The following is a 56,933-nucleotide window of genomic DNA, read 5'->3' on the forward strand; positions in this document are numbered from 1 at the left end:
TTACATCGAGGTCTTCTACAATCGAACCCGACGTCACAGCCATCTCGGCGGCGTCAGTCCCGAGGCCTTTGAACAGGCTGCTTTGTGAGGCGCCGGATTGTCTACTGCTCTGGGGGAAGTCCATCCCGATCGCGGTAAGAAATGCGCTTTTGTCCGTCAGTGCATTGCAGATGGCAAGGCGCGCGGTATCCCAACTCGGCCCTTCCAAGGCTACGTGCAGACCAACGATGTATCTCGACCAGGTGTCGCAGATCAGATAGACCACAGGCCTTCCAATGAGCTTAGTCCGATCGAACTTGCTCACCAACCAGATGTTGGCCACCGTTGCGTCGATCTCGAAGCGGTCTGTCGGCCCGTAGATTCCATGCCGAGCAGACGACTTTAGCGCCCTGAGCTTTAGATCCCAGTGCTTTCCCGCCAGAGCGCGCTGAACGTCCAGTCGCCGTCTGAAGCGAGCGTAGTAGTAGTGGAACTGACCGCTTGAGATGATCCGGTTGACGGGCCGAGGGCTCTTGTTGATCTGCCCGTCCCGACCGATTTCGATATCTACAAGGACATCGTCCTTCAAGTGCTCATATGCGCGCTGAATAGTCCATCCAGACTGGATGATCTTGGTCCTAGATACGTCCTCGATCAGTCGAATGTCTTCCGGCGTAGCATTCACGCCTATCAGTTCGGTGTCGTGGCCGGTTGCAACCGAAATCTTCGGCCGTCCTCGCTTCACCTCGCCGGCCTCCCGAGCTTTACCCGGCGCACCACATCGATCCTGCAGCCCCAGGAGGCCTCTCTTCCCGCCGAAGTGCCAGTACCGCGCAAGAAGGCGCCTCAAAGCGCGTGGCTGCATTTCGAGAGCCTCTGCTCGAACCGCTATCGCCCTCTGCCGCATCTCCGCATCGGAGACCAGCGCGGGGTACTGGGATTTCGAAACCAGCGGTTCGATCAACGCCCAGGACGAGTCGCGAGTGTCCTTAGCCGACTTCGGGATGCTCGACTCCGGCATGGTCATTACGAAGGGGAGAGCAACGTCGACCGGGCTTATATACCCCGCCTTGAGGCCCGCAATGACGCTTGAGTACGACGTGCGGACTGGAACACCCGACGCTGGCGGAGACATGAGATTGTCTGTGTCCAGCTTGAACAGGAATAAAGCATTCTTTGCGACTAGGGCATGCACAACGCGGAAATGCCCGTGCGGCAGGTCTTCGTCTCCAGAGATCTCTAGAACATCCCATCTACGAACAACGTAGCTGGTCACCCTCACCAGAAGTTCTCAGCCAAAGCCGGGTGCGGGTCCTTGAGCGCGAGCGACGCCGACAGATCGACTCGCACCCTGCGGGTGCAAACCAGAAACTTGAATAGATTGACCGCCTCCTCGTATGGGAGGCCACATGCTTTTCCCGCCCCAACGATCACCGCCCTCAGCGGCTCTGTAAGCTGCCGCGTGGATAAAGCGTCGATAAACGCAGCGGCTACTTTCTCATCGCAGGTGTAATCAGGGAAGTCCTTGAACACCTTGAATAGCCATCGCCCCCTCGATCGGACTTCGGAATTGGCAAGTGATTCCGTGACCAGCTTCCACGGAATGCCGCGGGATCGACATGCCGCACACTCCAGCGCCAATCTCGCCTGCACGTCGGGCTTCTCAAGCTCCGCCGATGGCTTAACGCTTCTTGCTACGTAGAGAACCCCACCATTTTGATCGTCGACGGAAAGCATCAAGTCGATCGTTACTTCGAATGGCTCCGATCCCCGATACGGGTGCCGGACCTTCAGCGCCTTGGCGATCTTGAGCGTTTCCTTGACTGGAATGATGGGGTACTGCTCCCTAATGTCCAAGACGCGAGGGGCCAATTCGGCGACGTAGTGATACGCAACCTCTCCACGCGACAGGTAATGATGTGTACGCCCGGTCAGTCTGCTTCGAACCCGATGTCTCTCACCTACAGAGTTTGTCTCGAACACATCGATGAAGGGCTCGTACTGAGCGTCAGTTTTGAGGCCCCAAGGGTCTCGCTCCGCGTGTATTTTTTTTGACGACAAAGATTCGTCATGTCACTAGAAATCTAGTGGCCTGCCCTCGGTAAACACTGGACTCAAATAGGTGGTCGGAGCTTGATGTGGTGAGCTGCAATCGGAGCCTAACTTGTACTCTCGCCCGAGGGATCAAATCCCCATACTGCCGGCCCGCATTTGATCCACCCCTGATCATATTGAACGCCGGGTACTCGGTCGGTCACGCATCGGAGCACGAGATCCAGATCTACGTAACGGCATATTTGACCGATGACGAAACCAGGCGCAGCTGCCAGTGATGTTCCGAGCATGCAACCGACCATCAAATCAAATCCCATTCCCCTAGCTTCGTGCGCTAGTTGCAGTCCGCGAGTCAGGCCACCACATTTGTCGAGCTTGATGTTGATTGCCTGCACGCGTCCCCTTAGACGCTCCAAGTCTTCAATGTCGCAAACAGATTCGTCGGCGACGATAGGAATCGGGCTACGAATCAGCGAGAGGCCTTCCTCATGGCCGACTGGGAACGGCTGCTCAATCAGCTCCACGCGGGACGACACCAGCACTGGAATCAGAGCATCTAAGCTGTCTGGCGTGAACCCTTGGTTGGCATCGACCACCAACGCCACCTCGGGTCGCGCATTGCCAACTGCACGTACGCGCTCCGAATCCTCCGGGTCGCCGGTTAGCTTGAGCTTGATGATTCTCGCGGGGCCGAAGTCCAGCGCCATCTTTGCCATTTCGCTCGGCGTATCTGCGCTCAGCGTGTACATCGTCTGAAGCGGCCGAGTTCCATTCAGGCCAACGAGTGATGCAACAGGAACTCGCTTCAGCTTTGATTCGAGCTCCCATAGCGCGCAGTCCAATGCGTTTCTAGCGCCGCCTGCTGGCAGAATTCGAATGAGGTCTTCCCGACTCGCACCGCTGCACAGTTCCGATGAGACTGCCTCCACCTGACTCAATAGGTCGGCTGCCGTCTCCCCTTTAAAGTAGACGCCCCAAGCTTCTCCTCGTCCCGTTACGCTGCCTTCCTCAATCTCAACGCTCAGCAGTTCGTACGTGTCGAACGAATGGCCCGTAATTCGCAGTGGCGTTTTCAGGGGCCTGCTTTCGATTTTAGCTTTAAGTCTTCTTTTCATTGTGCTGTTCAGCTTGGGCAAGTTGGCGGCTGATCTCTTCCTGCCGTGCGCGGGTGATCGGAAATCGGAGAAGAAGTGGAACAACTGATATCGTGATGATTGCGGGCAGATAGCAGTACGCAGCCTTTAGCCCGAACACGCCTGACGTGCTCTGGATATCTGCCGTTGCGTCAAAGCCCAAGACCTCGGCGAGGATCATCCCGCTCGCCATGCCTGCTCCGGTTACAGACTTCTGAATGAAGGTGTAGAACGAGTAGTACAGACCAGCATGGTCTTGCCCGAACCTGACTCGTCCGTAGTCCACGACGTCTCCGAGCATGGACGGCATCGCGACGGGTGCAGCAGCGTCAAAGAAGAAGTTGAGTGTCATCAGGATGGCCAGCGTCGCGAAAGCTGCTTCGCCCGGGCTGACGAAGCCCATCAGGCCTGTTGCGATGGCTCCGCCGAAGGCCCCAAGCGCCCAAGCCCGATGGCGCTCCATGCGATTGCAGATCCACCCCCATGCGGGGGCGGCCAGAATCGCCATGGGCACGGTGACCACGAGAAGCGGGGCGATCTGTTCTCCCAAGCCCAGATAGACGTCCAGAAACAGGAAGGTCACCCCCTTGGTCATACCTGAGGCAAAGCTATAGAGCAGAAATACGCCAGCCACGTACAGCAGCGGCCTGTTTCCGAGGATCGCCGCTACCATCTCGCTGCGCCGAAGTTTTTTCCTGGATTCCTCGGCATATCCCGTCGGGGCCAGCCGGAGAGCTGGCCAGGTCAGGATTGGAGCGCCTAGAACGACGATCAACGCGAACACAGCGAGCGTTCCCGGCGTGAACTCCTTCGTCGGCGCGAATCCAAGTGTTGGACCCACAAAAGGGACAACGAAGACCAAGAGGGCGCCGAGAAGCGACGTAACCAGAAGGATTACGGCGATCCGCGTACGGGCTCGATAGTCACTTGTCAGCTCGATGCTCCAGGCCTTGTATGGGATCTCGGTAACGGTCCACCCGGTGTAAAGAACTAGGTACCAGAGCGTGAAGTAGAAAACGCTCACACCCTCTGGCGGCATGAACAAGCAGTAGAGCGCGACCGTCATTACGATCGTCCCGACAGCGATCCAAGGCTTTCTCGATACTCCTCGCCGACGGAGGCTATCGGACCACGCCCCAATCAGTGGATCGGTAACGGCATCGAAGATCTTCGAGATGAGAACTGCCGAACCCAGCGCGGCCAGAGACAGCCCGAGATACTTGGCATATATGCCCGTCAGAACCTGCGACGCCGCAGTGTGCGTAAACCCCTGAAGGAGGGCCGGCAGCGCGAACACAGCAAGGATCCACCGCCCTGGGACTGAGGATGAAGAGTTGGAGGTGGCCATCGCGTGGGGACTCAGAAGGTGATCTTCGCTTCGATCCCGTAGCTGGGGGGACGAGCTCTCGACTGCCTCTCAGGCTGATTCGCGTCGAGCGCACCCTCGTTGTCGAGAAGATTTCTACCGTACAACGCGAACTGCACGGCCTCCAGCTCGACACTCAATCTTCCGTTGAGCATGTTTACGGGGTCAGAGTAGTAGTCGTACGACCCGTCCCGCTGGTATCGGGCAACGTCAGAGTAGCTATAGTCCAGCCGGAAAGCGCCGAGGTATCCGGAAGGCCAGTTGAAACCGATGGAAAACCCAGCAGAGCCCGTGAACGGCGATACGAAATCGACAGGATCGCCCTTTTTCTTCGAGTCGGCGTCTGTGACGAACGATGTGTCGATTAGCCCTCCCGCAAGGTACAGACTGATTCGTGGCGCTGGCTTGTAGATCAGATTCCAATCGATGCCTCTGCCCTCGACGTCCCCCTGGTTCGATATCGCAGTGAAGTTGCCCGTCCCACCCTCGGGTACAACCACTACTTGCACGTCAGTCCATTGGTTTAGGTACACGGCCATTTCAGCGACGAGTACCCCTCCCCACATCTCGAACTTTCCTCCTACCTCGAATGACTTCAGATGGTCTGGGTCGTAGGTGGGAGGAATCTCGGGGCTTGCTTGAATGTTTGCTCCTCCAGACCGGAATCCTTCTGCATAGGTTGCGTACAGCATCGCGCGATCGAGGAACTCGAAGACGTTGTCTGGTGCGCGCATCGAAAGCGCGAATCGCTTCGTCACCGCGCTGTACGACAGAGAATCAGAGCTCGCTGCATCAAACGTAACGGCACGTCCACTACTATCAGCCTGCAGATCTTCCTTGTAGTAGCGAACGCCGGCGGCGGTGTTCAGCCAGCTCGTCCAGTCATACTCGAGCTGTCCAAATAGCGACTTCGCTGTCGACTTGCTATCTGTCGTCACATCGATCAACGGAATAGACGGCAACCCAGGGGGGCCACCGACTATTGGCAGCTGGACGTCTGCCGCCAGATTTATCTTGGCGTTGAGGTTGAGCGATTGGTCAAACCGGCGGGCGTAGGCGCCCACCGTCCAGTTCAAGGCACTCCCGCCGATCGAATTTAGTCGAAGTTCGGCAGATTCTGACTCGCTTGCAACATCGTATCCGCCAGGCGACCCACGGATTATCTCCTCTGCAAAACCCTGCAAGAGCTCATCGATGGATTCGATCGCCCCCACAATTGGGATTGCGCCGGTCGTAAGCTCTGCTGTAATCGAGTCGCGGGCATCGAAGATGACGGTGTTCTCCCGGCTAAAGCGCGACGCTGTCAACAGAACGTCCGCCCAATCTGGCGTCCAATTGATATCGACGCTTGCAATGTTTCCGTCGTCCCAGATGCCGATTTCGTTTCCGTCAAAGCGTTGGTAGTTCTCATCTGCCGCGTTGACGCTGCCTGCTTCAATCGACTGCGTCAGCCCAGTGAGGCCTATGGTCCATCGCTCTCCAGGCTCCCACTGGAAGCGAGCTCGCGCATTCTTTTTCTGCGCCTCGTTATAGTTGTCCTGGCCGAGCTCGACCTGATCAATGTACCCCCCCAGGTCTGCCACGCCGCCTACTATTCTCAATGCGGCGCTATCCCATAGGGGCACATTGACTGCCGCATTCGCCTCAAGCCCCGGATCGGCACCGTCGGTGATGAATCCATCCGACTTTGCAACAAACTCCCACTCTCCGATTCGGGGCTTCTGGGTAATCAGCTTAACGGTCCCACCCATGGACCCTTCGCCATAGAGGGTGCCCTGCGGGCCACGAAGAATTTCTACCGAAGCCAGATCAAACGTTGCAGCGTCAGGCTGGGCCAGCGAGAACGTCGATAGCGATACGTTGTCCAACTGGTAGCCAACTGTTGCCTGACCGTGTGCCGACGAGATGCCGCGAATCTGCAGATGTTGGATGCCAGGACCTGACTCCATAACCGAGAAGGAGGGCGTTGCGGCAGCGATGTCGCGAAGGTTGTCCATGCCCATCTTTTCCAACGCATCCCCGGAAAGAGCAGTGATGGACATGGGGACGTCATAGATGTACTGCTCGCGCTTCTGGGCAGTGACGACAATCTCTTCGAGGCGCTGTGACCCAGACTCATCGAGTGTCTCGGGCTTCTCGCGCGCTTTTACGGGCTCTACTGGGATCGTTTCGTAGTCCTGTTCCTCGCTCACGTCGGATCCATCTGCTTCCTCAATCAGATCATCAATCTGAGCGTTGGCGGCATTAGCGGCAAGACACATCACGGTGGCGGCGATCACGCCGATGGATTTTGTATACATATCTCTCTCAGATTTCTCAGACGTTGTCCTGTCCCACTCGACGAGCTAGTCGAACGCCTAGTCGTACGTAACGAGCTGCGCCTGCTTCAGCACCAATGAATCCAATACGCCCGCGCAAAGCAGGATCTTCTGATTCAATCTGAAAGCAGTCCGCAGAAATGGCGGATAGCTCGGCGTGCCTCCGTACTGCGGACTCATCTCGGCGAGATGTGATGCTGATCGACAGCCCAGAGTCCTTGAGGCCGATGTGAACTCGCGTAGCGACGTTCTCATACGTGCCCACATAGTCCGAAAGCTCGGCCCGGCCTGGATTTGCACCTTGATCGGAGGGAACTGGCCTTTGCGCGATCTCGCTGAAGAAGTAGTCGCGCACTGCTTCGGATAGAGGAGTGCTTGGACTATTTGTTAGGAGGACAAACGCCTGTTTGGCGTTTGGAATGCACTGCATGTACGCCCATTGACCGGCAGTCGCGCCGTCGTGGCCGATAACCTTTCCGAATTCATCATCGGCCAGAAACCACGAAAGGCCCATCGCCGTGAATCCGATTCGACTATGCGGATACAGGGGCATCTGAGCTTTCTGCATCTGATCCACCATATGCGCGGATAGAATGCGAGCGCCTTTCTCGGATTCGCCCCCTCGCATATGCATGCTCGCGAAGAGAAGTAAATCTCGCGCCGACATGCTGAGCACCGATCCCGCAGGTGCGATGTTCAGCGGAAGATGGGTTATCGGTGAATGCCTTGTTCTAGCGCGACCATGCGCATCGGCGACATGCCCCATGGCGCACAGATGTCGTAGAGCTTCACGTGGGTCGGCGAACGCGTTTTGCATGCCCAGCGGCTCGCAGATGTACTTCATGACCGCGCGATGCCACGGCATTCGTCTCATGACTTCGACGATGCGTCCCGCCACTACGTAACCGCTATTGCAATAGCTGATCGCGGCCCCTAGAGGGTGAAGCTGTGGAAGAAGAGCAAGCTTATGAACGTAGCTCTCAACCGACGCGCACCATGCGTCGTCTGGCGGATAGAAGTCTCCATCCATTCCACTCGTATGAGTCAATAGATGCCTTACCGTTACACGCTTTCTCACATCTTTGTCGGCGATATGAAAGTCCGGCAGATAGCTCAGGACAGGCGCGTCTAGATCTAGGACTTCTTCGTCGACAAGCTGTGCAATGAGCGTGGCGGTAAAGACCTTCCCGATGGATCCGATTTGGAATACAGAGTCCTCGCGAACACTGACGTCTGTTTCTATGTTCAGGACGCCACTTGCCGCCTGTAGCGTGGTGCCTCGATCAAGGACAGCGACACTTGCACCCACAACTGAGTGGCGAACGAGTTGTTCATTGAGAAACTGCTGAAGGCGGCGGCGTGCCTCAGCGTTTCCCTCAGGTGCTGCCCGGCTCATTGCTTCTGCCCTTTGCGAGCCCCCGGCTCCGGCTTTGACAGCTCGGGCATCATGCGATCGATCGTGGTCTCGACTCCCTTCCGAAAGGCCTCTTGCTGCGACCCCTTGAACATGTCCGACTGCCGAAGGGCGACGATCATGTCTATCTCCCCAGGAGCCATTGTCTTTACCCAAGCCCTACGCGCCTTGACGGAAAGTCCCTTCTCGGAACCTCGAAGCGCGATCGCTTGGTTGTAAGCGAAACCGCGCAGGAGCGACACACACAGAGCCGCGACCTCAATCGATACGCCTGCGTCTACAAGTGTCCGAAGCGTCGAGTTAATGAGGAGAACTCGAGACCGTTCGGCCGTTGGCCCTGATACAGATTCGAGATTCGGGTGCTGTAGAACGACCTTGTGGTACGAAACGGCCATGTCGACTAACTGCTCACGCAGCGGCACGTTTCGCGTTGGTTCCGGGGCACGCACGCTGGACATCAGATGGCTGACGATTGCATCCTCGACGTCCATCAGTGACTTGAAGTAGTTGTAGATGGTCGCCGGACCAGTTCCGAGCTTCCGAGCGATTGCCCGAAGGCTCAGCGCCTCGTGTCCCTCTTCGTCGAGGATCGAGAGCGCGGCTGACACGATCTCGGCCCGATCAAATAGCCGCGCCTTTCCGCCTCTCGGTTTCTCGATCGGGTTGCGCTCTGTTTCGATTGTGTTCAAGAACTGCTCCTAATGAGCCACGAGATTTGGCACGTGTGGTTTGAACGCCTTTGCGGTGCTCTGCGGCATCTCGAAGTGACGCTGGCAGAGAGCCCCTTGTAAGAAGGCGAGAACGATGGCAGAGAGGTCCTTCGCCATTGCCGGACCTTGAGGGGCGCGTAGACCCAGCAGTGACCTGATCGCTGGCCGGCCGACAAGGGTTAGGTCGGTGAAATCCAAGTGACCTGCGCCTACAGCCCAGTAGCGCGCGAGCGGCTGGATTCTTTGCTTGTCCGGACGCTCATAAAAGAAGTCGTTCCAAGCTCGCCCTTTTGGCAATTGAGCTGCTTCGGACTGCAGCAGCAACAACGGCGTGCGCGATTCACGCTCAAACAGGTCGGCGCAGAACTGCCCCCCATCGAGATTGGCGACGGCGTGGATCCGTTCGTCGCATTCGCCAGCCACGGCGCTGGCCGCGCCTCCGAAGGACATCCCTATCGCCGCAACTTTTCTGAGATCGATATAGGGGCCGAGCCGAGGGTCCTTCAACACGGCCGATATAGCGGCAGTTATGTGGCCCGCCCAGCGATGACATTCACTCGCCAGCGGCTCGATCATTGCGTGTTTCAGACTGGCGACACGCAGATCGCTAGGTGACCTCGCGTGACGGACAGTACGGGCCGATTTGATTGCGTCTGGATTTAGAAGCAGTTTCCGGCGTTGTTCCGAGCTCAGTACTTCGACCTTACCGCCGGGCCAGGCGATAGCAGCAGCGCCGCCGGGATGAGCAATCGAGACAACTAGGAAGCCATGGCTCGAGAGCTCTTCTGCGAGGACTGTGTTCTGCGCCACATGACCGCCAAGCCCATGCGAGAAAATGACTAGCGGACAGCTCGGATTGATGCCTTCCGGCGCGTTGTCTTCGAACGCGCTGGTCTTTGTCCGCCCAAAATGCTCGAGAACCGCAGTCGGGAGAATCGATTGTCCGGCTCGAATCGCACGCACATCCGCTTCTGAGTACAGCATTGCGCGATTGCCGCCCGGCTCTGCTCTCGGGTACCACACTCGAGCTGCCAGACGTGGTGTCGATTCGAGTACGAGGTCGCACCTCCCAACAGGGTAAGGTCCGCTGGGCTTTGGCCAAGGGGCCATCGATAACGCCCGCGCAGGCGACACCCGTATCAAAACTCCCGCAATCGCGAGAATCGCGCGGAGCAAGGAAACGATGGCAGGAAGAAGTAAGCGCATTTGTTGCCTTGTCGGCGTGGCCACACTCATTACGAACGATGTTCGTGTTAATCTATAAGAACAGTGTTCGTATTCAGAGTCAAGTGAGGCGATCAAGATGAAGGTGTACGAGTATTCTCGGCATGATGCGGTGGGCCTCGCTCAGATCCTCCGGCGTGGCGATGTCACGGCCGACGAACTGCAGAGCTGTGCACTCAAAGCTATAGAGGCCATGAACCCGACACTCAACTTCATGTCGGGCGCTCCTGTGCCGATGCCGATCAATGCCGTCACCGGGCCATTTTCAGGAGTTCCGATCCTGCTGAAGGAGGGTCACGCATGCGCGGGACTTCCTTTGGCTCAAGGATCGAGGTTGACGGCAGGTTTGAAGGCACCGCAGGACAGCGAGTTCGTCAGGAGATTGAAGGCGACTGGTGTCAGGATTCTCGGCTCAACGACCGCTCCGGAGTTCGGGATCTACAACGTCACAGAGTCCAAGCTACATGGAGCTACCCGAAACCCATGGAACTTGGACCACTCGCCCGGTGGGTCGAGCGGCGGCTCGAGCGTAGCCGTCTCGGCCGGTGTTGTGCCCGTGGCCTCGTCGAGTGACGGGGGAGGGTCGATCAGAGGGCCAGCACATTGCACCGGGACATTTGGACTGAAGCCCTCGCGCGGGCGAAATCCCACCTCCAACGGAGACGGGGGGCTCTTCCCCTTCGCCCATTTTCACGTGACAAGTCGAAGCGTTCGCGACTCGGCTGCCTTCTTGGACTCGCTGCATGGACCAGTCCTCGGCTCGCGCTATAGCGTTCCGCCACCTGCTCGACCATTCCTTGAGGAGGTCGGCGCACCAACAGGGAAGCTTCGCATTGCAGTCACGGTCACGTCCCCGTCGCCGACAGCCCTCTCCCCCGAGTGCCTCAAAGGAATTTCAGACGCCGCGAAGCTCTGCGAGCAACTGGGGCATCACGTTGAAGAGGGAGCCCCAATCGTCGACTGGTCAAAGGTCATGGGCGCATTTATCCCGTCGTGGATTTGCGTCCTCCCATCTGCGCTGGAAACCCTGAGCAAGTTGACCGGACGTCCTCTAAGTCCGGATACGCTCGAGATCAAAACCCTCGAGGCCTACGAGCTGGCCAAGCAACTGAAGCCAGAGGATCTTTTCCGCGCAGATGCTTGTTTCCAGGAGGTCAGGCGTTCGGTAGATGTGTTTTTTCAGAAGTACGACGCTTGGATAATGCCAAGTGGCGTGTCACAAGCACCACTCATTGGGCAATTCGACCCTAGTGCGCCTGGGACTGAGAGCAATCTTGACTATGGGTGGCGCTCTCTCAATGACTATTCTGCGTTCACACCACTGCAGAACATCACCGGGCATCCAGCGGCATCCGTGCCACTGATTCAGGGTAGCAACGGACTACCGGTAGGCATCCAGGTAGTGACTCGGATGGGCGACGAAGCGACCCTGCTAAGGCTTGCCTCCCAGCTGGAGATGGCCCATCCGTGGAGTGGGAGAATTCCACCGAACAGCGCGCTCCACTTGCGCCAGTAACAAAAGACGCGATCTGCCAAGCAGGCAAATATCGCGTCCCGATCGTCACCTAGTGCTCCAGTGCCGGCGGCTTCGTCCTCACAGACTGAGCGCAATTCTAGAGTTTCGAACGAAATGAGCATCACTGCCCTTGGTTCGAACGAATGGTTGTGGGCCTCTGCAGTGTGCCATACCTGTCGACACGCTGGAATTGGTCCAAACGATCACTGGTGGCGTCACCCAGCTTGGGCGCCTCCCAAGGGACAAAGTTTATTCCTTGACTGAAGCGGACAAAGAATTCCTTTTTAATCAATGTGACTAGTGACAGGCTATTTTCAATCTAACACCTCACTTGGCACCTTCTAAAGTGCTACTCGACTGTGACCGACTTGGCGAGGTTGCGCGGCTGATCCACATCGGTGCCACGCAGCACAGCGACGTGATACGCGAGCAGCTGCAACGGAATGGTGTACAGCAGCGGCGACTGCAGCGGCTCGATGTGGTCCGGCATGGTCATGATCTCGATGCCGTCACCGGGCTCGAAGCCGGTGTTGGGATCGGCGAACACGAACAGGCGTGCGCCGCGGGCGCGGACTTCCTGCAGATTTGATTTGAGCTTTTCCAGCAGGCGGTCGTTCGGAGCGACGGCGATCACCGGCATGTCGTCGTCGACCAGCGCCAGCGGACCGTGCTTGAGTTCGCCGGCCGGATAGGCTTCGGCGTGGATGTACGAGATTTCCTTGAGCTTGAGCGCGCCCTCGAGTGCGATCGGGTAGCTCGGGCCGCGGCCGAGGAACAGTGCGTGATGCTTGTCCGCGAACTGTTCGGCCCAGACTTTGATCTGCGCATCGAGCTTGAGCGTGTGCTCGACCATTTCTGGCAGGCTGCGGATCTGCCGCGCGTACAGCGCGGTGATACGGCGATCGATGCCGCGACGCTGCGCCACAGCCAGACCGAGCAGTGACAAAGCGGCGAGCTGCGTGGTGAAGGCCTTGGTACTGGCAACACCGACTTCCGGACCGGCGCGGGTCATCAGCGACAGATCGGCTTCGCGCACCAGCGAGGATTCGGGCACGTTGCAGATTGCAGCGGTGGCGACGTAGCCGAGCTTTTTCGCTTCACGCAGCGCGGCCAGCGTGTCCGCGGTTTCGCCGGACTGGGAGATTGCCAGGAACAGGGTGTTGGGACTGACCACCGGATTGCGGTAACGATACTCGCTGGCAACTTCGACCGTGCAGGGAATGCGTGCACCCTGCTCCAGGTAATACCGTGCAACCAGACCGGCGTGATAGCTGGTCCCGCAGGCGACGATATGCACCTGCATGACCTGCGGCAGGATGGTTGCGGCCTTGGGGCCGAACGCCGCTTCGAGCACGTGATCACCGACGATGCGCTCGGACAGGGTGTCCGCGATCGCGCGCGGTTGCTCGTAGATTTCCTTGAGCATGTAGTGCGCGTATTCGCCGCGCTCGACCGCATCGGCGGACAGGCTCGATACATGCTCCGGCCGCGTCACGGCCTCGCCCTGCTGATTGAAGATCTCGACGGTGTCGCGGCGGATATCGGCGACGTCACCTTCTTCGAGGAAAATGAAGCGGCGCGTTTCCGGCAACAGTGCCTGCACGTCGGACGCGACGAAGTTCTCGCCCTCGCCCAGGCCGATCACCAAGGGGCTGGCGATGCGCGCAACGACGATGCGGTCAGGCACCTGCGCGTCGAACACGACAATGGCGTAGGCACCCGTCAGGCGCGCCACGGCCTGCTGTACCGCGCGGGTCAGATCGCCGGCCGTCTTGGCACAGTCGTGGATCAGATGCGCGATGACTTCTGTATCGGTCTCGGATTGGAACACATAGCCGCGTTCGAGCAGTTCGGCCCGCAGGGGCTCGTAGTTCTCGATGATGCCGTTGTGGATCACCGCAATGCGGCCACCGGACACATGCGGATGGGCGTTGGCTTCGGTCACGCCGCCATGCGTGGCCCAGCGCGAATGCGCGATGCCGATCGCGCCGGAGCACGGCGCCGCCGTCAGCTTCTCTTCCAGACGCGCGACCTTGCCCACCGCGCGCCGCAGCGCCAGTTGGCCGTTGCCATCGACCAGCGCAACGCCGGTCGAATCGTAGCCGCGGTACTCGAGGCGCCGCAGTCCTTCGATCAGGATGGGGGTGACGTCACGGGGCGCGATGGCGCCGACAATTCCGCACATGGTCCGCTGTCTGATGTTGCTGTATTAACGGGCATTCTAAGCGTTGCGCGGCGACGATACCCAAAATCGGGCCATCCGGCTGGACAGACAGCTCGGCATCAATGAATCCGTCGGCTGCGCATTACAGCGAGTTGCTCCGTCGAAATTCACTGACGCAAGCTGCGCTGGGGGAGCAGACCATCCGCCTCGCGTCGCGTGCACAGTACTCGGGCAGATGCTCGGAGAAATGCCGCGCGAGGGATTGATTTGGATTCACAGCCAGATCTCACATGATCGGGCGGTGACGCCCTAACAACACCGCCCTACTTCTTCTTTCCTTTCTTCTGCGGGCGCTGCCAGCTGGGATAGGTCTTCTGCTCGCGCGCGCGGCACAGGGTCAGGCCGCCTGCCGGCACGTCCTTGGTAATGGTCGATCCCGCCGCAATGGTCGCGCCTCGACCCACCGTCACCGGTGCCACCAACTGGGTATCCGAGCCAATGAAGGCGTCGTCCTCGATCGTGGTCTGATGTTTGTTGGCGCCGTCGTAGTTGCAGAAAATCGTGCCCGCACCGATGTTGACGCCGCGCCCGACGCTACCGTCACCCAGATACGCCAGATGATTGGCCTTGCTGCCGTGGCCGATCCGGGTGTTCTTGACCTCGACGAAGTTGCCGACGTGAACTTCATCCGCCAGCTGCGCGCCAGGACGCAGGCGCGCAAATGGACCGATGCGCACGTCGGCACCGGCACTGCAGTCTTCCAGCACGGAATGGGCATCGACACGCGTACCGGCGCCGAGGCGGACATTGCGCAATACGCAGTGCGGTCCGATCTGCACACCGTTGCCCAGTTCGACGCGGCCTTCGAAGACACAGCCGACATCGATGGCAACATCGGCACCGCAGACGAGTTCGCCGCGCAGATCGAAGCGCGCCGGATCGGCCAGAGTCACCCCGGCTCGCATCAGCGCATCGGCGTGGCGACGCTGCAGTTCGCGCTCCAGCCCCGCCAGCTGGATCTTGTCGTTGACTCCGGCCACATCGGCAGCACAGGCGGCGGATACGGCCGTGACCTTGAGCTTGTCGCGCACGGCCAGGGCGACGATATCGGTCAGATAGAACTCGCCGCTGGCATTGTCGTTGCCGATCTTGCTGAGCCAACGCCGCAAGCGCTTGGCTGGCATCGCCATCAGACCGGTATTGACCTCGCGGATGCGCTGCTGCGCCGGCTTCGCATCCTTGTGTTCGACGATGCCCTTCACCTGCCGTGCACGATCACGCAGGATGCGACCGTAGCCGCTGGGATCGTCAAGCTCGACGGTCAGCAGCGCCAGGCCGCGCCGGCCGGCCTGCACCAGGCTTGTCAGGGTTTCCGGTGGCGTCAGCGGTACGTCGCCATACAGCACCAGCACGACCGCATCATCCGGCACTGCCGGCATCGCCTGCTGGACCGCGTGCGCCGTGCCTTGCTGCTGCGCCTGCAATACCCAGCTCAGCGGCGCACCGGCAAAAGCATGCTGGGCCCACTGCTGGACACGCTCGGCGCCGTGACCGTAGACAACATGGATCGCGGCGGGCGCAAGCTTCGACGCCGACTGCAGCACATGAGCCAACAGCGGTTGCCCCGCCAGCGGCTGCAGCACTTTGGGCAGATCGCTTTTCATACGCGTGCCCTTGCCAGCCGCCAGCACGATGCAATGCAGGGGTGCAGTCTTGCTCAATCCGGAGTCCTCACAAACGAAAATCCCGCCCATGCTGCCCGAAATCGCTTCAGGGCGTCATGTGCGGGATTGTCTTCGTGCCGAGCCGCAGCCCGGCATGCGTAGCCTAGCGGCCGATCTTCTTCAGGTTCTGGACGAACTGCAGCCGCGCCGCGGCCTCGATCAGCTCGGCCTGCGCACGGGCCAGATCGATATCCGAATTGGCGCCGGCGAGCTTCTCCTCGGCCTGCTGCTTGGCAGCCAGTGCAGCAGCTTCGTCAGCATCCTTGGCGCGCAGTGCTGTATCAGCCAGCACAGTGACCAGATACGGCTGCACTTCGAGAATGCCGCCGCCGACGAAGAACGGCAGTATCTCGCCGTCCGGCGTCTGCACGCGCACGGTGCCCGGCTTCATCCGGGTCAGCAGCGGTGCGTGGCGCGGCGCGATACCGACTTCACCCATCTCCGCCGGCGCGAACACCATCTGGGCTTCGCCCGAATGGATGTGCCCTTCGGCGGAAACGATGTCTACGTGGATATTGGCCATCAGGTTCCTCTCTGGCGATTCAGTCGATTAGACCTTCTTCGCCTTTTCGATCGCTTCGTCAATCGTGCCGACCATGTAGAACGCCTGCTCCGGCAGGTGGTCGTACTCGCCCGAAACGATGCCCTGGAACCCACGGATGGTTTCCGCCAGCGACACGTACTTGCCCGGCGAACCAGTGAAGATTTCAGCAACGTGGAACGGCTGCGACAGGAAGCGCTGGATCTTGCGCGCACGCGACACGACCTGCTTGTCTTCTTCCGACAGCTCGTCCATGCCGAGGATCGCGATGATGTCCTTCAGTTCCTTGTAGCGCTGCAGCACGCCCTGCACGTCGCGCGCGCACTGGTAGTGCTCGGCGCCGACGACGTTCGGATCCAGCTGACGCGAGGTCGAGTCGAGCGGATCAACTGCCGGATAGATACCCAGCGAGGCGATGTCACGCGACAAAACGACGGTGGAATCCAGATGCGCGAAGGTCGTGGCCGGCGACGGATCGGTAAGATCGTCCGCGGGCACGTAGACGGCCTGGATCGAGGTGATCGAGCCCTTCTTGGTCGAGGTGATGCGCTCCTGCAGAACGCCCATTTCCTCGGCCAGAGTCGGCTGGTAACCCACCGCCGACGGCATACGGCCCAGCAGTGCCGACACTTCGGTACCGGCCAGCGTGTAACGGTAGATGTTGTCGACGAACAGCAGAACGTCGCGGCCTTCGTCGCGGAAGTACTCGGCCATGGTCAGACCGGTCAGCGCCACGCGCAGACGGTTGCCGGGCGGCTCGTTCATCTGGCCGTACACCATCGCAACCTTGGACTCGCCGAGATTCTTCTCGTTGACGACGCCCGACTCCATCATCTCGTGATAGAAGTCGTTACCTTCACGGGTACGCTCACCGACGCCGGCGAACACGGACAGACCCGAGTGCGCCTTCGCGATGTTGTTGATCAGCTCCATCATGTTGACGGTCTTGCCGACGCCGGCACCGCCGAACAGACCGACCTTGCCGCCCTTGGCGAACGGGCACAGCAAGTCGATGACCTTGATGCCGGTTTCCAGCAGCTCGGTCGAACCGGCCTGATCTTCGTAGCTCGGAGCTGCGCGATGGATCGCCCAGCGCTCTTCCGTCGCGACCGGACCGACTTCGTCGATCGGCTCGCCGAGCACGTTCATGATGCGGCCCAGGGTTCCCGGGCCCACCGGCACCGAGATCGGCGCTCCGGTGTTCTGCGCGGTCAGACCGCGCTTGAGGCCTTCCGACGCGCCGAGCGCAATCGTGCGCACCACGCCGTCGCCGAGCTGCTGCTGGACTTCCAGCGTCAGATCAGTGCCATCGATCTTGAGCGCGTCATAAATTTTTGGAATCGCGTCGCGCGGAAATTCCACGTCGACGACGGCGCCGATAACTTGGACGATCTTGCCAGTGCTCATGTTGTCTGCTTCCTAGTGAATCCGGTTTCCGTATCCGTGTGAGGCGATCCGGCGGGCATCCGCCGCGAGTCGCCGCCGACTCGATACGTGTTTATCCGACCGCGGCCGCGCCGCCCACGATTTCTGCCAGTTCTTTGGTGATGTTGGCCTGACGCGCCTTGTTATAGGCGAGTTCAAGCTGGCCGATGATCTTGCCCGCGTTGTCGCTCGCAGACTTCATCGCGACCATGCGCGCGGACTGCTCGCAGGCTGCGTTCTCGATCACGGCCTGATACACCTGCGACTCGATGTAGCGCATCAGCACCGAGTCCATCAGCTCGTTGGACGCCGGCTCGTAGATGTAGTCCCAATGCTCAAGCAGGCCTTCGCTCTTGACCGGCTCCAGCGGCAGCAACTGCATCGGCGTTGCCTTCTGGGTCATCGTGTTGACGAACTGGTTCGACACGATCAAGACGCGGTCAACGCTGCCGTCACGATAGGCGTCGGTCATGACCTTGATCACACCGAGCAGCTGCTCCAGATGCGGCCGGTCGCCCAGCTGCGAACTGGTCGCCAGAACCTTGCCGCCCATGCGCCGGAAGAACGAAATCGCCTTGCCGCCAATCAGCGCAAAGTCGACTTCCACACCCTTCGCGCGCCATTCACGCACTTCGCGCACCGTGGTGCGGAAGGCGTTCATGTTCAGACCGCCGCAGAGGCCGCGATCAGACGACACGATCAGGTAGACCACGCGCTTGACCTCGCGCTCTACCGTGAACGGATGCTTGTATTCCAGATTCGCCTGCGCCAGATGACCCAGCGTACGGCGGATCTTCTCAGCGTAGGGACGAGCCGCCGACATGCGATCCTGCGCCTTGCGCATTTTCGACATGGCGACCTTTTCCATCGCCCGCGTGATCTTCTGCGTGTTCTTAACGCTTTTGATCTTGGTGCGAATTTCCTTGGCGCCAGCCACGTGCTTGCCTCGCTAAATAGTGTGGGAGCGGATCAGACCGCAGCCTGCTTGATGTAGGCGTCCATCGCCGACTTCAGCGCGCTTTCGAGATCCCCGTTCCAGTCGCCGGAATCGAGCTTGCCCAGCAGGTCAGCCTGATTCGTTGCGAGGTACTGATGCAGTCCCGATTCCCAGGCCAGCACCTTCGACACCGGAACGGCGTCGATGTAACCCTTTTCCACCGAGTACAGCGACGCAGCCATCTGGCCGACGGACAGCGGCTCGTACTGCTTCTGCTTCATCAGCTCGGTCACGCGCTGACCGCGCTCAAGCTGCTTGCGGGTGGCTTCATCGAGGTCCGAGGCGAACTGCGCGAACGCCGCGAGTTCACGGTACTGCGCCAGGTTGGTACGAATACCACCGGCCAGCTTCTTGATGACCTTGGTCTGGGCCGCACCACCGACGCGCGACACCGAGATACCGGCGTTCATGGCGGGACGGATACCGGCATTGAACATGTCGGTTTCGAGGAAGATCTGACCGTCGGTGATCGAAATCACGTTGGTCGGAACGAACGCCGAAACGTCACCGGCCTGGGTTTCGATGATCGGCAGCGCCGTCAGCGAACCGGTCTTGCCCTTGACCGCACCGTTGGTGAGCTTCTCAACGTAATCCTCGTTGATGCGCGCAGCGCGTTCCAGCAGGCGGGAGTGGAGATAGAACACGTCGCCAGGGAACGCTTCGCGACCCGGCGGGCGGCGCAGCAACAGAGAAACCTGACGATAAGCGACGGCCTGCTTGGACAGATCGTCATAGATGATCAGCGCGTCTTCACCCTTGTCGCGGAAGTACTCGCCCATCGAGCAGCCGGAGTACGGCGCGATGAACTGCAGTGCTGGCGACTCAGCGGCGGCGGCAGCGACAACGATGGTGTGCGCCATCGCGCCATGCTCTTCGAGCTTGCGCACGACGTTCGCGATCGAGCTGTTCTTCTGCCCGATGGCCACGTAGATGCACTTAATGCCCGAGCCCTTCTGATTGATGATCGTGTCGATCGCCAGCGCGGTCTTGCCGGTCTGACGGTCGCCGATGATCAGCTCACGCTGACCACGGCCGATCGGCACCATCGAGTCGACCGCCTTGTAGCCGGTCTGCACCGGCTGGCTGACCGACTTACGGGTGATGACGCCCGGGGCCACCTTTTCGATCGGCGCCGTGCCGGCCGCTTCGATCGGGCCCTTGCCGTCGATCGGATTGCCGAGCGCGTCGACGACGCGGCCGAGCAAACCTTCACCCACCGGCACTTCGAGAATGCGGCCGGTCGTCTTGACCGTGTCGCCTTCTGCCAGATGCTTATAGTCGCCGAGAATGACCGCGCCGACGGAGTCGCGCTCAAGGTTCAGTGCGAGGCCGAAGGTATTCCCCGGGAACTCGAGCATTTCACCCTGCAGCGCGTCGGACAGGCCGTGAATACGCACGATGCCGTCCTGCAGCGAGACGATGGTGCCAGTGTTGCGGGCCTCGGTGGTCGCATCGAAGTTCTGGATGCGCGCCTTGATGAGGTCGCTGATTTCGGAAGGATTGAGTTGCATACGAACCGTGTCCTGAAAATTTCGCCTGGATGAAGCGACGCTTCAGCAGCCAGACCAATGAAAGTGGCTGACCGAAGCCATGAATTAGCGCAACAGCGTGGTCTGGAGACGCTCCAGCTCACCCTGCACCGAACCATCAATGACCATATCGCCCGCGCGGATCACCGCTCCGGCGATCAACGCCGCATCGGTTTTCCACTCGATGGCAACCTGACGTGCAAGCCGCTGGCTGATCGCTGACGCCAGTCGCGTCTGCTGTGCCGGATCGACTGCGACTGCCGATGTGATTTCCACATCGACACGCGACTCAGCCTCGGACCGCAAAGTCTCGTACTGCGCTGCAATCGCCGGAGCCGCAATCAGGCGCCCGTTGTCGACCAGCAGTCGCGCGAAGGCGACCGCTTCGGCCGACGCCTGACCCGACAGCGCCCCGGCGATCACATCCGCCAGCTGCGTGCGGGTCAGCGACGGATGCGTGATCAGCGCTGCGACCTGAGGATCGGCCACCAGGCCCGCGATCGCGTCCAGCGCGTCGCCCCAAGACTTGAATGCGTCCTGCTCACGCGCCAGCTTGAACACCGCTTTGGCGTAAGGACGCGCAATCGTGCTGAAGTCGGCCATATCGATCGTCAGACCCTGGCTGCCAGCTCGTCGAGCACGTCGGCATGCGCCTTCGCGTCGATTTCGCGCTTGAGGATCTTGGCAGCACCGATGACGGCAAGCTCGCCGACCTGCTTGCGCAGCTCCTGACGTGCACGCTCGACCTCGTTGGAAACCTCTTCATGCGCCTTGGCGATGATGCGGTCACCCTCTTGCTGGGCATGCGTCTTGGCCTGCTCGACCATCTGGGTCGCCTGCTTGTTCGCGGCAGCCAGGATGTCCTGGGCCTGAACGCGGGCTTCCTTGAGCGCTTCTTCGCTCTTGGCCGATGCGTCCTGCAACGAACGGGCGCCCTTTTCAGCGGCAGCCAGTCCGTCAGCGATGCGCAACTGGCGTTCGTTCATGGCCTTGAGAATCGGCGGCCAGACGTACTTCCAGGTGAACGCAACGAACAGCAGGAACGCGATGCTCTGGAACAGCAGAGTTGCGTTTATGTTCATCGTTCAAATCCCTTGCGGGTTATCCGTCAAAAACTGCGCGCAGCGAACCTTAGTGGCCGATGGCGGCCTGGATCGCAGCGTGGAACGGATTGGCGAACGTGAAGTACATGCCGATACCGATACCAACGAACGTCACGGCGTCGAGCAGACCGGCGACGAGGAACATACGACCGGTGAGCATGCCAGCCATTTCCGGCTGACGCGCAACGCCTTCGAGCAGCTTGCCGCCCAGCAGGCCGAAGCCGATGGCCGTGCCGGCGCCGCCGAGGCCCAGAATCAAGCCTACCGCGATGACGGTCGAACCGTTGATCTGGGCGAGCAGAGTTGCGATATCCATGAGGGTCTCCGTAAGTCTCTTGAAACTAGCGTGGGGTTGAAAGGATCAGTGATCGTGATTAGTGATCAGCGTGGGTCTCGGCCGCGGCACCGAGGTAAACCACCGTCAGTACCATGAACACGAAAGCTTGGAGGGTGATCACCAGAATGTGGAAGATCGCCCAGCCGATGTGCAGCAGAACTCCGGCGCCCGCGAGCACGGCTCCGGCAATGCCGTTGAAGGCCTGCGCAAGCATCAATGCAATGAGGATGAAGATCAGCTCGCCCGCGAACAGGTTGCCGAACAGTCGCAGCGCCAGCGAGACGGGCTTGGCCACGTCCTCGACGATACGCAGCACCAGATTGATTGGCGCCAGGAACCACGGAAACGGATGGGTCAGCACTTCCTTGGTGAAACCGCCGACGCCTTTGAACTTGAAGTTGAAGATGTACATCAACACGAACACCGACAGCGACATGCCAAAGGTGATGTTGACGTCAGTGCTGGGCACGACCTTCAGATACGGCACACCCAGCGCACCCGCCGCACCCGGTAGCCAGTCGACCGGCACCAGGTCCATGAAATTCATCAGGAAGACCCAGACAAAAATCGTCAGCGCCAGCGGGGCGACCAGCGAATTCGCGTGCGGGAAGATTTCCTTGACCTGGTTCTGGACGAACTCGACGATCATCTCGACGAAGTTCTGCAGACCCGACGGCGTATCCGAGCTCGCGTGCTTGGCCACCTTGTGGAACAGCAGCACGAACGCCAGACCGAGAACGAACGAGAAGATCGCGCTGTCCAGGTTCAGAACCCAGAAGCCCGTAGCCTCCGGATTGATCGACATGGTCTGCAAATCCAGCTTGAGGTTGGTCAAGTGGTGCAGAACGTAACTGCCCGAATCGTGGTGACCTTCTTCGGCTGCCATAAGCTGTGTCAGTGACCGTCAGTTTTTGTCATCGAACCCGACCCGCGCCAATGCTGCCCAATAGGCCAGCAGACAGGCTGCGTAGGTCGCCAAAAGAGCGAGAAATTGTGGTGCGAACAGTGCCACGCCCAACCAGAAGAGCACGGCCGTCAACGCCAACTTACCAATCTCACCCCGAAACGCTGCGCCGACCACTTCTTCAGGCGCTGCTTGAGGGCGGCGCGCAAACAAGCGAATGGCGAAATAAACCGTGGGCAGTACCGCCGTCAAACCACCGAACAGCGCTGCAACCGCGTACTGCCGTCCCCAAACCAAGCCAATCATCAGCGCCATGGCGCCGGCGATGCCAAGCTGCACCAGGCACACTGTCCGCGCCATCGATGTGCTGCTGGATTGTTTATGCATCGCGACATGCTGTGACGACAGAACTCGTCACGCCTGCGGGCTCGTTCAACGGGGCGCGATTCTAAGGGCTGCGCCGGGGCAGGTCAATCAGACTTTCGCCTAAAGTTGTGCATCGCAGCAACCAAACTGGTGCAACACCACGCCAGGGCGCTGAACCGCCTTATTCGAAGCGGCTGAGCAAGCGCTTCAGCTCGTCCTCGTTGCGGAACGATACGGTCAGACGCCCCTTGCCGGCCTCGGTCTGCTGCACCCGCACCGGCAAGCCAATGCGTTCGCTCAGGGTCTTGTCCAGCGCCGGCGCGGCCGATGCCGGCGCACGCCGTGGCGTCACATCCGCCTGGACCAGTGCCTCGGTCTGACGGACCGACAACTGTCGCTCCACGACCATCTTCGCCAGTGCCGACTGTCGCGGTCCGCTGACACCGAGCAGCACCTTGGCGTGGCCCAGGCTCAGGTGACCGTTGCGCACCAGTTGCTGTACGTCGTCATTGAGTTCGATCAGACGCAGCAGATTGCTGACGTGGGCACGTGAACGGCCAATGGCTTCAGCGGTCTTTTCATGCGTCAGGCCGCAATCCTTGATCAGCTTGTGCAGCGCTTCCGCCTCTTCCAGCGGATTCAGGTCGGCGCGCTGGATGTTTTCGACCAGCGCCACCGCCATCGCGCCACGCTCGTCCAGCGTCTTGATCACGACCGGGACGGTCTTGAGGCCGGCGGCGCGTGCCGCGCGCCAGCGACGCTCGCCGGCAACGATTTCATACCGGTCGCCACCCGCGGCGCGCACGATGATCGGCTGCACCACGCCCTGGGCACGGATCGATTCGGTCAGCGACTCCAGCGCGGCCGCTTCGAAATGGCGGCGCGGCTGGTGCTTGCCCGGCTGCAGGGCGTCAATGGCCAGCTCGCGCAGCGCATCCCCTGCCTCTTCGTTGACCGTGGAGGCGCTGCTGAGCAGCACATCCAGACCACGACCCAAGCCTCTTTTTTTTGTACTCATCGGAACGCAGTTTCCGGTTTCCTGTTGCCCGCTTCCATTAAAAGCACAGTCAGCCCAGTGCGTGCTTCAGACTGGAAACTGTTTCTGTTCATGCCGGCAGACGCATCTGCCCGCCATCGTGGCGGCGCAGCATCTCACCGGCCAAAGCCAGATAGGCCTTGGCGCCCGACGAGGTCGGGTCGTAGACCATCGCCGGCAGGCCATGGCTTGGCGCCTCCGCCAGACGCACATTGCGCGGCACCAGGGTCCGATAGACCTTGTCGCCGAAATGCTGGAGCAGCTGATTGGAGACGTCGTTGGCGAGATTGTTGCGCGGATCGAACATGGTCCGCAGCAGGCCTTCGACTTCCAGCCGCGGATTGATCACCCGGCGGATTTTCTGGATCGTATCCATCAGGGCGCTCAGACCTTCGAGCGCGTAATACTCGCACTGCATCGGAATCAGCACGCCGTCGGCCGCGACCAGCGCGTTGACGGTCAGCTTGGACAGTGCCGGAGGGCAGTCCAGCACCACATAGTCAAAATCTTCGGAGACATCCGCCAGTGCCGTCTTCAGCGCGAAGTCACCGACCGCAACGTCACGCAGCTTGATCTCGGCCTCGGTCATGTCGGCGTTGGCCGGCAGCACCGAAAAGCCCAGATTGTCCAGATCGACGATCACCTCGCCGATCGGCGCCTGTTCCAGCAGCACGTCACGCGTGGTCAGCCTCAGCGCGCTCTTGTCGACGCCGACCCCCATGGTCGCGTTGCCCTGGGCATCCAGATCCACCAGCAGCACGCGCCGCTTGGTCGCTGCCAGCGACGCGGCAAGATTGATCGACGTGGTGGTCTTACCCACTCCGCCCTTCTGATTGGCAACTGCGATGACGTAGCTCATGGCTTCAACTGTGCGATGACGACGTGCCGGTCCTCGTCGAGGCCGGGCACATTCAGGCGGCAGGTCTGCCGGATCTCGGCTCGCCCTTCCGCGGGCGCCAGCTCCAAGCGGTCTAGTTTGCCTTTCATGGCCACCCATTGACCACCCGGCGCCAGCAGATGGGCGGTCATATCAAAGAATTCGGTCAGCGAGGCAAATGCCCGGCTGATCACGGTGTCAAAACCTGCGTCAGGCTCCGGCGACGGCAAGGCCTCGACCCGGGACTCCGCCACCGTGACGTTGCCGAGCTTCAGGACCCGCACGACATGGCGCATGAAGCGGGTCTTCTTGCCGTTGCTGTCCAGCACCGTCACCGTCAGATCAGGCTGAGCGATCGCCAGAATGATCCCGGGAATGCCGGCGCCGGCGCCGACATCGAGCACGCGGCCGCGGACATACGGCAGCACCGCCAGCGAATCGAGCAGATGGCGTACCACCATATCGCGCGGATCGCGGATCGCGGTCAGGTTATACGCGCTGTTCCACTTCTCCAGCTCGGCAAGGTAGGCCATCAGCTGTTCGGCCGCGCCCGGCGGCAACTGCAGACCCAGCGCGCGCACGCCATCCGCCAGCAGATTCTCTGGCGACGCCTGTGCCTGTGCGTGATTGACCTGCTGCAACGCCCTGCCCCCAACCGTATGGACCCCTGCCCGCGGCCGCGCAGTATACGCCGCGTGATCCGCGACGCCGGAGGGGAAACGCCTCAGCGGTGCGGGTGATCGCGCAGGAATTCGAAGAACTGCGAGGTCTGTCCGTACGGCCAGCGCAGATGATTGGCCAGGCCCAGGCTGTAGCCGGGCAGGTCCTGCAGATAGCCGGACGGATCGTCGAGACCGCCGTAATACGCCAGCGGATCGGTGCCGCAGATATCGAGGCACTGATCAACCGGCTGCAGCAGCGTGTCGACGATGACATCGTCGATCGTGGTCGCGCCGCCGTCGATCAGGCTCTGCCGCAGATACTGACCGTTCGGGCACAGGCCGGCGATATCGCAGTCGTTGTGATAGTGGAAGATCGGCACCTGCGGATTCGTCAGCTGCAGCTGGGTGTCATTCAGGGCTTTGGTCGTCACTGGCTGCTGCACGCAGGGGTCGTTGAAGGCCTCGAACGGATCCGGCGCCGAATACACCGCGGCCGCGGCGATGCGCGGGCGGTTCAAGGCGTACAGCATCGCCATCGCCGAACCGTTGGACCAGCCCATCAGGTAGATCCGCTTCTCGTCGACGATGCCGCGGGCAATCACTTCATCCAGGTAGTGGTCGATCGTGGCGGCCTCGACGTTGGCCGGAAACGACTCGCCGTTGACCGTGCGCGCCTGCCCGTTTGGCGCCATCTGCCGGTACCAGTTGTCCCAGCCCGGCGACGCGTTATCGTCCGGAAACGGGTAGTAGCGCGCGGTCACGCGGCCATAGGGCGCCAGCAGGATGAACCCCGGCCGCTCCGGATCCCCCGTCAGATCCTCGGTATCCAGCGTCGAACGCAGGAAGTTCGCCGCCAGCGTCAGATCGCTGCCGACCAGCGACGGATGCAGATAGATCACCAGCGGCAGCTTGTGCTCGGGCGATGCCGCATCCGGGGTGTACAGACAGGCATCCCGTAGCGTGCCTTCGCTGTCGGCCCAGCGTTCGAGCTTCTCGCCGCCCGGCACACAGCTCGGGTTGAGCACGCTGTCGAGTGGCGCCAGCAGCGGGCGCGGCGGCGCCCCGAACGGCGTGCAGGCCTCGCGTGTCACCGGAATTGTTGTGCTGCTCGCGGCGACGCTGCCCCCGCCACTGCCGGAGTCCGAGCCACTGCCGCAGGCCGCCAGCAGCAGCGCCATCACCAGTCCGCCCAGGCCGACTAACTCCCGTCCGGTCTTCATTCGCGTCTCCTCCGACGTCGGTCGTTATGCGCCGGATGATACGCCGCGAAAACTCAGCGGCGTGTCAGCGATCCGAGGATTCCGCGCAGCAACTGACGGCCGATTTCCCGCCCCACCGAAGACGCTGCGCTACGCGTGGCGGACTTGATCGCCGCCTCGACCACGGTATCGCCACGACGTCCGCTGGCCGGACGCGTCTGCCGCACCGACGGCGCGCGGGTTTGCGGTGCGTCGGCGCCCCGTTCCCACCAGCCGGTGTCGCCGGACGGCGGCGCTGCTGCCGGCGGCGAATTCGCTGCCTCAGCGGTCTGGGCGGAGCGGGCCGCCAGCTTTTCGTAAGCCGACTCGCGATCAACCATGGCGTCGTAGCGGCCCGACACCGGACTGCGCGACATCGTGGTCTTGCGCTCCTCCGGCGTGATCGTGCCCATGCGCGATTTCGGTGGCCGGATCCTGGTGCGCTCGACCACACTGGGAACGCCCTTGTCCTGCAGCGTCGACACCAGCGCCTCGCCGACGCCAAGCTCGGTGATGGCCTGTTCGACGCTGAATGCGGGATTGGCGCGGAAAGTCTCGGCCGCGGCACGCACGGCTTTCTGGTCCCGCGGCGTGAACGCACGCAGCGCATGCTGCACCCGGTTGCCCAGCTGGCCCAGCACGGCATCGGGCAGATCCAGCGGATTCTGCGTGACGAAATAAACGCCGACGCCCTTGGAGCGGATCAGCCGCACCACCTGCTCGACTTTCTCGACCAGCGCCTTGGGCGCGTCGCGGAACAGCAGATGCGCCTCGTCGAAGAAGAACACCAGGCGCGGGCGATCGGCGTCACCCTGCTCCGGCAGGTTCTCGAACAACTCCGACAGCAGCCACAACAGGAAGGTCGCATAGACGCGCGGACGCAGGTACAGCTGATCGGCGGCGAGCACATTGACGATGCCGCGCCCGGTCAGATCGGTCCGCATGAAGTCGTTGAGGTCCAGCGCCGGCTCGCCGAAGAAGGCCTCGGCGCCTTCCTGCTCCAGCTGGATCAGCGAACGCTGGATCGCCCCGACCGAGGCCTTGCTGACCAGTCCATATTCGGAACCCAGAGCCTTCGCGTTGTCGGCAACATGATTCAAGGTCGAGCGCAGGTCCTTCAGATCCAGCAGCAGCAGACCCTGATCGTCGGCGTACCTGAACACCAGCGACAACACCGCTTCCTGCACGTCGGACAGGTCGAGCAACCGCGACAACAGCACCGGCCCCATATCGGATACGGTCGCACGCACCGGATGACCTGAAACGCCAAAGACATCCCAGAACACCGTCGGACACGCCGCGGGCGCATAGCCCTCGACGCCGACCGCGGCAGCGCGCTCGGCCAGCTTCGGCTTGAATTCGCCCGGCTGTGAAATCCCCGCCAGATCACCCTTGATGTCCGCCGCGAACACCGGCACGCCCATCTCGGAAAAGCCTTCGGCTAGGATCTGCAGCGTGATCGTCTTGCCGGTACCGGTGGCGCCGGCCACCAGGCCATGTCGGTTGGCGTAGCGGCCCAGCAACAGCTGCGGCGTTTCGCCCTTGCCCAGCAATATCGACGGATCCATCGCGTGCTCCCTGAAATGCGCGGCCATCATCGTCACGCGCGCGACGTCGGGCAAGTCCGCAGCACCGCAACGCCCGGAAACTGCGACACCGGTCACGCGGCCATTAGGGCTTAGCAAGAATTTAGCAATCGGCTAGCGATGTTTTAGCAACCGGCACAACGGGGGCGCCCTATCGTGGCGGCGAATCGAACTTCCCCTTCCGGAGACTGCAATGAAAACCCCCATCCGCACCCTGTTCGGCATACTCGGCCTCGCGGCATCCGCGCTCGCCACCGGCGCGCACGCCGCACCGCAGCACACCGACGCCGAACGCCTTGCACGCGGCCGCTATCTGATCGTCGCCGCCGGCTGCAACGACTGCCATACCCCGGGCTACGCGCCCAGCGGCGGCCAGGTGCCGGATCAGCAATGGCTCACCGGCGACGTCGTCGGCTTCCAGGGTCCCTGGGGCACCAGCTATCCGAGCAACCTGCGCCTGAGCCTGTCGCGGCTCGACGAGCAGCAATGGTTGAGCCGCGCACGGTCACCGATGCTGCCGCCGATGCCGGCCCCGAGCCTGAAGGCGATGACCGATGACGATCTGCTGGCGATCTACGCATTCATCCGCTCGCTGGGCGCAAGCGGCGAGCCGGCACCGACCGCCGCGGCGCCGGGCGTGCAGGTCACCACGCCGTACATCGAGTTCACCCCGAAGAACCTGCCGCAGCAGCAGGCCGCGCTGACGCATTAAGTGGAACGGCCCGGTGGGCGTCGCCGTTCTGGCGGCGCCCGCCAGGCTGAAACTCCAGGGCTGAGGCTCTAGGCGTACGGCGCCAGCGTTGCGATCACCTGCTCGCGCAACCAGCGGCTCGCGGGTTCCTTGTCGACACTGGCGTGCCAGTACAGATAGACGTCGAGCGACGGCATTTCCATCGGAAACGGCAGCACCACATTGCCGAATTGCTGATTGGCCAGCTCAGCGTAGTGCGCCGGCATCGTCAACAGCAGGTCGGTCTGGCTGACGACGCGGCAGGCGGCGAAGTAGTGCTGACAGCGCAGGCGGATGCGTCGCTTCAGTCCGTGGCGGCTCAGCTCGATATCTTCCAGCGTCGGCCCGCTGCGCCGCGAGCTGACCAGCACGTGATGCTGGCGCAGATAGGCCGCCAGGTCGAAGGCCTCCTGCAGCAGCGGATGATCACGGCGCAACACCACCACCTGATGATCGCTGGACACCCGCTGATGACGGATGTCGTCCGACAAGGGCAGCAGCACGTCCAGCGCCGCATCCAGGGTTCCCGCCGCCAGTTCGGTTTCGAGGGTGCGGCGGTCGGCGCGGATCGCGCTGATGTCGATCGACGGCGCCGCCGCGGCGACGCGCGCCAGCAGCGGCGGCAGCACGGTCGCCTCCAGCACATCGCGCACGGCGACGCTGAAATGGCGCTGGGTGCTGGCCGCGTCGAACTGCTGCACCTCGTTCAAGGTGACCTCCAGCGCGCGCAAGGTGCGCCGGATCGGTTGTTCCAGCGACCGCGCCAGCGGCGTCGGCACCATCGCGCGGCCTTCCCGCACGAACAGCGGGTCATCGAACAGGTCGCGCAGGCGTGCCAGCGCATGGCTGATCGCCGGCTGCGTCAGGTGCAGCTTGTCGCCGGCCTTGGTGATGCCGCCTTCAGAGAAGATGGCATCCAGCACCACCAGCAGGTTCAGATCGATCCGGTGCAGATGCATTGATCTATGCGCCTGGATAATTCATCGGGATTCACATTATTCATTGGACTGATCCTAGTGGCCCACCTAGGCTGCGGCAAGCCTGCTGTCTGACAGGCATTCCACCCAATGTGCGATCGGAGACCCCAGTGAGCGCCAGCCTATCCCCCCAAGCCTTGTTCGACCTCAGCGGCAAGATCGCACTGGTCACCGGGGCCAGTCGTGGCATCGGCGAGTCGATCGCCAAGACGCTGGCCGCCGCCGGCGCCAGCGTGATCGTCTCCAGCCGCAAGATCGACGGCTGCGAGCGCGTCGCCGCTGAAATCCGCGCCGCCGGCGGCAAGGCCGAGGCCTTTGCCTGCCATATCGGCGAGATGGAGCAGATCGACACGGTGTTCGCGCACATCGAGCAGACCTACGGCCGGCTCGACATCCTGGTCAACAACGCCGCGGCCAACCCGTACTTCGGCCCGATCGCCGACACCGATCTCGGCGCGTTCCAGAAAACGCTGGACGTGAACATCCGCGGCTATTTCTTCATGTCCGCGCGCGGCGTCAAGCTGATGCTCAAGAATGGCGGCGGCGCCATCGTCAACACCGCTTCGGTCAACGGCGTGATCCCCGGCCCCTACCAGGGCATCTACTCGATTACGAAAGCCGCGGTGATCTCGATGACGCAGGCCTTCGCCAAGGAACACGCGAAGGACGGCATCCGCGTCAACGCGCTGCTGCCGGGCATCACCGACACCAAATTCGCCTCGGCGCTGGTGCACAACCCGCAGATGATGAAGCTGATGGGCAGCCACGTGCCGATGGACCGCGTCGCGCATCCGAACGAGATGGCCGGCGCCGTGCTGTATCTGGTGTCGCCGGCAGCGAGCTACACCACCGGCGTCAGTCTGAACGTCGACGGCGGCTACCTGACGGCCTGAGCGATGAAGGATCTCAACAACAAAGTCGCCGTCATCACCGGCGCCGGCAGCGGCTTCGGCCGCGAACTGGCAATTCTCTGCGCCGCCGAAGGCATGCGTCTGGTGCTGGCGGACATCGACGCCGCCGGCCTCGACGCCACGCAGGCCCTGCTGCCCGAAACCACCGAGGTGCTGAAGCAGCACTGTGACGTCTCCAAGGCCGGCGACGTCGCGGCACTGGCCGATGCGACTTACGAACGCTACGGCGCCGCACACCTGCTGTTCAACAACGCCGGCGTCGCCGTCGCCGGGCCGACCTGGACCACGACGGTGCAGGACTGGCAGTGGGTGCTCGGCGTGAACCTGATGGGCGTCGTGCACGGCGTGCAGTCCTTCGTGCCGCGCATGCTCGAACAGGGCGACGCGTGTCACGTCGTCAACACCGCCTCGGTCGCCGGCCTGCTGTCGGTGCCGGCATCGAGCGTCTACTGCGTCAGCAAGCACGGCGTCGTCACGCTGTCCGAGTGTTTGCACCACGAGCTGCAGGTCGCCGGCGGCAAGGTCGGCGTCTCGGTGCTGTGCCCGGCGTTCGTCAACACCGGCATTGCCGATGCGGCGCGCCATCGTCCGAGCGAACTGGCCGACGCCAATCCGCTCGCGGCGCCGTTCGAGGCGCGCGTGAAGAAAGCGGTGCAGTCCGGAAAGATCAGCGCGACCGAAGTCGCACAGATGACGATGGACGCAGTCAAGGCCGGCCGCTTCTACATCCTGACGCACAGCAACATCAAACCGGCGATCGAGACGCGGATGCGCGACATCCTCGAAGAACGCCAGCCCACCAACCCGATGCCGTGACAACGGACTTCACATCGGACATCACATCCCGCTCATGTCGAGTAGCGCCGCATGGCGGCGCGTATCGAGACACTGCAGCCTCAATCCCGAGTCCCCGGGACAAACGGCACATGGAGAAGAGTTCGCAATGAAAGCCCTGCTCTGCAAGACCTTCGGCCCGCCGGAAACACTGGTCGTCGACACCGTGCCCGACCTCGTGCCCGGCGATCAGCAAGCGCTGGTGCGCGTACACGCCGCCGGTGTGAATTTTCCGGACACGCTGATCATCCAGAACAAGTACCAGTTCAAGCCCGAGCTGCCGTTCGCGGCGGGCGGCGAATGTTCCGGCGTGGTCGAAGCGGTCGGCGCACAGGTCAAGCACGTCAAGCCCGGTGACAAGGTCATCGCCTTCACCGGCTGGGGCGCCTTCGCCGAGCAAGTGCTGGCCGATGCGCGCGCGCTGATCCCGATGCCGGACGATCTGGACTTCGTCACCGCGGCCTCGTTCGTGATGACCTACGCCACCTCCTACCACGCGCTGAAGGATCGCGCCGCGCTGAAGGCCGGCGAGACCCTGCTGGTGCTCGGCGCGTCCGGCGGTGTGGGTCTGGCGGCGATCGAGATCGGCAAGGCGCTGGGCGCCAAAGTCATCGCCGCGGCGTCGACCGCCGAGAAGCTGGCGGTGTGCAAGGAGCACGGCGCCGACGAACTGATCAACTACGACAGCGAAGACCTCAAGGCACGCCTGAAGGAACTCACTGGCGGCAAGGGCGTGGACGTGGTCTACGACCCGGTCGGCGGCGGCTACAGCGAACCGGCGCTGCGCAGCATGGCCTGGCGCGGCCGCTTCCTGGTGATCGGCTTCGCCAACGGCGAGATTCCGAAGATTCCGCTGAACCTGACCCTGCTGAAGGGCTGCTCGATCGTCGGCGTGTTCTGGGGCGACTACGCCAAGCGCGAACCGATGAACAACCTGATGGACCTGCGCACGCTGGTCGGCTGGCTCAAGGACGGCAAGCTCAAGCCGCACATCGCCGGCACCTATCCGCTGGAACGCGGTGCCGAGGCCATCCGCCTGCTGATGGACCGCAAGGTCTCCGGCAAGGTCGTCATCACGCCGACGGTTTGAGGAAGACACCATGAGTCAGGCCTTCAATGGCACCACCGAGGTTCGCGACAAGCATCGCTTCGATGTCGACGCGCTGCAGCGCTACATGCAGCAGCACGTCGAGGGTTTTTCCGGCACGCTCGACGTCAGCCAGTTCAAGGGCGGCCAGTCCAACCCGACGTACAAGCTCACCGCCGGCGGCAAGTCCTACGTACTGCGGCGCAAGCCGCCCGGCAAGCTGCTGGCCTCGGCGCACGCGGTCGACCGCGAGTACCAGGTCATCACCGCGCTGGCACAGACCGATGTGCCGGTGGCGAAGACTTACTGCCTGTGCGAGGACGACTCGGTCATCGGCACCGCGTTCTACATCATGGACTGCGTCGAAGGCCGCATCCTGTGGGACCCGACGCTGCCGGAAGTCGACACCGCCACGCGCCGCGCGATGTTCGAGGAGATGAACCACGTCATCGCCGCGCTGCATCAGGTCGACTACGCGGCGATCGGGCTCGCCGACTACGGCAAGCCCGGCAACTACTTCGCGCGCCAGATCGGCCGCTGGTCCAAGCAGTACCGCGCCTCGGAAACGCAGAGCATCGACGCGATGGACCGCCTGATCGCGTGGCTGCCGGAGCACATCCCGCCGGGCGACGAAACCAGCATCGTCCACGGCGACTATCGCCTCGACAACGTGATCTTCCACCCCAGCGAACCGCGCATCCTCGCGGTGCTGGACTGGGAGCTGTCGACGCTGGGGCATCCGCTGGCGGACTTCGCCTACCACTGCATGACCTGGCACATCCCGCAGGGCGTGTTCCGTGGGCTGGGCGGCGCCAAGCTCAAGGACCTCAACATTCCCGAAGAGCCGGAGTACGTGCGCATGTACTGCGAACGCACCGGGCGCGACGGCATCGACCCCGATCACTGGGATTTCTACATGGCCTACAACCTGTTCCGGCTCGCGGCGATCCTGCAAGGCATCGCCGGACGCGTGAAAGACGGCACTGCCGCCAGCGCGCAGGCACAGCAGATGGGCCAGGCGGCGCGACCCTTGGCCGACCTTGCATGGACGCAGGTCGAAAAAATCCTCAAGCGGCGCTGAGCACGCGCGCCGTCACCTACCGGACGAACCCCCATGAGCTTCGAATACTCGCAAAAGACCCTCGACCTGATGGCGCGCCTGAACGCGTTCATGGACGAGCACATCTATCCCAACGAAGGCCGCTTCCTCGCCGAGGTGGCCGAGGGCGACCGCTGGCAGCCGACGCAGATCATCGAGACGATGAAGGACAAGGCCAAGGCCGCCGGCTTGTGGAATCTGTTTCTGCCGGAGTCCGAACACGGCGCCGGCCTGACCAATCTGGAATACGCGCCGCTGTGCGAGATCATGGGCCGCGTGCTGTGGGCGCCGGAAGTGTTCAACTGCTCCGCACCGGACACCGGCAACATGGAAGTGCTGGCGCGCTACGGCACCGAGGCGCAGAAGGAGAAATGGCTCAAGCCGCTGCTCAACGGCGAGATCCGTTCGTGCTTCGCGATGACCGAACCGGAGGTCGCCTCGTCCGACGCCACCAACATCGCCAGCTCGATCGTGCGCGACGGTGACGAGTACGTCATCAACGGCCGCAAATGGTGGTCGTCCGGCGCCAACGATCCGCGCTGCAAGATCTTCATCTTCATGGGCAAGACCGACCCGGACAATCCGAGCCGGCACAGCCAGCAGTCGATGATCCTGGTCCCGCGCGACACCCCCGGAGTGACAGTGCTGCGCCACTTGCCGGTGTTCGGCTACGACGACGCACCACACGGCCACGCCGAGATCGTGTTCGACAACGCCCGCGTGCCGGTGACCAACATGCTGCTCGGCGAAGGCCGCGGCTTCGAGATCGCGCAGGGCCGCCTCGGCCCCGGCCGCATCCATCACTGCATGCGCCTGATCGGCCTCGCCGAACGCGCGCTGGAAAAGATGTGCAAGCGGACGCTGTCGCGCGTCGCCTTCGGCAAGCCGGTCGCCGCGCAGACGGTCACGCTGGAGCGCATCGCCGAATCGCGCATCCTGATCGACCAGGCGCGCCTGCTGACCCTGAAGGCCGCGTTCATGATGGACACCGTCGGCAACAAGATCGCCGCCAAGGAAATCGCGATGATCAAGGTCGCCGCGCCGAACATGGCCTGCCAGGTCATCGACTGGGCGATCCAGGCCCACGGCGGCGGCGGCGTCACCGACGACTTCGGCCTGTCCTACGCCTACGCCCAGGCGCGCACCCTGCGCCTCGCCGACGGCCCGGACGAAGTGCATCGCAACGCCATCGGCAAGATGGAACTGTCCAAGTACGTCGCCCGCGATCAGCTGCAGGCCTACGTCGCCAGCAGCCGCGTCTCACGCTCATAAGGAACCGCCATGACTTCCAGCAATCGACAGTTCCAGCTCGCCCGCCGCCCGGTCGGCATGGTCTCGCGCGAGGATTTCCGCTACGTCGAAGCGCCGGTGCCGACACCGGGCGACGGCGAGTTTCTGGTGCGCAACGAGTACCTGTCGCTGGACCCGGCGATGCGCGGCTGGATGAACGAAGGCAAGTCCTATGTGCCGCCGGTCGGCATCGACGAGGTCATGCGCGCCGGCGCGGTCGGTGAGGTCATCGCCTCCAATCATCCGAAGTTCGCCGTCGGCCAGAAGGTCGTCGGCATGTTCGGCGTGCAGGACTACGCCGTGTCTGACGGCAAGGGCGCCCACGCAGTCGATCCCAAGCTCGCGCCGCTGCCGGTCTACCTCGGCACCCTGGGCATGCCCGGCATGACCGCCTACTTCGGCCTGCTGGAAGTCGGCAAGCCGCAGCCCGGCGATACCGTCGTCGTCTCCGGCGCCGCCGGTGCGGTCGGCCAGATCGTCGGCCAGATCGCCAAGCTCAAGGGCTGTCGTGTGGTCGGCATCGCCGGCGGTGCGGACAAGTGCCGCTACGTGGTCGAAGAACTCGGCTTCGACGCCTGCATCGACTACAAGCAGGACGACCTCAAGAAGGCGCTGAAGCAGCACTGCCCGAAAGGCGTCAACGTCTACTTCGACAACGTCGGCGGCGACATCCTCGACGCGGTGCTGACGCAACTGGCGATGCACGCGCGCATCGTCATCTGCGGCGCCATCTCGCAGTACAACAACACCACGCCAGTCAAAGGACCAAGCAACTACCTGTCACTGCTGGTCAACCGCGCGACGATGCAAGGCATGGTCGTGTTCGATTGGGCCGACCGCTATGGCGAAGCCATGCGCGAGATGGGCGGCTGGCTCGCAAGCGGCAAGCTGAAGACGCGCGAGGACATCGCCGAAGGGCTGGAGCATTTTCCTGAAACCCTGCAGCGGCTGTTCAAGGGTGAGAACACCGGCAAGCTCGTGCTCAAGATCTGAGCAACGCACACGCCGGCATTCCAGTCGGCGCCATGCCATACGGACAACATCAGGCCCCGACTCTGGCGAGTCCGGGCCTGATCGTATTTGGCATCATGTAGAACCGTCGCAACGCTTGACTCGAACTACGACTGACAAAGAAGTGCCAGTTCCAGTCAGTGGCGAATGTCTGCAATCGGGCGTCTCAAGTGACCTGTAATGCACTGCCCGTCGGTGCCGGTGCAGTCCATTCGCGGCAGATGCGCACCGTCTGATCCTTTGCCAGCGGTTCTCCTGTGAGGCCACAGCGCGAGCCACGTGCTTCGGAGAGAAAGTGCGTGCACTGCCGGCAAATTCCGAAGGCTCGCTGGTTGTTCTGCCGCTGCAGCGTCGTCAGCAACTTGCACAAGGCGGCATCGAGAGCGTTCCGATCGACACTCTCGAATGACGGGAAAGCTGCCTCCAGACGCCGCGTCCAGCTATCCCTCAGGATCGCGCGTCCGGCCGCTGTCAGCCGCAAATGCACCCGCTTCCCGTGGCGTGCGTCTGGCTCCTTGATCAACAACCCGTTGCGCTCAAGCAGGGCAAGGGTCTGCGAAACCGTGCCCCGTGTGATGCCGAAGTACTCCGACACCGCGATTGGAATATCGCTGTATCGGTTCGCCTGAGACAAGTACTCCAAGACCTGGATGTGAATGGGCAGCAGGCCGTGGCGAGCTGCGTCCTCGCGCAGGCTTTGATGAACCAGCGCGCCCAGACGCTCAAGTAGAAAGGGGGTCGAGCTCATATCGTCAATGTATCGTCACGAAGCATGTCTTGACAACCGGCGATCCGGCCCGGATAGTGTCATTGTGTATCGAGTCGATACATATAGACACAGGAGCAAGCGATGACCAAAGCCATCTTTTTCCACGCGGGATGTCCCGTGTGCGTCTCCGCCGAACAGCAGTTTGCCAAGGCACTCGACCCGTCCCGCTATGACGTCGAGATCGTTCACCTGGGCGAGCAGCGCTCGCGCCTGGCCGAAGCCGAGGCCGCCGGTGTGAAGTCCGTACCCGCGATGGTCATCGCCGGCGCGACGTTTCACATCAACTTCGGCGCCGCGCTGGCTGATCTGAAGTAAGGAATCGGACGGGCGTGGCGGCCGCTACGCACGACCCGGACAACTCAGGCTATCCCTAGGAGATGTTTTCATGAGACTTCTTCTCGCTGCAGTATTTCTCACATCCGCCGCTCCGACGCTGGCTGGCGATGCTGCCGTTCCCTACCCGGACAATTACCGTAACTGGCACCACGTGAAGAGCATGGTGATCGAAGAGGGACATCCGCTTTTCGGCGCGTTCGGCGGAATTCATCACATCTACGCGAACCCGAAGGCGCTGGAGGGGTACAAGACGGGCAAGTTTGGCGACGGCTCGGTCATTGTCTTCGACCTCCTGGAAGCCAACCGTAGCGATAACGCTCTCAACGAGGGCGCTCGCAAGGTTGCGGGCGTGATGCACAAGGACGCCAAGAAGTACGCGGCGACCGGCGGTTGGGGTTTTGAGGGGTTCGGCGCCGGCGCGCGGGACAAGCGCGTCGTCGGGTCCGATGCAGCGACCGCATGTTTCGGCTGCCATGCGCCGCAGAAGGACAGTGATTTTGTATTCAGCAGTCTGCGGGATTAGGACGCAATGGCAACGGATTTTCCTCTGGCTCCTGCCTGGCAGGTGGACCAGTGGTTGAACTCGAACCGTCCCCTCGACCTGGCCGCCTTGCGCGGCCGGGTCGTGGTCCTGCACGCGTTTCAAATGCTGTGCCCGGGCTGCGTCTCACATGGCGTTCCGCAGGCCGAGCGCGTGCATCGCCTATTTGCCGCTGACGGCGTAGCGGTGGTTGGTCTGCACGCGGTTTTCGAGCACCACGCCGCGATGACGCCGCTCTCGCTCGCCGCCTTCCTCTACGAGTATCGAATCACACATCCGATCGGCGTGGATATGCATGAGGCGAGCGACCCAGTTCCGCTCACCATGCGTGCCTATGCCCTTCAGGGCACGCCGTCGATCATGCTGATCGATCGCCAGGGTCGGCTACGCCTGCGGGAGTTTGGGCGGATCGACGACCTCACTCTTGGGCGCAAAGTGATGCGACTGGCAGCTGAGGTCGCGCCATCACTGGCTCTTTCCAAATCTGATTCTCCGAGCCAAGGGGAGTGCAGCGAAGACAGATGCGAAGTGGCGGGGGATTCGCTGGCAGATCCCTCGACATAGGACCTTGCCGATCTGGACGCCGTTCGCAAGCGACCGACGCGCGTGATCGGGCGCCCCGATTAGCCGTACGTAAGCCTGCTTCGGGCTGCCAGTCATCAGTGGGCCGATCCTCCCGCGAAAGTCACGCCACCCCGACCCTTGGGGCCCCTCTCATCATTTCGACTTGAAGCCGAAGCGACAGACCCGCCCGCCGCGAAGCATGCACTCCCGATGTTCCACTGCCCGGCCCACCGTTGCTTCCAGGAACGCTAGGTCGAACTGGCACACTGCTGGATATTTCGCAGCGAGTTCATGGAACACGCAGTTGCGCGCGACGATCTCTTCGCCACGCTTGTCGCTCACGCTCAAGCTGGCCTCGTAACCCAGATCCTTCATCGCGGCCGCAGTCTGGCTCACGGATGCTTTCGGGCTCCTAGCCGGCACAAGCCGCCGACCGGCTTCGGTGCCCATCCCGTGCATGACCTTGTCCAGCGCACCGTAGCCAAGGGTGCGTTCGACTGCGGCGATCAGGCTCTCGGCGATTTCGCGATAGCGCCGTGGAAAGGTTTCGCGTCCTGCCGAGGTGAGGACGAAGAGATGCTCGGGTCGTCCGCCCGTACGTTGCTGCCCCAGGCGCTTGACCGCTCCATCGCGCTGCAGGGCGATCAGGTGCGTGCGCACCGCGTTGTGGGTGATGCCGAGTTCGCGGGTCAGATGCTCGACCGATACGCCGCCCGGCGTGTGCAGCAGAACCTCCAGCAAGCGGCGCTGGGTTGGTCCGTATCGCTCCAGACGCGAGGCCTCGTACATGGCAGCTATGTCGATCCGGTGATCAGCGCGTACGCCGCATGATTGTGGATGGATTCGTGGTTCTCTGTCTCCACGTGCAGCATCGTAGGCTGCAGTTCCCTTGAGATCGCTGCATGCAGGTCGCGCACGAGATCCTCAGCGAACTTGGGATTCTCGTACGCAGTTTCGGTGACATACCGCTCGTCCTCCCGCTTGAGCACCGCATAGACCGGGCACGACGCCGCACGCTCCGCCAGCGCGACCAATTCGTTGATGCCGATCGGGCGACGGCTCCGGAGCATGACCGAGACCGTCGATCGCTGATTGTGTGCGCCGTATCGCGAGATGGCCTTGGAGCACGGGCACAGTGTCGTGACCGGGATCCGCACGGACATCTGCCGCGACGGCCGGCGCTCCCACGGTTCGAGTTGGATGTCGTACGAAACCTCGAGATCGAGCAGCGAGCCGTAGCCGGAGACGGGCGCCTTCTTCTCGACGAACCACGGAAAGCGAAGGGCGAGCGTTCCGCCGCGCGCATCCAGGCGCTTGAGGATCGCCTTGAGGCTGGATTCCAGATCGGCCGTGCGAATCCGCGGCGCCAGTTCGTGCGCGCACTGCACGAGTCGCGACATATGCGTGCCGCGCTGCGAAGCCACCACGCGCACGCCCAGATCGAAGGTACAGACGCTGTCATGGCTGGATTCATCGACGTCCGTGATTGTGCATGGCAGCCGCAGGCCGCGGATGCCGGCGCGGGTAACCGCTAGGCCACGCCGATCGCGGGCGGATTGCGTGTCCGGGAGTGCGGGCTCGATCGCGTGCGCCCGTTCCATTATGTCCATATCTTTGATGTCCTCTTCGATTCTACCTACGGCGTCGGCGCATTGGATCGCCGGCAAGTGCGCGGTCCCTGCGCCGCCGTTCTCAGGAAGGCGATCAGATCGACGCGTTCCGTCGCGAGCGGCGCCAACTGGACGACCATCGCATTTCCGGGAACCAGCGCGTTGGGGTCGGCCAGCCAGCGGTCGAGCATCGCGTCGTTCCAGACAATCCCGGAAACCCTCAGTGCCTCGGAGTAGGCGTATCCCGGTTGCGTTCCGGCCCGGCATCCGAAGAGCCCCTGATGACGAGGGCCAGGCCCGTTCTCGGCGATGGTGTGGCAGCCCCCGCAGCGCGCGTCGTACAGCGCTTTGCCGCGCGCGGGATCTGCGCCGGGGGCCGCCGTGACGCACGCAAGAGCGATCACGGCGGCCAGCAACGACAACCGCATGGGCTCAGGCTCCGAAGCTCAGCGTGTTCTGCGGCAGTGGTTGCCCGAGCGACTGCGACAGCACCGTGTAGTGCAGCGTCTCGTCGGCGATCAGGCGACCCGCCACCTTGGATAGCGAGCGATCGGCGAAGCTCGGCATCACGCCCAGGTAGGCATTGATGGCGCCGAGCTCCAGTCGCTGTGCGAGCCGCAGGATATCCTCGGCGGTGGCGATGGATCCGATGTCCAGCTTCGAGCTGGCCTTGTACTCGGCGAGGCTCCGGGGCTGGACCGGCGTGCCACCCAGCTTTTCGATTGCGCCGGCGAGTACCTCGCGGTGGCCCTCGTGATGGCCCTTGAACAGCACCGCCACCGAGAGCAGTGGCTTGCTCAGCAGACCGGTTCCGGCGCCGATCTCGTACGCAGCGATGCCCTCGTGCTCGAGGCCGAGCGCAACGTTGAGGATGGCGACATCGCTGCCGGTCTGCTCGTCGCGCGGCGTCGCCGCAAGGCTGCGCAGCGAGACGCCACTCAGTAGCGCCATTGCCGTCGTGGACAGCATCGCCGTGCGCGCGAGCAGCGCGCGCCGCTGAGGGCTCGCAATCAGCGCGTGATCAGTGTTTGCTTCTGTCATTGCAGTCTCCGTCTGTGGGAATGCCCAAAGCTGTTAGGCACTTGCAGGTTAGAAACCGCTTATCACCGTCACAACTGTGTAAAGTGTGTTAAGTCACTTCTGGCACGAGAGACCCGTGAGCAACAGCCGCGCGCTGTCGTTGGGCCGGCGGCCAACATCCGCTTCGTGGCAACTAGGAGGGTGGATTCACCGTCACCTTCGGGCTGATCGCGGCCGTTCGCAGTGGCTACAAAAGACACTTTGGATCGTGCCTTGCAGTTTCTCCCCAACCACCCGCTTGGCTTAAAAATCAAACCACTGCCCGCCTGATCTCGCACCACCTGCGTCAATCCATTGCAACCATTTGATGGTGCAGCCCTGCGAATCCTGCCGCTATTTGGCACCGACACATTCGGCACATCCCCCTGCGCTGACGCATAGCCGCCGGCAATCAGCTCCCATCCGATACCGAAGCCCACCGCCCCTGAGTACAACACTCCTGCGTACAATCCGGACATAACCAGCGGACACACCTGTGGGTGCGTCACGCCATACGAGGAGAAAGGCGCATGCTGCAGAACAGCCGGACACCGGCGTCGCTGGCGTACCCATGGTTCGTGGTTGTGATCCTGATGATCACCTACGTCATTTCGTTCGTGGATCGCCAGATTCTCAATCTGCTGGTCGGGCCGATCCGCCGCGACCTCGGCATCAGCGACACGCAGATGAGCCTGCTGATGGGCTTTTCGTTTGCGCTGTTCTACACGATCCTCGGCATTCCGCTGGCGCGCATCGCGGACAGCAAGAGCCGCCGCGGCCTGATCGTCGCGGGCATTCTGGTCTGGAGCGCGATGACGGCGATGTGCGGCATCGCGCGGCACTACTGGCAGTTGCTGATGTTCCGCATCGGTGTCGGCGTCGGCGAGGCCGCGCTGTCACCGGCCGCGTATTCGATGATCGCGGACTACTTCCCGCCGGAACGCCGGTCGAGCGCGATGAGCGTGTACTCAATGGGTATCTTCCTGGGCTCGGGCATCGCCTTTCTGGTCGGCGGGCTGGTCGTGCAGTACGCGGCCGCGCAGGGCGCCGTGAGCGTGCCGGTGATTGGCGACGTGCATCCGTGGCAGCTCGTATTCCTGATCCTCGGCGCGACCGGCATCGTCTTCAGTCTTGCGTTCTTCCTTGTCCGCGAGCCGGCGCGCCACGGCACGGTCGCGGGTCAGGACAGCCTGCCGCTGTCGGAAGTCGCCGGCTATCTGTGGGCCAACCGCCGCGCCGTGCTCAATCACAACATCGGCTTCGCGCTGCTGGCGATGTGCTCCTACGGCACCACCGCGTGGATACCGACCTACTTTGTGCGCACGCATGGCTGGACGGCGCCGCAGATCGGCATCGTCTTCGGCCTGATCGTGATGGTGTTCGCCTCGGCCGGCATCATCCTCGGCGGGCGTCTGGCGGACCGCTGGATTCGCCAGGGCAAGACCGACGCGGCGCTGCGCATCGGCGTGCTGGCCGCCGTCGTGTCCATCGGCGGCGGCGCGCTGTATCTGATCGCGCCCACCGGTACATTGGCCGCCATTGCACTGGTGCCGCCGGTGTTCGCGCTGGCAATGCCCTTCGGCGCGGCGCCGGCGGCGCTGCAGGAGATCGTCCCCAACCGCATGCGCGGACAGACCACGGCGGTCTACCTGTTCATGACCAACATGATCGGGCTGGGGCTCGGCCCGACCGCCATCGCGCTGTTTACCGACTACCTGTTCGCGGACGATTACGCGCTGCGCTGGTCGATGCTGATCGTCGGCAGCCTGGCGAGCCTCGCCTCGCTCCTGTTCCTGACCGCCGGCATGAAGCCCTACAGCCAGATGCTGGAACGCCTGCGCGCGGCGCCCGCCGTCTGATACTCAAACCTGGGCTTGGGTAGCTTCCCGCTTTCAAGCTAGGGGCAGCCTGTGTAGCCTGCTGCTCCCATCGAACGCATCCGGAGCCGCCATGCGCCCTCTCCTCGTCGCCGCACTCGCCACGTCCGCCCTGGCGTTGAGCGCATGCAACTCCCGCGACAAGGCCGACTCCAATGCGCAGACGGCCCAGCCGCCCGCGACGGAAGCGACCCCGGCTGCGGCGCCGAACTATGCGCAGCAGCATGCCGGCGACTACGCCACCGTACAGCTCACCGCGAAGCTCGACGGTCTCAGCGACAACCAACGCAAGATGCTGCCGTTGCTGATCCAAGCGGCGCAGACGATGGACGAGATCTTCTGGCTGCAGGCCTGGGGTGAGCGCGATGCGCTGCTGGGCACGATCAAGGACCCTGCGCTGCGCGAACTGGCCGACATCAACTACGGCCCCTGGGACCGCCTGAACGAGGATCACCCGTTCATCGACGGCGTCGGCCCGCGCCCGCCCGCGGCGCAGCTGTATCCGCAGGACATGAGCAAGGCCGAGTTCGAAGCCGCCGATCTGGCGGACAAGACCGGGCTGTACACGCTGCTGCGGCGTGACGCCGACGGCAAGCTGATCACCGTGCCGTACCACGAGGCCTACGCCGCACCGATCAAGCAGGCGGCCGATCTGCTGCGGCAGGCCGCGGCGCTGGCTGAGGACGCCGGCTTCAAGCGCTATCTGGAACTGCGCGCCGACGCGTTGCTGTCGGACGACTATCGCCCCAGCGACATGGCGTGGATGGACATGAAGACCAATCGCCTGGATCTGGTGATCGGCCCGATCGAAACCTACGAGGACCAGCTCTACGGCTACAAGGCCGCGTACGAAGCCTATGTGCTGGTCAAGGACGTGGCCTGGAGCGAGCGCCTGGCCCGCTTTGCGCAGTACCTGCCGGAACTGCAGCGCGGCTTGCCGGTGCCGGACGCCTACAAGCAGGAAACGCCGGGCAGCGACGCCGATCTGAATGCCTACGAAGCGGTCTACTACGCCGGCGATGCCAACGTCGGCGCCAAGACCATCGCCATCAATCTGCCGAACGACGAAGTGGTGCAGCTCGAAAAGGGCTCGCGCCGGCTGCAGCTGGAAAACGTGATGCAGGCCAAGTTCGACCGCATCCTGATGCCGATCGCGCGCGAACTGATCGCCGACGATCAGCTCAAGCATCTGAGCTTCGACGCCTTCTTCCAGAACACGATGTTCCACGAAGTCGCGCATGGTCTGGGCATCAAGAACACGCTCAACGACCGCGGCACCGTGCGCGAGGCGCTGAAGGAATACGCGTCCAGCTTCGAGGAAGGCAAGGCCGACATTCTCGGCTTGTACATGGTGACCAAGCTCGCGCAGAAGGGCGAACTGGACGCCGACAAGCTGATGGACAACTACGTCACCTTCATGGCCGGCATCTTCCGCTCGGTGCGCTTCGGCGCCAGCGACGCCCACGGCAAGGCCAACATGCTGCGCTTCAACTTCTTCCGCGAGCATGGCGCCTTCGAGCGCGATGCCGAGACCGGCCGCTACCGTGTCAACTTCGAGAAGATGCAGCTGGCGATGAAGGATCTGTCCGCCAGGCTGCTGACGATCCAGGGCGACGGCGACTTCGACGCCGCCAAGCAGATGACCGACACGCTCGGCATCGTGGATGACTCACTGGCCGGCGATCTGAAGCGCCTCAGTCAGGCGAAGATTCCGGTCGACATCCGCTTCGAGCAGGGCGCGTCCGTTCTCGGACTGTAGAACGCCCCACCGCGCATGAATCAACGGGCGGGACTTACGCGAGTCCCGCCCGTTTTCGTTTCAACCGCCGCTCGAAGGACGACCCGGCACCATGCAGGCGGCAAATGGTTCATGCCCGCACTGGCAAACCGGTGTCGCGCTACCGGGGCAACTGACTGCGTGCGAACGACCGGCGCAGTCGATGCTGCAGCTGCTGCCTGCAGACTGCGGAGCGCCCGCGCCGCCATAGCCGCCAAAGCCCTGGTAGACCCCGCCCGGCCCGACTGACTGCTGTGGGCCGGAACTGCCGACGCCCTGCTTGACCCCGCCGGGGCCGACACTCTGATGAAACGGACCTGCATGCTGCTCGACACCATACGGACCCACGCTCTGCGAAACGCCTGCACAACCTGCGATCATGACCAGCGCTGTTAGCGCCAGGATTGTTGATTTCATCGTTTGACCTCCCCTGTTGTCACCAAATCGTGCCGTTGGCGCATCCGCCGTGCAAGACCCAGCCTTGGAAGGGCATGGCGTCGAGCGCGTGGCATCCGCACGCCGTCAGGCTGGGGGTTGCCCCGGTACCCGCCCCCCGTTTCTCCGTGTAGGCTCGGGACAGCCGCCAGACTTTCGGGACCCGCGTGAGCGAAGTTCATCCTGGGCGGTGGCACATGGCTCTGGAGCGGAGATGCCGCGACGGGCCCACAGACCTACCCATGACTTCAGCCTTGCGATGACCGACCCGAAAACGAATCTGCCCGCCGACGGCGCGCAGCCGGCGTCAGCGCGCGGTGCCTCACCGGAAGACCCCATGCACACCTCTCTGAAGATGGCCGTTGCCGGCAGCGTTCTGCTCAGCGCCTGCGCTCAGCTCCCAAGCCAGACCGGCAACAGCGCTGGCGACAATCCGTTCTTCGAAGCCAGCACGCTGCCGTATCAGCTGCCGCCGTTCGACCGCATTCAGGACGCGCACTACGCACCAGCGTTCGAGGCCGGCATGGCCGAACAGCTGCGCGAGATTGATGCCATCGCCGCCAGTCCGGACGCGCCGAGCTTCGACAATACGATCCTCGCGATGGAACGATCGGGCCGCCTGCTGGAGCGCGTGCAACTGGTGTTCTTCAATCTGTCCTCGTCGCACACCAATCCGCAGATCCAGGCGCTGGAAGCGGAGCTGGCGCCGAAGCTGTCCGCGCATTCGGACACGATCTATCTGAACGCGGCGCTGTATGCGCGCGTAACCAAACTGTACGAGGCCCGCGACACCCTGGGGCTGGATGCCGAATCGCTGCGCCTGCTCGAGCGCTATCACCGCGACTTCGTGCGCGCCGGCGCCCAGCTCGGCGAGGATGACAAGACCCGCCTGCGCGCGATCAACGAAAAGCTGTCGTCGCTGACCACGCAGTTCGAACAGAACCTGCTGAAGGAAACCAACGCCAAGGCCGTGATCGTCAAGGACAAGGCGGAACTGGCCGGACTGTCGGACGACGACATTGCCGCCGCCGCTGCCGCCGCCAAGGCCCGCGATCTCGAAGGCCAGTATGTGCTGCCGCTGCAGAACACCACCGGTCAGCCGCCGCTGACCAACCTGCAGAACCGCGCGCTGCGCGAGCGCATCTTCAAGACCTCGATCGGCCGCGGCAACAGCGGCGGCGAGTTCGACAATCGCGAGATCACCACCGAGATCGCGCGTCTGCGTGCAGAACGGGCGCAGCTGCTCGGCTACCCGACCCATGCGGCGTATCGTCTGGAGACGCAGACCGCCAAGACGCCGGAAGCCGCGGTGGCGATGCTTGAGAAGCTGGCACCCGCCGCCGTTGCCAATGCGCACGTCGAAGCCGCTGACATGCAGAAGCTGATCGATCAGGAGAAAGGCGGATTCAAGCTGCAGCCCTGGGACTGGGCGTACTACGCGGAGAAGGTTCGCAAAGCGCGCTACGAATTCGACGAGTCGCAGATGCGCCCCTATCTGGAACTCAACCATGTACTGCAGGACGGCGTGTTCTATGCCGCGAACCGGCTGTACGGTCTGACGTTCAAGGAGCGTCACGATCTGCCGGTCTATCAGGCCGACGTGCGCGTGTTCGAGGTGTTCAATGCCGATGGCTCGCCGCTGGGCCTGTTCCTGACCGACGTCTACGCGCGCGACAGCAAGCGCGGCGGCGCCTGGATGAACGAGTTCGTGCCGCAGTCCGGTCTGTTCGGCGCGGTGCCGGTTGTCGTCAACAACCTCAACATCCCGAAGCCGCCGGAAGGCGAGCCAACACTGATGACCTTCGATGAGGTCACGACGATGTTCCACGAGTTCGGCCATGCACTGCACGGGCTGTTCTCGAACGTGAAGTACCCGACCTTCGCCGGCACCAACGTGCCGCGTGACTTCGTCGAATATCCGTCCCAGGTCAACGAGATGTGGGCGACCTGGCCGGAAGTGCTGAAGAACTACGCACGCCACTACCAGACCGGCGAGGCCATGCCGCAGGAACTGGTCGACAAGGTGCTGGCCACGCAGAAGTTCAACCAGGGCTTCGCGACCACCGAATATCTCGCCGCCGCGCTGCTCGACATGGCCTGGCATCGCATCACGCCGGAGCAGGCGCCCGCCGCCGCCAAGGTCATGGACTTTGAAGCCGCCGCGCTGAAGAAGGCCGGCGTCGACTTCGCGCCGGTGCCGCCGCGCTATCGCAGCACCTACTTCGCCCACGTGTTCTCCGGCGGCTACTCGGCCGGCTACTACGCCTACATCTGGAGCGAAGTGCTCGACGCCGACACGGTCGAATGGTTCAAGCTGCATGGCGGTCTGGAGCGCGCCAACGGCGACTGGTTCCGTGCCAAGCTGCTGTCACGCGGCGAAAGCGTGGACCCGATGGAACTGTTCCGCGACTTCCGTGGCGCCGAACCGTCGATCGAACCCCTGCTCGAACGCCGCGGCCTGAAACTCGACAGCACGCATTGATGTCCACCCGGCACCGGCGGTGCTGCGAATGCCTCCGGTGTCTGGCTCACAGGGAGCACTGAAATGCATCCGAACGCACAGCTGATCGACACGTTCTATCGGGCCTTCGTGCGTCTGGACGCCGATGCGATGGCCGCCTGCTACGCGGAAAACGCGTGCTTCGACGACCCCGTGTTCACACTCGACGGAAGCAACGAGATCTCCGGCATGTGGCACATGCTGTGCGATGCCATCACCGCCAACGGCCGCGATGTCTGGCAGCTGCAGTTCCGTGACGTCAGCGCCGACGACCGCGGCGGCCGCGCGCACTGGGAGGCGCATTACCGCTTCAGCGCGACCGGTCGCATGGTGCACAACATCATCGACGCCGAATTCCGCTTCACCGACGGCCTGATCGTCGAGCACCACGATCGCTTCGGTCTGTGGCGCTGGTCGCGCCAGGCACTCGGCCCGGCCGGTGTATTGCTCGGCTGGACCCCGATGCTGCGCGGCAAGGTCCGCGCGCAGGCACGCAGCAATCTGGATCGCTACCTGCTGACCAGCCGCTGAGGGCCTGCACCGTCGTGGCCTTTGGTCGCGCGCCATTCATGTTGGGGGTCGGGCCAAGCGGTGCTACCGTGCGCACTGCGCGCCGGGAGATTCTGGCGCTTTTCGATATCCGATACTCCACGACAGGCGCTCAATCCGACGTCTGCGCGGGGCCTCACCCTTACTCGCATAGGACGTTCCGTGACCCTGGCCACCGTGATTACCGCCGCCGACTTCGGTGCCCTGGTAGAAGCCGCGTTTCACCCGGAGGTCCCCGTGGTCGCGGCGTCCGAGTCCGAACTCGGGGAGCCGCTGGAACACTTCACCACGCCGGCAGAGGTTCGCGCCAAGGCCGCGGCCTGCGCCAAGGCGGGTGTACACAACTATTCGTTTGGCCTGTGGTATCCCTCGATGAAGGGTCACATCTTCGAACGCAAGGTGGCGATTGATCCTCCGCGCGACGGCAAGTCGTTCCGCTACTCACTGAGCGGCTGGGGCATCATTCGCCTGCATCAATATTTCACCTGGCCCAACACGTTGCAGTGCCGGGTGGTCGTCAACTCCGAAGCGCGCGCCCGCTCGCGCGAAGCACGTTATCCCGAGCTTGGCGCCGTATCCGACTGGGACTGGCGCGTGGTCGAGACCTATGCGTTCCGGCTGTCGCGCAGACTCGCTTCGATGGGACACACCGCACCCGTTGTCCAGCAGCTGGAGACCTGAGTCCGAACCGCGCGCGGTGATACGAACCGCGACCGGCTTCAGGTTCGGGTACGCAGGATCACAACCACCGGGACATCACGGTCCGCGGCGGTCGAACTCGACGTTGCGCTGCTTCACAGCGACTCAGTGCGTCACCCGCAGTGGACGGCTCCCTCAGCGTACGATGCGATAGCACGGTACGTACTGGGTGCCCGGCAGCTTCATCCGCTGCTGCGCAACGAAGGCGGTCAGCAAGGCGTCCAGCGGATCCAGGATGTCGGCATCGCCGTCGAGTTCGAACGGGCCCTTGGCTTCAACTTCGCGAATGCCGTCGGCCTTGACGTTGCCGGCGACGATACCGGAGAACGCGCGGCGCAGATGACCTGCGAGTTCATGCGGCGCCTGATCACGATGCAGGTCGAGCGCTCGCATGGCGTCGTGGGTCGGCACGAACGGGCGTTGGAACGCTGGCGCAATCTTCAACAGCCAGTTGAAGTAGAACGCGTCATCGTGCTCCGCGCGGAAGTCGCGCACGCGCTGGATCCCGGCGTGCATCTCGCGAGCCACACGCGCCGGATCATCGACGATGATCTGGTACAGCTGGCGCGCAGGCTCGCCCAGCGTCGCGCCAATGAAGGCGTCGATCTGGCGGAAATACTCGGCCGCAGAGGCCGGACCGGTGAAGATCAGCGGAAACGGCAGGCCGGCGTTGTCCGGATGCAGCAGGATGCCGAGCAGATACAGGATTTCCTCGGCCGTCCCCGCGCCCCCCGGCAGTACGACGATGCCGTGCGCGGTGCGCACAAAGGCCTCAAGCCGCTTCTCGATATCGGGCAGGATCACCAGCGAATTGACGATGGGGTTCGGCGCTTCGGCGGCGATGATGCCGGGCTCGGTGATGCCCAGATACTGGCCACCGACGATGCGCTGCTTGGCGTGCGCCACGGCCGCGCCCTTCATCGGGCCTTTCATTGCCCCCGGGCCGCAACCCGTGCCGATATCGATTCCCCGCAGGCCAAGCTGATAGCCCACGACCTTGCTGTAGTCATACTCGTGGCGCGAGATCGAATGCCCGCCCCAGCACACCACCAGTCGCGGTTCCAGGTTCTGGCGCAATACTCCGGCGTTGCGCAGGATGTGGAATACGGCGTCGGTGGTGCCATCGGCGCTGTCGAGGTCGAAATTCGGGTTGTTCAGCACGTCGTTGCCGACGAACAGCAGATCCCGCAGGACCGAAAACAGATGTTCGCTGATGCCGCGGATCATCTTGCCGTCGACGAAGGCTTCGGCTGGCGCACTGCGCAGCGCCAGCTTGATGCCGCGCTCTTCCGGCACCACGCGAATCTCAAAATCCGGATAGCGCTGCAGCAGCTCGCGGCCGTCGTCGATCGGGCTGCCGCAGTTGAGGACTGCGAGCGCGCACTGCCGGAACAGGTGATACAGCCCGCCATGACTGGCATCCAGCAATTTGGCGGCTTCGCTGCGCGACAGCACGGCAAGGCTGCCTTCCGGCGAAATCACCGCATCGACGACTTGATAGCTCATGGCTTCCGATAGTTCGCGCTCTGCGCAGAGCGCCAGATGATACGGCGACTGGAGCGATCACGGGCACGCTGACGGTGATCAGTTCGGGCGCACGCAGATGGTGCTAGTCTGCGCACCCCTCAATGCCATGGATGCGACGATTGCCATGAATGACCTGCAAGAAACCATTGCCGAACTGGTCGGTGAAGGCGCCGCCATCCGCGTGGCCGTTGCCGCCCTGATCCGCACTTCACCCCATGCCGAGCAGATCGCCGATCTGTTCGAGATGTTCGACGCGCAGACCGTTGAAGTCCTGAAACAGGTTGCGGTCAAGAATCCTGACTTCGGCAAGATCGTGATGGAAGCCTATACCGAAGTGTTGACCGATCTGGCCGCGCAGATGGGGCCGCTGGAATAGTCCGTTCCGCACTGAATCGCTCCCGGCTCAGCCGGGAGCGACGCCCTGTGTCTTCAGCGCTTCCAGCGCATCCAGATCCAGCGCACCGGCATAGCGCTTGAGTGCGTCCATTCCGATATCCTGACCCTCGAGCACCACGGTGAACCGTTCGCCCAGCAGCAGGCTGTAGGTGCCGGACCGGGTATCGGCGTGCCACTGCTCGCGCACTGAACGCTCGCCCTCGCGATAGACGCGTTCGTAACCGGTATCCGATTCGCTGTCGATGGCCTGGATCGCCCAGCCCGCCAGTGCCGCCAGCGCCTTGGCGCCCCCGGTATCGGTGATCTGCAGATCCAGTGAGCGCTTGGCGTCGGCATCGGCGTAGCGCGCTTCGGCCGTCGCAGTCTGCACGCCGAGCACCACGCTGCGCTTGACCGAATAGCTGATCCGCTTCAAGTCACCCAGCGTCTCCGGCACAAACGGCTTGAGCTGTTCCGTGCTCAGCGCTTCGACTGCCTGCCCACCCAGCAGCGCGGTCATCATCTCCCCCGTCGCTTTCTGCCGCGCGGCGCTGTCGCCGCTTTCTTGCGCAGCCTCGAGCTGCTTGCCCGCCGCTTCGACTTTCTTCGACCAGGCATCGATACGGTCGGCATCGATCTTCAGGGTCTTGCCGCCGGCACTGATCTCGACATTGCCACCGCGATGATGTGCGGGCATGTGGATGCCACTGAGTCGAGCCACAACCGAACCCAGAACCAGCGACAGGATCACCGCGCACAGCACCGTCACCGCGGTATACGGCAGCGCCCGTTCGGGGGCGCAGCCCATCACCTTCGGCAGTCCGAGATACAGCAGATAGATCGCATACAGACCGCCGCAGAGCGCCAGCAATGCGCCCAGCCAGGGCACCAGCACCAGCGCACCGCCGATCCAGCTGGCCGTCGATGCATAGGCGGTGGTCTTCAGCGCCTGGGTCATGTCCTTCTGCGCACCGAAGCTGGGTGCCAGCGCATTCACCAGCAAGGCCAGCAGGTAAACCACGACCAGGCCGACGCCGTACTGCAGTACCGCATTGATCAGCCCGGAACCAAAGCCGATGCGTACCGAGCCGAACATCGGCATGCCGATGCCGAACACGCTGATCTTCAGGAAGCCGGCAATCGCCGGCAATGCGGCGAGCCACAGGATGTAGCGCCGGTACAGTCCGGCGACGGTATCGGGCTCGGCTGCAATCACCGACCATTCGGCCGCAGGATTCAGCAGTACTTCGCGCACACGCGCCAGGACTCGATCACGTTCCATCGTTCGGCTCCAGAACCTGCAGGACTCCACCCGCTGAGCGACGCACAGCAACAGACTGTGTCGTCAGCGGACCGCCGTCCCCAGCTTAGTCGTGCCGCGTGTCGCGCTCAATGCAGTCCGTCACATTCAGGCGGCGAGGTGCTGCCCGAAGCGATCGAGGTGAAAATCGGCGTCGCCGAACAGCATCGAGATCATCGTCAGGCGCTTGAAGTAGTGACTGACCGCGAGTTCGTCGGTGACCCCGATGCCGCCGTGCAACTGCACCGCCTGCTGTCCGACAAAGTGTGCGCTCTGCGACACCAGCACCTTGGCCGCCGAAACCGCCTGCCGTCGCTCGCCGGAGGGCGCTTCCAGCTTGGCTGCGGCCAGATAGGCCATCGAGCGCGCCTGTTCAGCATGCAGGTACATGTCGACGGCACGATGCTGCAGCGCCTGGAAGGTGCCGATCGGCACGCCGAACTGCTTGCGCGTCTTCAGATAGCCGACAGTCGCTTCGATCGTCGCCGTCATGTTGCCGACCGCCTCGGCACACAGTGCAGCAATGCCGCGATCCAGTGCCTTCTCGATCACCGCCAGCGCTTCATGTTCCGTGCCGATGAGTGCATCCGCGCCGACGCGAACGTTGTTGAAGCGGATGCTGGCGGCGCGCAGGCCGTCCTGGGTCGGATAGCCGAAACGCTCGACGCCCGGCGCTGTCGCATCCACCAGAAACAGCGAGATGCCCTGCGCATCGCGAACGTCGCCCGCGGTTCGTGCCGACACGATCAGCTGGTCCGCCTCGGCGCCATGCAGCACCACAGACTTCTGCCCATCGATACGATAACCGCCGTCGACCGCCTGCGCCGTAGTCGCAATCGTCGACGATGCATAACGCTGGCCGGGCTCGTCATGTGCCAGTGCCAGCAGTCGTTCGCCAGCGGCCACCGCCGGCAGCACTGCCTGGCGTTGCGCCGCACTGCCCGCGTCGATCAGCACGCCAGCCCCGAGCACGACCGTCGCCAGATAAGGCTCGACCACCATGCCGCGTCCCAGTGCTTCCATCACCAGCAAGGTATCGAAGCCGCCACCGCCAAAACCGTCGTAAGCCTCGGGCAGTGCCAGCGCCATCACGCCCATCTCCGCCAGCTGCTGCCACACCTCGCGACTCCATCCGGCGTCGCTGGCGATGATCGCGCGGCGTCGCTCGAAATCGTAGTCCTTGCGCACGAAACGCTGCAGGCTGTCCTGGAACTGGTGCTGCTCTTCGGTAAATGTGAAATCCATGAAGGGTCTGCTCCTCAGAATCCGAGAATCATCTTGGAGATGATGTTCTTCTGGATCTCGTTGGATCCGCCGTAAATCGTCGTTTTCCGCGTGTTGAAATACTGGCCGGCCAGCGGCGCGGCGTAGTCCGGACCGGCCAGCGGTCCGTCGTAGCCGGCATCAAGTGCGGCCTCCTGATACGGCAGCGCATCGCTACCCAGCGCCAGCATCAGCAGCTCGCTCAGCGTCTGCTGAATTTCCGAGCCGCGAATCTTCAGCAGCGAGGCCTCCGGTCCGGGCGCTTTCTTCTCCATCTCGGCCGCGATCACGCGCAGATTGGTGATCTCCAGCGCCATCAACTCGATCTCGACCTGCGCAATGCGATCGCGGAAGCGCAGATCCTCGATCAGCGGGCGGCCGTCGGTTCCGCATTGGCGCGCGGCGATATCCTTCAGGCGTTTGAGCCGGCGCTTGGAGCGCCCGACTTCGGCGATGCCGGTGCGCTCGTGCCCAAGCAGGAACTTGGCGTAGGTCCAGCCCTTGTTCTCTTCGCCAACAAGGTTCTGCACCGGCACTTCAACATTGTCGAACCAGACTTCGTTCACCTCGTGCTCGCCGTCGAGCATGATGATCGGCCGCACCTGGATGCCGGGCGTCTTCATGTCGATCAGCAGGAACGAAATGCCTTCCTGCTTGCGCGCATCCACCGAGGTGCGGACCAGGCAGAAAATCCAGTCGGCGTATTGTCCCAGCGTGGTCCAGGTCTTCTGGCCATTGACAATGTATTTGTCGCCGACGCGCTCGGCGCGCGTCTTCAGCGATGCCAGATCCGAACCCGAGCCCGGCTCCGAGTAGCCCTGACACCACCAGTCCTCACCGGACAGGATGCGCGGCAGGAAGTACTCCTGCTGCGCGCGATTGCCGAATGCCATGATCACCGGTGCGACCATCACCAGACCGAACGGCATCAGCCCCGGCGCACCCGCATCGGCAGCCTCTTCGCTGAAGATGTGCTGCTGCACCGCGGTCCAGCCGGTGCCGCCAAATTCCACCGGCCAGTTCGCGGCAACCCAGCCCTGGCGGTACAGGATCTTGTGCCAGGTCAGGAAATCATCCTTACTCAGTCGCTTGCCGTTCAGTACCTTGTCGCGAATCGCCGTGGGCAGGTTCGCGTCGATGAATGCACGGACATCGGCGCGAAAGCGCTGTTCGTCCGGCGTGAAATTCAGATCCATACCGCACTCCGCATAGGGCGTGGCCATAGCCACCATCTGGGCGTCGAGCTTAGGGGCCTCGGACGCCGTCGACAAATGCAGCTGCCGCATCGGCAGACATTTGCCGCCCTCATGCGTTGCGGTTATTCAAATTACCGAATCGAATGCAGCGAAATGCGCCGATTTCATTTGCCTCCCGCGTCGCTACCGCACTAGGCTCGCAGCCCTTCGACCCGCTTCCAGAGGATGTGCCGACATGCGCGTGAGCCGCTACGACGTTCAGAACCGTACCGCCGTGATCACGATGAACAATCCCCCGGTCAACGGTCTGGGCCAGGATCTGCGCAGCGATCTGATCGAAGGGATCAACCGCGCCATGGCCGACACCGCCATCGACGCGGTGGTATTGATCGGCACACCCCAGGCGTTCTCAGGCGGCGCCGACATCCGCGAGTTCGGCACGCCGAAAATGCTGGCCGAGCCGAACCTGCACACGGTGATCGCCACGATCGAGCGCGCACCCAAACCGGTCGTCGCCGCAATTTCGGGCGCGTGCATGGGCGGCGGCCTCGAACTGGCACTGGGCTGCCATGGCCGCGTTGCGCTCGGCAACGCCATGATTGCGCTGCCCGAGGTGCGTCTGGGACTGTTGCCGGGCGCAGGCGGCACGCAGCGATTGCCGCGTGTCGTCAAAATCGAAACTGCCTTGAACATGATTGTGACCGGCGCCATCGTGCCGGCCCAGCGGATGGCCGGAGGCGCGCTGTTCGATGCGGTCGTCGACAGCGATCTGCTGCAGCATGCACTGACTCGGGCCGCGCAGCTGGCCGCCGGCCCGCGGCCACTGCCCCGGGTTCGCGATCGCGCGGTTGACGATCCGAAAGCGATGGAAAAAATCGAAGCCGCGCGCGCGCAGGTCTTCAACAATGCCAGCCCGCTCCCGGCGCCGATGAAATGCATCGATGCGATTGCCGCCGCGGTGTCGATGCCGTTCGACAAGGGACTCGCCGTCGAACTTTCCGCCTTCGCGGCGCTGGTGCGGACACCGGAATCGCGCGCACTGCGTCACGCGTTTTTCGGCGAACGCACGGCGACCAAGATCGCCGACGTCCCGGCCGACACGCCACTGCGCGAAATCCGCTCGGCAGCGGTGATCGGCGCCGGCACCATGGGCGGTGGAATCGCGATGAACTTCGCCAACGCCGGCATTCCGGTCAAGATTCTGGAGCTGCAGCAGGACGCTCTGGAGCGCGGGCTCGCGGTCATTCGCAAGAACTACGAGCGTGCACTGACTCGCGGCAAGCTGACGCAGGACAAGCTCGACGCACGCATGGCGCTGATCCAGCCCACGCTCGACTATGCCGAGATCGGCGACGCCGACATCGTGATCGAAGCGGTGTTCGAGGACATGGACGTGAAGAAGACCGTGTTCGAGGCGCTGGACCGGGTCATGAAACCCGGCGCGATCCTCGCCACCAATACCTCGACGCTGGACGTCAACCGGATCGCCGCATTCACCCGTCGCCCGCAGGATGTGATCGGCACGCATTTCTTCTCGCCGGCCAATGTCATGCGTCTGCTCGAAGTCGTACGCGGCGAGAAAACCGCCAAGGACGTGCTGGCGACGGTGATGCAATTGGCGACGCGCATCCGCAAGCTGCCCGTGGTCGCCGGTGTCTGCGACGGCTTCATTGGCAACCGCATGATTCACCGGTACAGCGCGCAGGCGCTGCAACTGCTGGCCGAGGGCGCGTTACCGCAGCAGGTCGACGTCGCGCTGGAACGCTGGGGCATGGCGATGGGACCGTTCCGCATGAGCGATCTGGCCGGCAACGATGTCAGCTGGTACGTGCGCAAGCGCCACTACGCAGAACATCCGGAGATGCCGCGCTCGGTGATTGCCGACCGTCTGTGCGAAGCCGGCCGTTACGGTCAGAAGACCGGCAAGGGCTGGTACCGCTACGAGTCTGGCGACCGCAAGGCGCATCCGGACGCAGAGGTCGAGCAGCTGATCGTCGAGTACCGCAAGGAGGCCGGCATTACGCCGCGCGCGATCTCCGACAACGAAATCGTCGAGCGCCTGATCTACGCGCTCGTCAACGAAGGTGCGCGCATCCTCGAAGAAGGCATTGCGCAACGCGCCTCCGACATCGACATGGTCTATCTGAACGGATACGGCTTTCCGTCGCATCGCGGTGGCCCGATGCTGTACGCGGACATGATGAGACTGCCCAAAGTGGCTCAGCGCATGCTTGAATTCGCCGCGATGCCGGGTGCTGATGCCGCGTTCTGGACGCCGGCGCCGCTGCTGCAGCGCCTGGCCGACGAGGGACGCAACTTCAACTAAGCGTGGATAGCGCCGCTCACTGCGGCGCGTCGACCAGCATGCAGTAGGCGTAAGGCTTCGATTCGCACTGGCACACGGGCGCGGCAT

General features: G+C 62.8%; 54 protein-coding genes (1 of these 54 running past the window's edge). 19 read left to right on the forward strand and 35 right to left on the reverse strand.

The window, feature by feature from the left end; all coding sequences use genetic code 11:
- Positions 1-88: IS3 family transposase (locus E4T66_RS21855; protein WP_367396750.1), on the forward strand; the 88-nt coding region annotated here is incomplete at its 5' end.
- A 1,169-nt stretch (positions 89-1,257) separates the two neighbouring features.
- On the opposite strand, the gene E4T66_RS11075 is transcribed toward E4T66_RS21855, so the two are convergent.
- The 7 genes from E4T66_RS11075 to E4T66_RS11105 all read right to left on the reverse strand — a co-directional run bounded on the left by E4T66_RS11075 (position 1,258) and on the right by E4T66_RS11105 (position 10,211).
- Positions 1,258-1,836: a TnsA endonuclease N-terminal domain-containing protein gene (locus tag E4T66_RS11075; protein WP_169577577.1), complete on the reverse strand. Its 579-nt coding sequence runs from the start codon at positions 1,834-1,836 to the stop codon at positions 1,258-1,260.
- Between the two features lie 302 nt (positions 1,837-2,138).
- The gene (locus E4T66_RS11080) at positions 2,139-3,149 is read right to left on the reverse strand and encodes a dipeptide epimerase (RefSeq protein WP_136849107.1); all 1,011 of its coding nucleotides are present in this window, start codon (positions 3,147-3,149) and stop codon (positions 2,139-2,141) included.
- Positions 3,133-4,515, reverse strand: coding sequence for an MFS transporter (locus tag E4T66_RS11085; protein ID WP_136849108.1), 1,383 nt, complete (start codon positions 4,513-4,515; stop codon positions 3,133-3,135). The genes E4T66_RS11080 and E4T66_RS11085 overlap by 17 nt, the downstream gene beginning before the upstream one ends.
- A gap of 11 nt (positions 4,516-4,526) precedes the next feature.
- Positions 4,527-6,833: a TonB-dependent receptor gene (locus tag E4T66_RS11090; protein ID WP_136849109.1), complete on the reverse strand. Its 2,307-nt coding sequence runs from the start codon at positions 6,831-6,833 to the stop codon at positions 4,527-4,529.
- A gap of 16 nt (positions 6,834-6,849) precedes the next feature.
- Complete coding sequence (locus E4T66_RS11095; protein WP_136849110.1) at positions 6,850-8,247, reverse strand: serine hydrolase domain-containing protein; 1,398 nt, start codon at positions 8,245-8,247, stop codon at positions 6,850-6,852.
- Complete coding sequence (locus tag E4T66_RS11100; RefSeq protein WP_136849111.1) at positions 8,244-8,954, reverse strand: TetR/AcrR family transcriptional regulator; 711 nt, start codon at positions 8,952-8,954, stop codon at positions 8,244-8,246. The genes E4T66_RS11095 and E4T66_RS11100 overlap by 4 nt, the downstream gene beginning before the upstream one ends.
- A 9-nt stretch (positions 8,955-8,963) precedes the next feature.
- On the reverse strand, positions 8,964-10,211 hold the full coding sequence (locus E4T66_RS11105; protein ID WP_136849112.1) for an alpha/beta hydrolase family protein: 1,248 nt from the start codon (positions 10,209-10,211) through the stop codon (positions 8,964-8,966).
- Positions 10,212-10,278: 67 nt separating this feature from the next.
- Here E4T66_RS11105 and E4T66_RS11110 point away from each other — a divergent pair, with 67 nt between their 5' ends.
- Complete coding sequence (locus tag E4T66_RS11110) at positions 10,279-11,715, forward strand: amidase (protein WP_136849113.1); 1,437 nt, start codon at positions 10,279-10,281, stop codon at positions 11,713-11,715.
- A 349-nt stretch (positions 11,716-12,064) separates the two neighbouring features.
- Here the strand turns inward: E4T66_RS11110 and glmS are convergent, their stop codons facing one another.
- The 16 genes from glmS to E4T66_RS11190 all read right to left on the reverse strand — a co-directional run bounded on the left by glmS (position 12,065) and on the right by E4T66_RS11190 (position 28,186).
- The gene (gene glmS / locus E4T66_RS11115) at positions 12,065-13,900 is read right to left on the reverse strand and encodes a glutamine--fructose-6-phosphate transaminase (isomerizing) (protein ID WP_136849114.1); all 1,836 of its coding nucleotides are present in this window, start codon (positions 13,898-13,900) and stop codon (positions 12,065-12,067) included.
- A gap of 302 nt (positions 13,901-14,202) precedes the next feature.
- Entirely contained in the window at positions 14,203-15,600 is a 1,398-nt protein-coding gene (glmU, locus tag E4T66_RS11120) for a bifunctional UDP-N-acetylglucosamine diphosphorylase/glucosamine-1-phosphate N-acetyltransferase GlmU (RefSeq protein ID WP_248679648.1), read from the reverse strand.
- 106 nt (positions 15,601-15,706) lie between these two features.
- Positions 15,707-16,129 (reverse strand): F0F1 ATP synthase subunit epsilon, encoded by a 423-nt coding sequence (locus E4T66_RS11125; RefSeq protein ID WP_136849115.1) that lies wholly within the window; start codon positions 16,127-16,129, stop codon positions 15,707-15,709.
- A gap of 24 nt (positions 16,130-16,153) precedes the next feature.
- Positions 16,154-17,551 carry a F0F1 ATP synthase subunit beta gene (gene atpD, locus E4T66_RS11130; protein WP_136849116.1) on the reverse strand — a complete coding sequence of 466 codons (1,398 nt, stop codon included), beginning with the start codon at positions 17,549-17,551 and terminating at the stop codon, positions 16,154-16,156.
- 91 nt (positions 17,552-17,642) lie between these two features.
- Positions 17,643-18,506, reverse strand: coding sequence for a F0F1 ATP synthase subunit gamma (gene atpG, locus E4T66_RS11135; protein ID WP_136849117.1), 864 nt, complete (start codon positions 18,504-18,506; stop codon positions 17,643-17,645).
- A gap of 32 nt (positions 18,507-18,538) precedes the next feature.
- Complete coding sequence (gene atpA, locus E4T66_RS11140; RefSeq protein WP_136849118.1) at positions 18,539-20,077, reverse strand: F0F1 ATP synthase subunit alpha; 1,539 nt, start codon at positions 20,075-20,077, stop codon at positions 18,539-18,541.
- 84 nt (positions 20,078-20,161) lie between these two features.
- Positions 20,162-20,698 (reverse strand): F0F1 ATP synthase subunit delta, encoded by a 537-nt coding sequence (locus E4T66_RS11145; RefSeq protein WP_136849119.1) that lies wholly within the window; start codon positions 20,696-20,698, stop codon positions 20,162-20,164.
- A gap of 8 nt (positions 20,699-20,706) precedes the next feature.
- Positions 20,707-21,177, reverse strand: a complete 471-nt coding sequence (locus tag E4T66_RS11150) for a F0F1 ATP synthase subunit B (protein WP_136849120.1) — start codon at positions 21,175-21,177, stop codon at positions 20,707-20,709.
- Between the two features lie 49 nt (positions 21,178-21,226).
- Positions 21,227-21,514: a F0F1 ATP synthase subunit C gene (gene atpE, locus E4T66_RS11155; protein WP_136849121.1), complete on the reverse strand. Its 288-nt coding sequence runs from the start codon at positions 21,512-21,514 to the stop codon at positions 21,227-21,229.
- A gap of 58 nt (positions 21,515-21,572) precedes the next feature.
- Positions 21,573-22,421 (reverse strand): F0F1 ATP synthase subunit A, encoded by an 849-nt coding sequence (gene atpB / locus E4T66_RS11160; protein ID WP_136849122.1) that lies wholly within the window; start codon positions 22,419-22,421, stop codon positions 21,573-21,575.
- A gap of 18 nt (positions 22,422-22,439) precedes the next feature.
- Complete coding sequence (locus E4T66_RS11165) at positions 22,440-22,826, reverse strand: ATP synthase subunit I (protein WP_136849123.1); 387 nt, start codon at positions 22,824-22,826, stop codon at positions 22,440-22,442.
- 160 nt (positions 22,827-22,986) lie between these two features.
- Positions 22,987-23,823 carry a ParB/RepB/Spo0J family partition protein gene (locus tag E4T66_RS11170; protein ID WP_169577580.1) on the reverse strand — a complete coding sequence of 279 codons (837 nt, stop codon included), beginning with the start codon at positions 23,821-23,823 and terminating at the stop codon, positions 22,987-22,989.
- Between the two features lie 88 nt (positions 23,824-23,911).
- Positions 23,912-24,700, reverse strand: coding sequence for a ParA family protein (locus E4T66_RS11175; protein WP_136849124.1), 789 nt, complete (start codon positions 24,698-24,700; stop codon positions 23,912-23,914).
- On the reverse strand, positions 24,697-25,359 hold the full coding sequence (rsmG, locus tag E4T66_RS11180; RefSeq protein ID WP_136849125.1) for a 16S rRNA (guanine(527)-N(7))-methyltransferase RsmG: 663 nt from the start codon (positions 25,357-25,359) through the stop codon (positions 24,697-24,699). Before rsmG ends, E4T66_RS11175 begins: the two co-directional genes overlap by 4 nt.
- A gap of 83 nt (positions 25,360-25,442) precedes the next feature.
- Positions 25,443-26,600 (reverse strand): alpha/beta hydrolase family protein, encoded by a 1,158-nt coding sequence (locus tag E4T66_RS11185; protein WP_136849126.1) that lies wholly within the window; start codon positions 26,598-26,600, stop codon positions 25,443-25,445.
- Positions 26,601-26,653: 53 nt separating this feature from the next.
- Positions 26,654-28,186: a helicase HerA-like domain-containing protein gene (locus E4T66_RS11190; protein ID WP_136849438.1), complete on the reverse strand. Its 1,533-nt coding sequence runs from the start codon at positions 28,184-28,186 to the stop codon at positions 26,654-26,656.
- Positions 28,187-28,397: 211 nt separating this feature from the next.
- On the opposite strand from E4T66_RS11190, the gene E4T66_RS11195 reads away from it, so the two are divergent.
- Positions 28,398-28,916 carry a c-type cytochrome gene (locus tag E4T66_RS11195; protein WP_136849127.1) on the forward strand — a complete coding sequence of 173 codons (519 nt, stop codon included), beginning with the start codon at positions 28,398-28,400 and terminating at the stop codon, positions 28,914-28,916.
- 68 nt (positions 28,917-28,984) lie between these two features.
- On the opposite strand, the gene E4T66_RS11200 is transcribed toward E4T66_RS11195, so the two are convergent.
- Positions 28,985-29,893 carry a LysR family transcriptional regulator gene (locus E4T66_RS11200; RefSeq protein WP_136849128.1) on the reverse strand — a complete coding sequence of 303 codons (909 nt, stop codon included), beginning with the start codon at positions 29,891-29,893 and terminating at the stop codon, positions 28,985-28,987.
- Between the two features lie 128 nt (positions 29,894-30,021).
- On the opposite strand from E4T66_RS11200, the gene E4T66_RS11205 reads away from it, so the two are divergent.
- The 6 genes from E4T66_RS11205 to E4T66_RS11230 all read left to right on the forward strand — a co-directional run bounded on the left by E4T66_RS11205 (position 30,022) and on the right by E4T66_RS11230 (position 36,125).
- Positions 30,022-30,804 carry an SDR family oxidoreductase gene (locus E4T66_RS11205; protein WP_136849129.1) on the forward strand — a complete coding sequence of 261 codons (783 nt, stop codon included), beginning with the start codon at positions 30,022-30,024 and terminating at the stop codon, positions 30,802-30,804.
- A 3-nt stretch (positions 30,805-30,807) separates the two neighbouring features.
- Positions 30,808-31,638: an SDR family NAD(P)-dependent oxidoreductase gene (locus tag E4T66_RS11210; protein WP_136849130.1), complete on the forward strand. Its 831-nt coding sequence runs from the start codon at positions 30,808-30,810 to the stop codon at positions 31,636-31,638.
- Positions 31,639-31,765: 127 nt separating this feature from the next.
- Positions 31,766-32,746, forward strand: coding sequence for an NADPH:quinone oxidoreductase family protein (locus E4T66_RS11215; protein ID WP_136849131.1), 981 nt, complete (start codon positions 31,766-31,768; stop codon positions 32,744-32,746).
- Positions 32,747-32,756: 10 nt separating this feature from the next.
- Positions 32,757-33,824 carry a phosphotransferase gene (locus E4T66_RS11220; protein WP_136849132.1) on the forward strand — a complete coding sequence of 356 codons (1,068 nt, stop codon included), beginning with the start codon at positions 32,757-32,759 and terminating at the stop codon, positions 33,822-33,824.
- 33 nt (positions 33,825-33,857) lie between these two features.
- On the forward strand, positions 33,858-35,114 hold the full coding sequence (locus tag E4T66_RS11225) for an acyl-CoA dehydrogenase (RefSeq protein ID WP_136849133.1): 1,257 nt from the start codon (positions 33,858-33,860) through the stop codon (positions 35,112-35,114).
- Between the two features lie 9 nt (positions 35,115-35,123).
- Positions 35,124-36,125 (forward strand): NADP-dependent oxidoreductase, encoded by a 1,002-nt coding sequence (locus E4T66_RS11230; RefSeq protein WP_136849134.1) that lies wholly within the window; start codon positions 35,124-35,126, stop codon positions 36,123-36,125.
- A 184-nt stretch (positions 36,126-36,309) separates the two neighbouring features.
- On the opposite strand, the gene E4T66_RS11235 is transcribed toward E4T66_RS11230, so the two are convergent.
- Positions 36,310-36,891: a MarR family winged helix-turn-helix transcriptional regulator gene (locus E4T66_RS11235; RefSeq protein WP_136849135.1), complete on the reverse strand. Its 582-nt coding sequence runs from the start codon at positions 36,889-36,891 to the stop codon at positions 36,310-36,312.
- A 102-nt stretch (positions 36,892-36,993) separates the two neighbouring features.
- Here E4T66_RS11235 and E4T66_RS11240 point away from each other — a divergent pair, with 102 nt between their 5' ends.
- The 3 genes from E4T66_RS11240 to E4T66_RS11250 all read left to right on the forward strand — a co-directional run bounded on the left by E4T66_RS11240 (position 36,994) and on the right by E4T66_RS11250 (position 38,353).
- The gene (locus tag E4T66_RS11240) at positions 36,994-37,227 is read left to right on the forward strand and encodes a thioredoxin domain-containing protein (protein WP_136849136.1); all 234 of its coding nucleotides are present in this window, start codon (positions 36,994-36,996) and stop codon (positions 37,225-37,227) included.
- Positions 37,228-37,297: 70 nt separating this feature from the next.
- The gene (locus tag E4T66_RS11245) at positions 37,298-37,771 is read left to right on the forward strand and encodes a cytochrome P460 family protein (protein ID WP_136849137.1); all 474 of its coding nucleotides are present in this window, start codon (positions 37,298-37,300) and stop codon (positions 37,769-37,771) included.
- Positions 37,772-37,777: 6 nt separating this feature from the next.
- The gene (locus tag E4T66_RS11250; RefSeq protein WP_136849138.1) at positions 37,778-38,353 is read left to right on the forward strand and encodes a redoxin family protein; all 576 of its coding nucleotides are present in this window, start codon (positions 37,778-37,780) and stop codon (positions 38,351-38,353) included.
- 153 nt (positions 38,354-38,506) lie between these two features.
- Here the strand turns inward: E4T66_RS11250 and E4T66_RS11255 are convergent, their stop codons facing one another.
- Genes E4T66_RS11255 through E4T66_RS11270 form a run of 4 tightly spaced genes read right to left on the reverse strand, consistent with a single transcriptional unit; the run spans position 38,507 to position 41,004 of the window.
- Positions 38,507-39,094 carry a helix-turn-helix transcriptional regulator gene (locus E4T66_RS11255; protein ID WP_169577581.1) on the reverse strand — a complete coding sequence of 196 codons (588 nt, stop codon included), beginning with the start codon at positions 39,092-39,094 and terminating at the stop codon, positions 38,507-38,509.
- A gap of 53 nt (positions 39,095-39,147) precedes the next feature.
- Positions 39,148-40,020 carry a GTP cyclohydrolase FolE2 gene (gene folE2 / locus E4T66_RS11260; protein ID WP_136849140.1) on the reverse strand — a complete coding sequence of 291 codons (873 nt, stop codon included), beginning with the start codon at positions 40,018-40,020 and terminating at the stop codon, positions 39,148-39,150.
- Positions 39,990-40,391, reverse strand: coding sequence for a c-type cytochrome (locus tag E4T66_RS11265; RefSeq protein WP_136849141.1), 402 nt, complete (start codon positions 40,389-40,391; stop codon positions 39,990-39,992). The genes folE2 and E4T66_RS11265 overlap by 31 nt, the downstream gene beginning before the upstream one ends.
- 4 nt (positions 40,392-40,395) lie before the next feature.
- Entirely contained in the window at positions 40,396-41,004 is a 609-nt protein-coding gene (locus E4T66_RS11270; RefSeq protein WP_136849142.1) for a ferritin-like domain-containing protein, read from the reverse strand.
- A 548-nt stretch (positions 41,005-41,552) separates the two neighbouring features.
- Here E4T66_RS11270 and E4T66_RS11275 point away from each other — a divergent pair.
- Both E4T66_RS11275 and E4T66_RS11280 read left to right on the forward strand, forming a co-directional pair.
- Positions 41,553-42,881: a spinster family MFS transporter gene (locus tag E4T66_RS11275; RefSeq protein WP_136849143.1), complete on the forward strand. Its 1,329-nt coding sequence runs from the start codon at positions 41,553-41,555 to the stop codon at positions 42,879-42,881.
- 91 nt (positions 42,882-42,972) lie between these two features.
- Positions 42,973-44,658, forward strand: a complete 1,686-nt coding sequence (locus E4T66_RS11280) for a dipeptidyl-peptidase 3 family protein (protein ID WP_136849144.1) — start codon at positions 42,973-42,975, stop codon at positions 44,656-44,658.
- Between the two features lie 60 nt (positions 44,659-44,718).
- Here the strand turns inward: E4T66_RS11280 and E4T66_RS11285 are convergent, their stop codons facing one another.
- Positions 44,719-45,093 carry a hypothetical protein gene (locus tag E4T66_RS11285; protein ID WP_136849145.1) on the reverse strand — a complete coding sequence of 125 codons (375 nt, stop codon included), beginning with the start codon at positions 45,091-45,093 and terminating at the stop codon, positions 44,719-44,721.
- A gap of 355 nt (positions 45,094-45,448) precedes the next feature.
- Here E4T66_RS11285 and E4T66_RS11290 point away from each other — a divergent pair, with 355 nt between their 5' ends.
- The 3 genes from E4T66_RS11290 to E4T66_RS11300 all read left to right on the forward strand — a co-directional run bounded on the left by E4T66_RS11290 (position 45,449) and on the right by E4T66_RS11300 (position 48,841).
- Positions 45,449-47,593, forward strand: coding sequence for a M3 family metallopeptidase (locus E4T66_RS11290; RefSeq protein WP_136849146.1), 2,145 nt, complete (start codon positions 45,449-45,451; stop codon positions 47,591-47,593).
- Between the two features lie 63 nt (positions 47,594-47,656).
- Positions 47,657-48,142, forward strand: a complete 486-nt coding sequence (locus E4T66_RS11295; protein ID WP_136849147.1) for a nuclear transport factor 2 family protein — start codon at positions 47,657-47,659, stop codon at positions 48,140-48,142.
- A gap of 180 nt (positions 48,143-48,322) precedes the next feature.
- Positions 48,323-48,841, forward strand: a complete 519-nt coding sequence (locus E4T66_RS11300; RefSeq protein WP_136849148.1) for a hypothetical protein — start codon at positions 48,323-48,325, stop codon at positions 48,839-48,841.
- Positions 48,842-48,994: 153 nt separating this feature from the next.
- On the opposite strand, the gene ppnN is transcribed toward E4T66_RS11300, so the two are convergent.
- Positions 48,995-50,365 (reverse strand): nucleotide 5'-monophosphate nucleosidase PpnN, encoded by a 1,371-nt coding sequence (gene ppnN / locus E4T66_RS11305; protein ID WP_136849149.1) that lies wholly within the window; start codon positions 50,363-50,365, stop codon positions 48,995-48,997.
- A 145-nt stretch (positions 50,366-50,510) separates the two neighbouring features.
- Between ppnN and E4T66_RS11310 the strand changes: the two genes are divergently transcribed.
- Positions 50,511-50,762 carry a hypothetical protein gene (locus E4T66_RS11310; protein ID WP_136849150.1) on the forward strand — a complete coding sequence of 84 codons (252 nt, stop codon included), beginning with the start codon at positions 50,511-50,513 and terminating at the stop codon, positions 50,760-50,762.
- A 27-nt stretch (positions 50,763-50,789) separates the two neighbouring features.
- Here the strand turns inward: E4T66_RS11310 and E4T66_RS11315 are convergent, their stop codons facing one another.
- The 3 genes from E4T66_RS11315 to E4T66_RS11325 form a co-directional block, all read right to left on the reverse strand.
- Positions 50,790-52,043 (reverse strand): Yip1 family protein, encoded by a 1,254-nt coding sequence (locus E4T66_RS11315; RefSeq protein WP_136849151.1) that lies wholly within the window; start codon positions 52,041-52,043, stop codon positions 50,790-50,792.
- Between the two features lie 126 nt (positions 52,044-52,169).
- Complete coding sequence (locus E4T66_RS11320) at positions 52,170-53,306, reverse strand: acyl-CoA dehydrogenase family protein (protein WP_136849152.1); 1,137 nt, start codon at positions 53,304-53,306, stop codon at positions 52,170-52,172.
- A 14-nt stretch (positions 53,307-53,320) separates the two neighbouring features.
- The gene (locus tag E4T66_RS11325) at positions 53,321-54,520 is read right to left on the reverse strand and encodes an acyl-CoA dehydrogenase family protein (RefSeq protein WP_136849153.1); all 1,200 of its coding nucleotides are present in this window, start codon (positions 54,518-54,520) and stop codon (positions 53,321-53,323) included.
- Positions 54,521-54,755: 235 nt separating this feature from the next.
- Here E4T66_RS11325 and E4T66_RS11330 point away from each other — a divergent pair, with 235 nt between their 5' ends.
- A complete protein-coding gene (locus E4T66_RS11330) occupies positions 54,756-56,846 on the forward strand; it encodes a 3-hydroxyacyl-CoA dehydrogenase NAD-binding domain-containing protein (RefSeq protein ID WP_136849154.1) in 2,091 nt (696 codons plus the stop codon).
- Between the two features lie 16 nt (positions 56,847-56,862).
- On the opposite strand, the gene E4T66_RS11335 is transcribed toward E4T66_RS11330, so the two are convergent.
- Positions 56,863-56,933 carry the final stretch of a hypothetical protein gene (locus E4T66_RS11335; protein ID WP_136849155.1) on the reverse strand. It continues 169 nt past the right edge of the window, so 71 of the gene's 240 nt are visible here — the last part of the coding sequence; the start codon falls outside the window, past its right edge; the stop codon is at positions 56,863-56,865.

The organism is Sinimarinibacterium arenosum (genome assembly GCF_005047655.1).
Lineage (GTDB): Bacteria > Pseudomonadota > Gammaproteobacteria > Nevskiales > Nevskiaceae > Solimonas.

Bases quoted from the DNA above. Each gene is read 5' to 3' on its own strand.
- E4T66_RS11080 (WP_136849107.1), bottom strand. From the start codon at position 3,149: ATGAAAAGAAGACTTAAAGCTAAAATCGAAAGCAGGCCCCTGAAAACG.
- E4T66_RS11085 (WP_136849108.1), bottom strand. From the start codon at position 4,515: ATGGCCACCTCCAACTCTTCATCCTCAGTCCCAGGGCGGTGGATCCTT.
- E4T66_RS11090 (WP_136849109.1), bottom strand. From the start codon at position 6,833: ATGTATACAAAATCCATCGGCGTGATCGCCGCCACCGTGATGTGTCTT.
- E4T66_RS11095 (WP_136849110.1), bottom strand. From the start codon at position 8,247: ATGAGCCGGGCAGCACCTGAGGGAAACGCTGAGGCACGCCGCCGCCTT.
- E4T66_RS11105 (WP_136849112.1), bottom strand. From the start codon at position 10,211: ATGAGTGTGGCCACGCCGACAAGGCAACAAATGCGCTTACTTCTTCCT.
- E4T66_RS11110 (WP_136849113.1), top strand. From the start codon at position 10,279: ATGAAGGTGTACGAGTATTCTCGGCATGATGCGGTGGGCCTCGCTCAG.
- glmS (WP_136849114.1), bottom strand. From the start codon at position 13,900: ATGTGCGGAATTGTCGGCGCCATCGCGCCCCGTGACGTCACCCCCATC.
- atpD (WP_136849116.1), bottom strand. From the start codon at position 17,551: ATGAGCACTGGCAAGATCGTCCAAGTTATCGGCGCCGTCGTCGACGTG.
- atpA (WP_136849118.1), bottom strand. From the start codon at position 20,077: ATGCAACTCAATCCTTCCGAAATCAGCGACCTCATCAAGGCGCGCATC.
- E4T66_RS11145 (WP_136849119.1), bottom strand. From the start codon at position 20,698: ATGGCCGACTTCAGCACGATTGCGCGTCCTTACGCCAAAGCGGTGTTC.
- E4T66_RS11150 (WP_136849120.1), bottom strand. From the start codon at position 21,177: ATGAACATAAACGCAACTCTGCTGTTCCAGAGCATCGCGTTCCTGCTG.
- atpE (WP_136849121.1), bottom strand. From the start codon at position 21,514: ATGGATATCGCAACTCTGCTCGCCCAGATCAACGGTTCGACCGTCATC.
- atpB (WP_136849122.1), bottom strand. From the start codon at position 22,421: ATGGCAGCCGAAGAAGGTCACCACGATTCGGGCAGTTACGTTCTGCAC.
- E4T66_RS11165 (WP_136849123.1), bottom strand. From the start codon at position 22,826: ATGCATAAACAATCCAGCAGCACATCGATGGCGCGGACAGTGTGCCTG.
- E4T66_RS11170 (WP_169577580.1), bottom strand. From the start codon at position 23,823: ATGAGTACAAAAAAAAGAGGCTTGGGTCGTGGTCTGGATGTGCTGCTC.
- E4T66_RS11175 (WP_136849124.1), bottom strand. From the start codon at position 24,700: ATGAGCTACGTCATCGCAGTTGCCAATCAGAAGGGCGGAGTGGGTAAG.
- E4T66_RS11185 (WP_136849126.1), bottom strand. From the start codon at position 26,600: ATGAAGACCGGACGGGAGTTAGTCGGCCTGGGCGGACTGGTGATGGCG.
- E4T66_RS11190 (WP_136849438.1), bottom strand. From the start codon at position 28,186: ATGGATCCGTCGATATTGCTGGGCAAGGGCGAAACGCCGCAGCTGTTG.
- E4T66_RS11195 (WP_136849127.1), top strand. From the start codon at position 28,398: ATGAAAACCCCCATCCGCACCCTGTTCGGCATACTCGGCCTCGCGGCA.
- E4T66_RS11200 (WP_136849128.1), bottom strand. From the start codon at position 29,893: ATGCATCTGCACCGGATCGATCTGAACCTGCTGGTGGTGCTGGATGCC.
- E4T66_RS11210 (WP_136849130.1), top strand. From the start codon at position 30,808: ATGAAGGATCTCAACAACAAAGTCGCCGTCATCACCGGCGCCGGCAGC.
- E4T66_RS11215 (WP_136849131.1), top strand. From the start codon at position 31,766: ATGAAAGCCCTGCTCTGCAAGACCTTCGGCCCGCCGGAAACACTGGTC.
- E4T66_RS11220 (WP_136849132.1), top strand. From the start codon at position 32,757: ATGAGTCAGGCCTTCAATGGCACCACCGAGGTTCGCGACAAGCATCGC.
- E4T66_RS11225 (WP_136849133.1), top strand. From the start codon at position 33,858: ATGAGCTTCGAATACTCGCAAAAGACCCTCGACCTGATGGCGCGCCTG.
- E4T66_RS11230 (WP_136849134.1), top strand. From the start codon at position 35,124: ATGACTTCCAGCAATCGACAGTTCCAGCTCGCCCGCCGCCCGGTCGGC.
- E4T66_RS11235 (WP_136849135.1), bottom strand. From the start codon at position 36,891: ATGAGCTCGACCCCCTTTCTACTTGAGCGTCTGGGCGCGCTGGTTCAT.
- E4T66_RS11240 (WP_136849136.1), top strand. From the start codon at position 36,994: ATGACCAAAGCCATCTTTTTCCACGCGGGATGTCCCGTGTGCGTCTCC.
- E4T66_RS11245 (WP_136849137.1), top strand. From the start codon at position 37,298: ATGAGACTTCTTCTCGCTGCAGTATTTCTCACATCCGCCGCTCCGACG.
- E4T66_RS11250 (WP_136849138.1), top strand. From the start codon at position 37,778: ATGGCAACGGATTTTCCTCTGGCTCCTGCCTGGCAGGTGGACCAGTGG.
- E4T66_RS11265 (WP_136849141.1), bottom strand. From the start codon at position 40,391: ATGCGGTTGTCGTTGCTGGCCGCCGTGATCGCTCTTGCGTGCGTCACG.
- E4T66_RS11270 (WP_136849142.1), bottom strand. From the start codon at position 41,004: ATGACAGAAGCAAACACTGATCACGCGCTGATTGCGAGCCCTCAGCGG.
- E4T66_RS11275 (WP_136849143.1), top strand. From the start codon at position 41,553: ATGCTGCAGAACAGCCGGACACCGGCGTCGCTGGCGTACCCATGGTTC.
- E4T66_RS11280 (WP_136849144.1), top strand. From the start codon at position 42,973: ATGCGCCCTCTCCTCGTCGCCGCACTCGCCACGTCCGCCCTGGCGTTG.
- E4T66_RS11285 (WP_136849145.1), bottom strand. From the start codon at position 45,093: ATGAAATCAACAATCCTGGCGCTAACAGCGCTGGTCATGATCGCAGGT.
- E4T66_RS11290 (WP_136849146.1), top strand. From the start codon at position 45,449: ATGCACACCTCTCTGAAGATGGCCGTTGCCGGCAGCGTTCTGCTCAGC.
- E4T66_RS11295 (WP_136849147.1), top strand. From the start codon at position 47,657: ATGCATCCGAACGCACAGCTGATCGACACGTTCTATCGGGCCTTCGTG.
- ppnN (WP_136849149.1), bottom strand. From the start codon at position 50,365: ATGAGCTATCAAGTCGTCGATGCGGTGATTTCGCCGGAAGGCAGCCTT.
- E4T66_RS11310 (WP_136849150.1), top strand. From the start codon at position 50,511: ATGAATGACCTGCAAGAAACCATTGCCGAACTGGTCGGTGAAGGCGCC.
- E4T66_RS11315 (WP_136849151.1), bottom strand. From the start codon at position 52,043: ATGGAACGTGATCGAGTCCTGGCGCGTGTGCGCGAAGTACTGCTGAAT.
- E4T66_RS11320 (WP_136849152.1), bottom strand. From the start codon at position 53,306: ATGGATTTCACATTTACCGAAGAGCAGCACCAGTTCCAGGACAGCCTG.
- E4T66_RS11325 (WP_136849153.1), bottom strand. From the start codon at position 54,520: ATGGATCTGAATTTCACGCCGGACGAACAGCGCTTTCGCGCCGATGTC.
- E4T66_RS11330 (WP_136849154.1), top strand. From the start codon at position 54,756: ATGCGCGTGAGCCGCTACGACGTTCAGAACCGTACCGCCGTGATCACG.